Origin of the sequence: Pseudomonas sp. F(2018) (assembly GCF_005508865.1) — a bacterium.
Classification (GTDB): domain Bacteria; phylum Pseudomonadota; class Gammaproteobacteria; order Pseudomonadales; family Pseudomonadaceae; genus Aquipseudomonas.
In genome coordinates this window covers 1,008,310-1,064,550 of record NZ_SCOM01000001.1, presented here as the reverse complement: position 1 = coordinate 1,064,550, position 56,241 = coordinate 1,008,310, and the positions used below count along the sequence as shown (strand labels likewise).

48 protein-coding genes and 1 pseudogene (2 of these 49 cut by a window edge) are annotated in these 56,241 nt (G+C 67.0%); 22 read left to right on the top strand and 27 right to left on the bottom strand.

The genetic code is table 11. From position 1 onward, the window contains the following. Positions 1 to 467, top strand: partial view of an amino acid aminotransferase gene (locus tag FFS62_RS05155; RefSeq protein ID WP_137971725.1) — the 3' portion only. The gene continues 730 nt to the left of window position 1, outside the view; only the last 467 of its 1,197 coding nucleotides appear in the window; the start codon falls outside the window, past its left edge; its stop codon occupies positions 465 to 467. Between the two features lie 57 nt (positions 468 to 524). On the opposite strand, the gene FFS62_RS05150 is transcribed toward FFS62_RS05155, so the two are convergent. From FFS62_RS05150 to selD, 3 genes are read right to left on the bottom strand one after another with little or no spacing between them, the layout of a single operon-like run. After that, positions 525 to 881, bottom strand: a complete 357-nt coding sequence (locus FFS62_RS05150) for a hypothetical protein (protein ID WP_137971724.1) — start codon at positions 879 to 881, stop codon at positions 525 to 527. Next, on the bottom strand, positions 878 to 1,984 hold the full coding sequence (gene mnmH, locus FFS62_RS05145; protein WP_137971723.1) for a tRNA 2-selenouridine(34) synthase MnmH: 1,107 nt from the start codon (positions 1,982 to 1,984) through the stop codon (positions 878 to 880). Before mnmH ends, FFS62_RS05150 begins: the two co-directional genes overlap by 4 nt. Further along, complete coding sequence (gene selD, locus FFS62_RS05140; RefSeq protein WP_137971722.1) at positions 1,984 to 3,018, bottom strand: selenide, water dikinase SelD; 1,035 nt, start codon at positions 3,016 to 3,018, stop codon at positions 1,984 to 1,986. The genes mnmH and selD overlap by 1 nt, the downstream gene beginning before the upstream one ends. A gap of 170 nt (positions 3,019 to 3,188) precedes the next feature. On the opposite strand from selD, the gene FFS62_RS05135 reads away from it, so the two are divergent. From FFS62_RS05135 to phnE, 4 genes are read left to right on the top strand one after another with little or no spacing between them, the layout of a single operon-like run. Then, entirely contained in the window at positions 3,189 to 4,040 is an 852-nt protein-coding gene (locus FFS62_RS05135) for a putative selenate ABC transporter substrate-binding protein (protein ID WP_137971721.1), read from the top strand. Continuing rightward, positions 4,037 to 4,834 (top strand): phosphonate ABC transporter ATP-binding protein, encoded by a 798-nt coding sequence (locus FFS62_RS05130; RefSeq protein WP_137971720.1) that lies wholly within the window; start codon positions 4,037 to 4,039, stop codon positions 4,832 to 4,834. The genes FFS62_RS05135 and FFS62_RS05130 overlap by 4 nt, the downstream gene beginning before the upstream one ends. Next, positions 4,828 to 5,655: an ABC transporter permease gene (locus FFS62_RS05125; RefSeq protein WP_137971719.1), complete on the top strand. Its 828-nt coding sequence runs from the start codon at positions 4,828 to 4,830 to the stop codon at positions 5,653 to 5,655. Before FFS62_RS05130 ends, FFS62_RS05125 begins: the two co-directional genes overlap by 7 nt. After that, positions 5,652 to 6,419 carry a phosphonate ABC transporter, permease protein PhnE gene (gene phnE, locus FFS62_RS05120; protein ID WP_137971718.1) on the top strand — a complete coding sequence of 256 codons (768 nt, stop codon included), beginning with the start codon at positions 5,652 to 5,654 and terminating at the stop codon, positions 6,417 to 6,419. Before FFS62_RS05125 ends, phnE begins: the two co-directional genes overlap by 4 nt. 204 nt (positions 6,420 to 6,623) lie before the next feature. Here the strand turns inward: phnE and FFS62_RS05115 are convergent, their stop codons facing one another. The 7 genes from FFS62_RS05115 to edd form a co-directional block, all read right to left on the bottom strand. Continuing rightward, complete coding sequence (locus FFS62_RS05115) at positions 6,624 to 7,598, bottom strand: diguanylate cyclase (RefSeq protein WP_137971717.1); 975 nt, start codon at positions 7,596 to 7,598, stop codon at positions 6,624 to 6,626. A 46-nt stretch (positions 7,599 to 7,644) separates the two neighbouring features. After that, positions 7,645 to 8,058: an alternative ribosome rescue aminoacyl-tRNA hydrolase ArfB gene (arfB, locus tag FFS62_RS05110; RefSeq protein WP_137971716.1), complete on the bottom strand. Its 414-nt coding sequence runs from the start codon at positions 8,056 to 8,058 to the stop codon at positions 7,645 to 7,647. 76 nt (positions 8,059 to 8,134) lie between these two features. Further along, positions 8,135 to 9,514 (bottom strand): choice-of-anchor Q domain-containing protein, encoded by a 1,380-nt coding sequence (locus FFS62_RS05105; RefSeq protein ID WP_171016268.1) that lies wholly within the window; start codon positions 9,512 to 9,514, stop codon positions 8,135 to 8,137. A gap of 448 nt (positions 9,515 to 9,962) precedes the next feature. Continuing rightward, the gene (locus FFS62_RS05100) at positions 9,963 to 10,385 is read right to left on the bottom strand and encodes a VOC family protein (RefSeq protein WP_137971714.1); all 423 of its coding nucleotides are present in this window, start codon (positions 10,383 to 10,385) and stop codon (positions 9,963 to 9,965) included. Positions 10,386 to 10,395: 10 nt separating this feature from the next. Then, positions 10,396 to 10,818: a YciI family protein gene (locus FFS62_RS05095; protein WP_137971713.1), complete on the bottom strand. Its 423-nt coding sequence runs from the start codon at positions 10,816 to 10,818 to the stop codon at positions 10,396 to 10,398. Positions 10,819 to 11,045: 227 nt separating this feature from the next. After that, entirely contained in the window at positions 11,046 to 11,759 is a 714-nt protein-coding gene (gene pgl / locus FFS62_RS05090) for a 6-phosphogluconolactonase (RefSeq protein WP_137971712.1), read from the bottom strand. Continuing rightward, positions 11,756 to 13,579 (bottom strand): phosphogluconate dehydratase, encoded by a 1,824-nt coding sequence (gene edd, locus FFS62_RS05085; RefSeq protein ID WP_137971711.1) that lies wholly within the window; start codon positions 13,577 to 13,579, stop codon positions 11,756 to 11,758. Before edd ends, pgl begins: the two co-directional genes overlap by 4 nt. Before the next feature lie 137 nt (positions 13,580 to 13,716). Here edd and FFS62_RS05080 point away from each other — a divergent pair, with 137 nt between their 5' ends. The 3 genes and pseudogenes from FFS62_RS05080 to FFS62_RS23610 all read left to right on the top strand — a co-directional run bounded on the left by FFS62_RS05080 (position 13,717) and on the right by FFS62_RS23610 (position 16,429). Then, positions 13,717 to 14,760: a metal-dependent hydrolase gene (locus FFS62_RS05080; RefSeq protein ID WP_137971710.1), complete on the top strand. Its 1,044-nt coding sequence runs from the start codon at positions 13,717 to 13,719 to the stop codon at positions 14,758 to 14,760. A gap of 61 nt (positions 14,761 to 14,821) precedes the next feature. Beyond that, positions 14,822 to 15,574: pseudogene (locus FFS62_RS23615) on the top strand (HAMP domain-containing protein); the annotation flags it as partial. Continuing rightward, on the top strand, positions 15,566 to 16,429 hold the full coding sequence (locus FFS62_RS23610; protein WP_371920108.1) for a methyl-accepting chemotaxis protein: 864 nt from the start codon (positions 15,566 to 15,568) through the stop codon (positions 16,427 to 16,429). The pseudogene FFS62_RS23615 and the gene FFS62_RS23610, both read left to right, overlap by 9 nt. A 74-nt stretch (positions 16,430 to 16,503) precedes the next feature. Here the strand turns inward: FFS62_RS23610 and FFS62_RS05070 are convergent, their stop codons facing one another. The 3 genes from FFS62_RS05070 to FFS62_RS05060 all read right to left on the bottom strand — a co-directional run bounded on the left by FFS62_RS05070 (position 16,504) and on the right by FFS62_RS05060 (position 22,778). Further along, positions 16,504 to 17,907 (bottom strand): amino acid permease, encoded by a 1,404-nt coding sequence (locus tag FFS62_RS05070; RefSeq protein ID WP_371920097.1) that lies wholly within the window; start codon positions 17,905 to 17,907, stop codon positions 16,504 to 16,506. Positions 17,908 to 18,082: 175 nt separating this feature from the next. Next, the gene (locus FFS62_RS05065; protein WP_137971708.1) at positions 18,083 to 19,135 is read right to left on the bottom strand and encodes a Glu/Leu/Phe/Val dehydrogenase; all 1,053 of its coding nucleotides are present in this window, start codon (positions 19,133 to 19,135) and stop codon (positions 18,083 to 18,085) included. Positions 19,136 to 19,310: 175 nt separating this feature from the next. Further along, positions 19,311 to 22,778 (bottom strand): indolepyruvate ferredoxin oxidoreductase family protein, encoded by a 3,468-nt coding sequence (locus FFS62_RS05060; protein WP_137971707.1) that lies wholly within the window; start codon positions 22,776 to 22,778, stop codon positions 19,311 to 19,313. A gap of 198 nt (positions 22,779 to 22,976) precedes the next feature. Between FFS62_RS05060 and FFS62_RS05055 the strand changes: the two genes are divergently transcribed. Together FFS62_RS05055 and FFS62_RS05050 are read left to right on the top strand one after the other, a co-directional pair. Next, complete coding sequence (locus tag FFS62_RS05055; protein WP_137971706.1) at positions 22,977 to 23,444, top strand: Lrp/AsnC family transcriptional regulator; 468 nt, start codon at positions 22,977 to 22,979, stop codon at positions 23,442 to 23,444. A gap of 98 nt (positions 23,445 to 23,542) precedes the next feature. Beyond that, positions 23,543 to 24,805, top strand: coding sequence for a hypothetical protein (locus FFS62_RS05050; RefSeq protein ID WP_137971705.1), 1,263 nt, complete (start codon positions 23,543 to 23,545; stop codon positions 24,803 to 24,805). Between the two features lie 815 nt (positions 24,806 to 25,620). Here FFS62_RS05050 and maiA read toward each other — a convergent pair. From maiA to FFS62_RS23530, 6 genes are all read right to left on the bottom strand, one after another. Beyond that, complete coding sequence (gene maiA, locus FFS62_RS05045; RefSeq protein ID WP_137971704.1) at positions 25,621 to 26,283, bottom strand: maleylacetoacetate isomerase; 663 nt, start codon at positions 26,281 to 26,283, stop codon at positions 25,621 to 25,623. Next, positions 26,273 to 27,256, bottom strand: coding sequence for a fumarylacetoacetate hydrolase family protein (locus FFS62_RS05040; RefSeq protein ID WP_137971703.1), 984 nt, complete (start codon positions 27,254 to 27,256; stop codon positions 26,273 to 26,275). The genes maiA and FFS62_RS05040 overlap by 11 nt, the downstream gene beginning before the upstream one ends. Before the next feature lie 133 nt (positions 27,257 to 27,389). Beyond that, the gene (locus FFS62_RS05035) at positions 27,390 to 28,529 is read right to left on the bottom strand and encodes a homogentisate 1,2-dioxygenase (RefSeq protein WP_137971702.1); all 1,140 of its coding nucleotides are present in this window, start codon (positions 28,527 to 28,529) and stop codon (positions 27,390 to 27,392) included. Between the two features lie 154 nt (positions 28,530 to 28,683). After that, positions 28,684 to 29,766: a 4-hydroxyphenylpyruvate dioxygenase gene (gene hppD, locus FFS62_RS05030; protein ID WP_137971701.1), complete on the bottom strand. Its 1,083-nt coding sequence runs from the start codon at positions 29,764 to 29,766 to the stop codon at positions 28,684 to 28,686. Positions 29,767 to 29,988: 222 nt separating this feature from the next. Next, positions 29,989 to 32,433, bottom strand: a complete 2,445-nt coding sequence (locus FFS62_RS05025) for an EAL domain-containing protein (protein WP_137971700.1) — start codon at positions 32,431 to 32,433, stop codon at positions 29,989 to 29,991. A gap of 142 nt (positions 32,434 to 32,575) precedes the next feature. Then, positions 32,576 to 34,087: a calcium-binding protein gene (locus tag FFS62_RS23530; RefSeq protein ID WP_305955884.1), complete on the bottom strand. Its 1,512-nt coding sequence runs from the start codon at positions 34,085 to 34,087 to the stop codon at positions 32,576 to 32,578. Positions 34,088 to 34,352: 265 nt separating this feature from the next. On the opposite strand from FFS62_RS23530, the gene ccoG reads away from it, so the two are divergent. From ccoG to FFS62_RS05005, 3 genes are all read left to right on the top strand, one after another. Next, a complete protein-coding gene (gene ccoG / locus FFS62_RS05015) occupies positions 34,353 to 35,768 on the top strand; it encodes a cytochrome c oxidase accessory protein CcoG (RefSeq protein ID WP_137971698.1) in 1,416 nt (471 codons plus the stop codon). A 62-nt stretch (positions 35,769 to 35,830) separates the two neighbouring features. After that, entirely contained in the window at positions 35,831 to 37,240 is a 1,410-nt protein-coding gene (gene mapR, locus FFS62_RS05010; protein ID WP_137971697.1) for a GntR family transcriptional regulator MpaR, read from the top strand. An 83-nt stretch (positions 37,241 to 37,323) separates the two neighbouring features. Next, positions 37,324 to 37,929 (top strand): hypothetical protein, encoded by a 606-nt coding sequence (locus FFS62_RS05005; RefSeq protein ID WP_137971696.1) that lies wholly within the window; start codon positions 37,324 to 37,326, stop codon positions 37,927 to 37,929. A 12-nt stretch (positions 37,930 to 37,941) separates the two neighbouring features. Here the strand turns inward: FFS62_RS05005 and FFS62_RS05000 are convergent, their stop codons facing one another. The 6 genes from FFS62_RS05000 to FFS62_RS04975 form a co-directional block, all read right to left on the bottom strand. Then, the gene (locus tag FFS62_RS05000) at positions 37,942 to 38,406 is read right to left on the bottom strand and encodes a hypothetical protein (RefSeq protein ID WP_137971695.1); all 465 of its coding nucleotides are present in this window, start codon (positions 38,404 to 38,406) and stop codon (positions 37,942 to 37,944) included. A gap of 99 nt (positions 38,407 to 38,505) precedes the next feature. Next, a complete protein-coding gene (locus tag FFS62_RS04995; RefSeq protein WP_137971694.1) occupies positions 38,506 to 40,284 on the bottom strand; it encodes an ABC transporter ATP-binding protein in 1,779 nt (592 codons plus the stop codon). Then, a complete protein-coding gene (locus FFS62_RS04990; RefSeq protein ID WP_371920107.1) occupies positions 40,277 to 40,876 on the bottom strand; it encodes a DsbA family protein in 600 nt (199 codons plus the stop codon). Before FFS62_RS04990 ends, FFS62_RS04995 begins: the two co-directional genes overlap by 8 nt. 113 nt (positions 40,877 to 40,989) lie before the next feature. After that, positions 40,990 to 41,928 carry a rhodanese-related sulfurtransferase gene (locus FFS62_RS04985; RefSeq protein WP_137971693.1) on the bottom strand — a complete coding sequence of 313 codons (939 nt, stop codon included), beginning with the start codon at positions 41,926 to 41,928 and terminating at the stop codon, positions 40,990 to 40,992. Positions 41,929 to 42,050: 122 nt separating this feature from the next. Further along, entirely contained in the window at positions 42,051 to 42,356 is a 306-nt protein-coding gene (locus FFS62_RS04980) for a BolA family transcriptional regulator (protein WP_137971692.1), read from the bottom strand. Between the two features lie 12 nt (positions 42,357 to 42,368). Continuing rightward, entirely contained in the window at positions 42,369 to 42,866 is a 498-nt protein-coding gene (locus FFS62_RS04975; protein WP_137971691.1) for a DUF2059 domain-containing protein, read from the bottom strand. 258 nt (positions 42,867 to 43,124) lie between these two features. Here FFS62_RS04975 and FFS62_RS04970 point away from each other — a divergent pair, with 258 nt between their 5' ends. The 3 genes from FFS62_RS04970 (at position 43,125) to FFS62_RS04960 (ending at position 46,210) form a co-directional block, all read left to right on the top strand. Beyond that, entirely contained in the window at positions 43,125 to 44,135 is a 1,011-nt protein-coding gene (locus tag FFS62_RS04970; protein ID WP_137971690.1) for a DUF2804 domain-containing protein, read from the top strand. 67 nt (positions 44,136 to 44,202) lie between these two features. Next, a complete protein-coding gene (locus FFS62_RS04965; protein WP_137971689.1) occupies positions 44,203 to 45,597 on the top strand; it encodes a class II fumarate hydratase in 1,395 nt (464 codons plus the stop codon). After that, entirely contained in the window at positions 45,590 to 46,210 is a 621-nt protein-coding gene (locus tag FFS62_RS04960; protein WP_137971688.1) for an NAD(P)H-dependent oxidoreductase, read from the top strand. The genes FFS62_RS04965 and FFS62_RS04960 overlap by 8 nt, the downstream gene beginning before the upstream one ends. 9 nt (positions 46,211 to 46,219) lie before the next feature. Here the strand turns inward: FFS62_RS04960 and FFS62_RS04955 are convergent, their stop codons facing one another. After that, positions 46,220 to 47,179, bottom strand: coding sequence for a DMT family transporter (locus tag FFS62_RS04955; protein ID WP_137971687.1), 960 nt, complete (start codon positions 47,177 to 47,179; stop codon positions 46,220 to 46,222). A gap of 209 nt (positions 47,180 to 47,388) precedes the next feature. On the opposite strand from FFS62_RS04955, the gene FFS62_RS04950 reads away from it, so the two are divergent. Next, positions 47,389 to 47,598 (top strand): DUF6316 family protein, encoded by a 210-nt coding sequence (locus FFS62_RS04950; RefSeq protein WP_137971686.1) that lies wholly within the window; start codon positions 47,389 to 47,391, stop codon positions 47,596 to 47,598. On the opposite strand, the gene pap is transcribed toward FFS62_RS04950, so the two are convergent. Further along, positions 47,599 to 49,086: a polyphosphate:AMP phosphotransferase gene (gene pap / locus FFS62_RS04945; protein ID WP_137971685.1), complete on the bottom strand. Its 1,488-nt coding sequence runs from the start codon at positions 49,084 to 49,086 to the stop codon at positions 47,599 to 47,601. A 95-nt stretch (positions 49,087 to 49,181) separates the two neighbouring features. Between pap and mnmC the strand changes: the two genes are divergently transcribed. The 5 genes from mnmC to FFS62_RS04920 all read left to right on the top strand — a co-directional run. Next, positions 49,182 to 51,125, top strand: coding sequence for a bifunctional tRNA (5-methylaminomethyl-2-thiouridine)(34)-methyltransferase MnmD/FAD-dependent 5-carboxymethylaminomethyl-2-thiouridine(34) oxidoreductase MnmC (mnmC, locus tag FFS62_RS04940; RefSeq protein WP_137971684.1), 1,944 nt, complete (start codon positions 49,182 to 49,184; stop codon positions 51,123 to 51,125). Between the two features lie 129 nt (positions 51,126 to 51,254). Beyond that, entirely contained in the window at positions 51,255 to 53,024 is a 1,770-nt protein-coding gene (locus FFS62_RS04935; RefSeq protein WP_137971683.1) for an N-acetylglutaminylglutamine amidotransferase, read from the top strand. Between the two features lie 20 nt (positions 53,025 to 53,044). Beyond that, a complete protein-coding gene (gene ngg / locus FFS62_RS04930) occupies positions 53,045 to 54,781 on the top strand; it encodes an N-acetylglutaminylglutamine synthetase (protein ID WP_137971682.1) in 1,737 nt (578 codons plus the stop codon). 14 nt (positions 54,782 to 54,795) lie between these two features. Further along, positions 54,796 to 55,992 (top strand): osmoprotectant NAGGN system M42 family peptidase, encoded by a 1,197-nt coding sequence (locus FFS62_RS04925; protein WP_137971681.1) that lies wholly within the window; start codon positions 54,796 to 54,798, stop codon positions 55,990 to 55,992. A 102-nt stretch (positions 55,993 to 56,094) separates the two neighbouring features. Further along, on the top strand, positions 56,095 to 56,241 hold the start of the coding sequence (locus FFS62_RS04920; protein ID WP_137971680.1) for a hybrid sensor histidine kinase/response regulator. Its footprint extends 2,607 nt past the window's final position; only the first 147 of its 2,754 coding nucleotides appear in the window; it begins with the start codon at positions 56,095 to 56,097; its stop codon lies beyond the right edge, outside the window.

Below are 56,241 nucleotides of genomic sequence, written 5' to 3'. Positions count from 1 at the left end.
CCTGCTCGAAGAACTTCGGCCTGTACCGCGAGCGCACCGGCGCGCTGATCGTGCGGGCGGAGAACGTCGAGAAGCTGATCGACATCCGCAGCCAGTTGGCCTTCCTCGCCCGCAACCTGTGGTCCACCCCACCGGCCCATGGCGCCGCCGTGGTCGCCAGCATCCTCGGCGACGCGCAGCTGCGCACCCTGTGGAGCGAGGAAGTGGAAGCCATGCGCCTGCGCATCGCCAACCTGCGCAGCGGGCTGGTGAGCGCGCTGGCGCCGCACGGCCTGGCCGAGCGCTTCGCCCACATCACCACGCAGCGCGGCATGTTCTCCTACACCGGCCTTACGGCCTCCCAGGTGCAGCGCCTGCGCCAGGAGTTCAGCGTGTACCTGGTCAGCAGCGGCCGCGCCAACGTGGCGGGCATGAGCGAACAGCGCCTGGACTACCTGGCCGACGCCATCGCGCAGGTGTGTCGATAACGGGCTACGCCTGAACGAAAACGCCGCCCGAGGGCGGCGTTTTTCTTGTCGATCCGATCAGTCCAGCTGGTCGTCGCGAATCAGCACATAGCTGCGGTCGGCCTGGTCGTAGACGTAGTACATCTCCACCTTCATGCCACGCACCACCGCCACGTAGTCGCCGGGCTCGGCAACGAACCAGTCGTTGCTGTCGGCCTTGGCCGGACTCTCGATGCGCGCGGTGAAGAACAGCGCCGGATCGCTGCCATCGAAATAGTCCTCGCGCTCAGCGGCGTCCCACTCGGCCGGGGCCTCGAAGGCGCCTTCGAACAGCACATGGCCGTCGCCCAGCTCCAGTTCCTCGGCGTCCGGATCGTTCTCGTCCGGGCGGTACAGGGTGCAGTCCAGGGCGTCTGGATGGTCTTTGAGTTTCATGCCTTGCTCCGTGGTGCGCGTTCGCGCAGATAGGCCAGCACCGCATCGTGCTCGCCGGCGAATTCGATGCGCGCGGACTTGCTCTCGCGCTGGTAGACGTACATTGGGTCGTAGTACTCGCTGAGCAGGCCCTCGATCCAGCCGCGGTGCAGCTCCACCGCGCCGCTGCGTGCCTGCTCGTCCAGCGCCTGCTGCAGGAGGTCGCGCAGCCGCGCGTGGCGCTCGCCACCCAGGCGCTTCTGGATATTGTCCATGCTCTGCAGCATGCGCGCGGCGAACAGCGCGAAGCCCTGCTCCTCGCCATGCACGGCGAGAAACTCGGCGGAAAGGCCGGTCACGTAGTCCTTGAGGATGCGTTCGACGCGCCCCTCGACACTGTCCTCCAGCCAGACCATGGGGAACTGCTGCATGCCCTGGTGCAGCGCCAGCGGCAGCGAGCAGGTGCCGATCAGGCGGCTCTCGTCCTCCAGCACGAACTGCTGCTGGCCGCGCGCGCGGCGCTTGAGCAGGTCGACGGCCAGGCGGTTCTCGAAGTCAATCTGCGACGGCTGGCCGGTGGCGCGCTTGCCGAAGCTGGAGCCACGGTGATTGGCGTGGCCTTCCAGGTCGATGCTGTTGTCCAGGGCGGCCACCACCTCGGTCTTGCCGGTGCCGGTCATGCCACCGACGATGACGAAGTCGCACTCGGCCACGGCGCTGTCCAGCGTCTCGATCAGGAAGGTGCGCATGGCCTTGTAGCCGCCGATCACTCGCGGGTAGTCGACCCCGGCGTCCGCGAGCCACTGCTGGACGATCTGCGAGCGCAGGCCGCCGCGGAAGCAGTACAGGTAGCCGTTCGGGTTGGCCTTGGCGAAGGCCGCCCAGGCCTCGACGCGTGCGGCCTTGACCTTGCCCGAGACCAGCTGGTGGCCCAGTTCGATGGCCGCCTGCTGGCCGTGCTGCTTGTAGCAGGTGCCGACCTTCTGCCGTTCGATGTCGGTCATCAGCGGCAGGCTGACGGTGTGCGGAAAGGCGCCCTTGGTGAATTCCACCGGGGCGCGCATATCCATCATGGGGACGTCGTCGAGAAACAGCTGGCGGTAGTCGGTGGTGTTGTCGCGCATCACAGCACCTCTACCGCGTGGCTCTGTCGCTCGATCAGTTGGCCGATCGGCGCCAGGTCCAGGCCCAGCTCGGCGGCCACACTGAGGAACTCGGCTTCGCCCTCGGGAGCCACGGCCACCAGCAGACCGCCACTGGTCTGCGGGTCGCACAGCAGGTCGCGCTGGGCCGCGGAGATCGGCGCGATCTTTTCGCCGTAGCTGTCGAAGTTGCGCAGGGTGCCGCCGGGCACGCAGCCCTCGGCCAGGTAGTAGTCGACACCCGGCAGGCGCGGCACGGCGGCGTACACCAGCTGGGCGGTCAGGCCGGCGCCGTCGGCCATCTCCACCAGGTGGCCGAGCAGGCCGAAGCCGGTGACATCGGTCATCGCCTGCACGCCAGCCAGCTTGCCAAAGCGCGCGCCGGGCTTGTTCAGGGTGCACATCCAGTCACGCGCCAGGCCCACATCCTGCTCGCGCAGCTTGGCCTTCTTCTCGGCGGTTGTGAGGATGCCGATGCCCAGCGGCTTGCTCAGGTACAGCCTGCAGCCGGCGCTGGCGGTGTCGTTGCGCTTCATGTGCTTCTTCTCGACCACGCCGGTCACGGCCAGGCCGAAGATCGGCTCCGGCGCGTCGATCGAGTGGCCGCCGGCCAGCGGGATGCCGGCGGCGTCGCACACGGCGCGGCCACCACGGATCACCTCGCGGGCCACTTCCGGCGGCAGCAGGTTCACCGGCCAGCCGAGGATGGCGATGGCCATCAGCGGGTCGCCACCCATGGCGTAGATGTCGCTGATGGCGTTGGTGGCGGCGATGCGGCCGAAGTCATACGGATCATCGACGATCGGCATAAAGAAGTCGGTGGTGGAGACCACACCGCGCTCCTCGTCCAGGGCGTAAACCGCCGCATCGTCCTTCGAGGCGTTGCCGACCCACAGCTTGGGGTCGAGGTTCTGCGCACCGCTGCCGGCGAGGATCACTTCCAGCACCTTGGGGGAAATCTTGCAGCCGCAGCCGGCACCGTGGCTGTACTGGGTCAAACGAATCGGCTCGCTCATCGGCAACGCTCTCGGCAAATCGGAAAACAGGCCGCGGATTCTAGCAAAGCTGTTCTTTGCTCCGGTCGCCCATATAATCCCCGGCTTTCTACTACCCTGACGGAGCGCAGGCGCAGCCACGGCTGGCCGGCCCCTTCGAACCTTTTCCGCTATTGAACCGGAGAATCTTCATGCTCAAGCGTACCCTGGCGCTCGCCGCCGGCTTTGCCCTGTCCCTGTCCGCCCTGACCATCCATGCCGCCGACGTGCTGAAGGTCAGCGCCATCCCCGACGAGGCGCCCACCGAACTGCTGCGCAAGTTCAAGCCGCTGGGCGAGTACCTGGAGCAGCAACTGGGCATGAAGGTCGAGTTCGTCCCGGTCGCCGACTATCCGGCGGTGGTCGAGGCCCTGGCCACCGACCGTCTGGACCTGGCCTGGCTCGGCGGCTTCACCTTCGTTCAGGTACGCCTGAAGACCGGTAACGCCATCCCGCTGGTACAGCGCGAGCAGGACGCCCAGTTCACCAGCAAGTTCATCACCGCCAATCCGGACGTGAAATCGCTGGCCGACCTCAAGGGCAAGACCTTCGCCTTCGGCTCCATCTCCTCCACTTCCGGCAGCCTGATGCCGCGCTACTTCATGCTGAAGGACGGCATCAAGCCGGAAACCTACTTCAGCCGCATCGGCTACTCCGGCGCCCATGACGCCACCGCCGCCTGGGTCCAGGCCGGCAAGGTCGACGGCGGCGTGCTCAACGCCAGCGTGTGGGACAAGCTGGTCGCCGCCGGCAAGGTCGACACCAGCAAGGTCAAGGTCTTCGCCACCACTCCGGCCTACTACGACTACAACTGGACCGTGCGCGGCACCCTCGACCCGGCCCTGGCCGAGAAGATCAAGCAGGCCTTCCTCGCCCTCGACCCGGCCAACCCGCAACACAAGGCGATCCTCGACCTGCAGGCCGCCAGCCGCTTCATCGAGACCAAGCCTGAGAACTACAAGGGCATCGAGGACGCCGCCCGCGCCGCCGACCTGCTGAAATGAGCCTGCGCCTCACCGGCGCCGACCTGCAGCACGGCAATGGAGTCCACGCCCTGCGCGGCGTGGACCTGGCCATTGCATCCGGCGAGCGAGTCGCCATCATCGGCCCGTCCGGCGCCGGCAAGTCCAGCCTGCTCGGCCTGCTGGCCAGCGCCCTGCAGCCCGGCGGCGGTAGCGTGGAGCTGCTGGGACAGAATCCCTGGCAGCTCTCCGCTCGCGCCCGTCAGCAGCTGCGCACACGCATCTGCCTGATCCACCAGGCGCCGCCGCTGCCCCCGCGGCAACGGGTGGTCACCGCCGTGCTGGCCGGCAAGCTCGGCCAGTGGGGCCTGGGCAGGAGCCTGCTCAACCTGCTGCACCCCGTCGATATTCCCGGTGCCAGTGACGTCCTCGCCCGCCTGGACCTGACCGACAAGCTGTTCGCCCAGTGCCAGCAGCTCTCCGGCGGCCAGCTGCAGCGCGTCGGCATCGCCCGCGCGCTGTACCAGGATCCCGAGCTGCTGCTGGCCGACGAACCGGTGTCGGCCATGGACCCGGTGCTCGCCGACCACACCCTGAGCGTGCTGTGCCGGCATGCCGAGGCGCGTGGCGTGACCCTGGTCGCCAGCCTGCACGCGGTGGAGCTGGCCCTGGCGCACTTCCCGCGCATCGTCGGCGTGCGCGAAGGCCGCATCGCCTTCGACCGCCCGGCCGGCGAAGTCACCCAGGAGCTGCTCGACGCCCTCTACGCCAACGAGCAGCTGGTGTCGCCACAGGCGCCGGCGGTGACCCTGACCCTGCAGATCCCGCGATGCTGAGATCTGACAGCCGCGACCCCGCCGCCCTACCCCGGCTGCTGCTGACGGTGCTGGCCGTGGCGTTGCTGTGGCCGGGCATCCGGCTCGCCGAGCTGAACCCCGGCGTGCTGCTGCAGGCCGACAGCCAGAGCGAGATGGGCCGCTTCGTCGCCGCCTTCTGGCCGCCGGCGCACAACGCCGAGTTCCTCGACCTGCTGCTGCAGGCCACCCTGCAAACCCTGGCCATCGCCACCGCCGGCATGGCCCTGGCACTACTGGTGGCGATTCCCGCCGGCCTGGCTGCCAGCCGCGCCCTGTCTCTGTCGGCGGCCTCGCGTGGCGGTCGCCCCAGTGCGCTGGGCCAGGCCCTGCGTTGGCCGGTGCGCGGGTTGCTGATATTCCTGCGCAGCGTGCCGGAGATCGTCTGGGCCTTGCTGTTCGTCCGCGCCGTCGGCCTCGGCCCCACCGCCGGGGTGCTGGCCATCGCCATCACCTACGCCGGCATGCTCGGCAAGGTCTATGCGGAAATCCTCGAGTCGGTCGACCAGCGCCCCATGCACGCCCTGCTGCAGGGCGGCAGCGGCCGGCTGGCCGCCTTCGTCTACGGCCTGCTGCCGAATGCCGCCGCCGAGCTGACCTCCTACACCGTGTACCGCTGGGAATGCGCGATTCGCGCCTCGGTGGTGATGGGCTTCGTCGGCGCCGGCGGCCTGGGCCAGCAGATCGACCTGTCGCTGCGCATGTTCGCCGGCGGCGAGGTGGCCAGCATGCTGCTGACCTTCCTGCTCCTGGTGCTGCTGGCCGACGCGCTGAGCCGTGTGCTGCGCGGGAGGCTGACATGAACAGACTGGTCAACCTCGCCCTGCTGCTGGCGATTCTCGCCGCAGTGGTCGCCTCCTTCGCCTACCTGGGCCTGGACCTGGCCGCGCTGGGGCAGACGGACAACCTGCGGCACATGACCGATTACGCCGCTCGCTTCCTGCAGCCGGACCTGAGCGGCGGACACCTGCTGGCCATCGGCCGTGGCGCGCTGGAGACCCTGGCCATGTCGGCCCTCGGCACTCTGCTCGCCGCTGTGCTCGGTCTGCTCCTGGCGCTGCCGGCAGCTGGGCGCTTCGGCGGCTTGGCCCAGGGTCTGGTGCGCCTGCTGCTCAATGGCCTGCGGGCGATTCCCGAGCTGGTGTGGGCGGCGCTGATGGTGCTGGCCGCCGGCCTTGGCCCCAACGCCGGCACCCTGGCCCTGGCGCTGCATACGGCCGGCGTACTCGGCCGACTGTTCGCCGAGGCGCTGGAGAACACGCCCACGGCGCCAGCCGAGGCGATTCGCCTGCAGGGCGGCGGCCAAGTCGCAGCCTTCTGCTACGGCACCCTGCCCAACCTGTGGCCGCAGCTCTTGGCCTATTCGCTGTACCGCTGGGAAAACAATATCCGCATGGCCAGCGTGCTCGGCTTCGTCGGCGCCGGCGGCCTGGGGCAGATGCTCTACGTCAGCCTCAGCCTGTTCCAGGAGGCCCAGGCCAGCACGGTGATCCTGGCGATGCTGGTGCTGGTGTTCGCGGTGGATGCGTTGAGCGGCTGGACGCGGCAGCGCTGGGTGCGGGCTTAACGCTACTTATCCGCCGAGTGCTTCCGGGCGGGTGCTATTGGTGAGCTCCGCTGGTGGGCTGTCGCTTCGCTCCGAGACCACCCTACGCAAGGGCGGAGCTGCCTGCTCTCCAGCCGGTAGCCCGGATGTCATCCGGGGCGGAACCGCCTGCCCTCCCGGATTGCATCCGGGCTACGCAGAGCGCTGCCCGGCAACAAACCGAACTCAGGCCTGGCAGGCGTCCGCTTCGCCGCCACCGCAATGCCCATGCAGCAGGCGGTCGCGGCCCTGCTGCTTGGCCTGGTAGAGCAGGCGGTCGACCGCCTCGATAAAGGCCAGCGGCGTGTCGTGGGCCTCGGGGATGATGGTGCCGACGCCCAGGCTGACGGTCACCAGCTGCGCCACGTTGGACTGCTCGTGGGCGATCTGCTCCTTGCGCACCAGTTTGCGGCAGCGTTCGGCGATCTTCTTCGCCGACTCGCCGTCGGTCTCCGGCAGCACCAGCACAAACTCCTCGCCGCCGAAGCGCGCCACGCAGTCGCGCGGGCGCGCCGCGGCGCCCTGCAGGGCCTGGCCGATGCGCTTGAGGCAATCGTCGCCGCGGATATGGCCGTAGTGGTCGTTGAACTGCTTGAAGAAGTCGATATCCAGCAGGATCAGCGACAGCGGCCGCCGTGTGCGCTGGGCGTTGCCCCACTCGATATCGAGGATCGAGTCGAACATGCGCCGGTTGTTGATGCCGGTCAGGCCGTCCTTGTAGGAGTACTCCTCCAGCTGTTTCTGCAGAGCCAGCAGCTGCTCCTCGGTCTTCTTGCGCTCGCTGATATCGAACATGAAGCCGACCAGCGCCTCGGTCTCGCCGTTGGCGTCGCGCATTACATGTACCACATCGCGGATCCACACGTAGCGGCCGTCGGCGGTCAGCGCCCGGTAATCGGCCTCGTGGTCGATGCCGCTCTGCGACTGGGCGATGCAGAAGTTGACCACGCGCCCGCGGTCTTCCTCGTGGATGCGCTCGGCCCAGTCGTTGGCGCTGATCCAGCTCTGCTGGGTCCAGCCCAGCAACGGCTCGATCTGCGGGCCGATGTAGGCGAAGGTCATGCTCTTCCAGTCGATCTTCCAGGGAATCGCCTTGGTCGACTCGAGCAGGGTCTTGTAGACGGCGTGGTCGTCCGGCTTGGGCTGGATGGGATCGAGCATGGCGGTACTTCCGAGGGCAATAGCGCAGAAGCTATGCCGGTTTGCCTCAGTAGTCCACCTTGCCACGCCCGGCCTTGATCGCCCCGCGCTTGCTCTTGCCTTCCAGGCGGCGCTTCTTCGAGCCCAGGGTCGGTTTGGTCGGGCGACGCGCCTTCTCGGTCTTGCCGGCATTGCGGATCAGCTCGGCCAGGCGCTCCAGGGCGTCGGCGCGGTTCTGTTCCTGGGTGCGGTACTGCTGGGCCTTGATGATCACCACGCCGCCTTCGGTGATGCGCCTGTCGTGCAGCTCCAACAGGCGCTGCTTGTAGAACGGCGGCAGCGACGAGGCCTGGCTGTCGAAACGCAGGTGCACGGCACTGGAGACCTTGTTGACGTTCTGCCCGCCCGCACCCTGGGCGCGGATGGCGGTCAGCTCGACTTCGTCGTCGGGCAGATGGACGCTGTTGGAGATCACCAGCATGGGGCATCAGGCGCTGCAGGAGAAATGGGTGCCCAGCATACCCGACTGGAAAACCGACGCGGATGCTCCCTGCCGATCAGGGATAGGCCCGTTCGTAGGCTCCCAGGTCACATACCGGCAGACCATCGCCGTTGCCGTCACGCGGGCGCCCCAGTCCCCGCTGATCGATCTCGGCACAACTGCCGAGGCCGGCATCCAGCGCCGGACTGTCGGGGCGCAGTGCATGGGTCTGCGTGGGACCATTGTTGTCTGCCAGGGGGTACAGCACGGTGGCCAGGGCGTTGGCGCTGGGCACGATTACTTCTCCCGTGCAGCCCAGCGAGTCGCTGCCGAGTAGCACGCCCAGGCCAGTGAATTCGGCATGGTTGTTGTTCTTGCAGTCCCTATAACCACCCGAGAACGGGTCGTAGCCGTTGCCAATGATCAAGCTGTTGCGCACCAGCATCACGTCGTTGTTCACCAGTCCTTCGGTGCGGTTGTCGGCAATGGTCACGTTCACCAGCTGCATGAAAGCCTGGCGCGGGGGTGGCTCGTGCCTGGGCAGAGGATTCAGTCCATTGTTCACAGCCGCTTGCGTTCTGAGATTACCGCTGATGGTGCTATTGAATATCTTCATCTGCCCGCTCGAATTGGTAATCACGGCTGCAGGCGACTCGTTGGCAATGAAGGTACTCCCGCCAATGCTGGTGGTACCCCCGTCGTTCCAGATGGCACCGCCAACGCCCCATGGATCGGGGTCGACGAAGATGCTTGAGTTCGCTTGATTACCACTGATAGTCGAGCCACGCACCTTCAGATTCGCGGTGTTGTAGATAGCCCCTCCGCCCCCGATGAACGCATGGATATCGCGGCCGTCGGAGTTGTTGTCACGCAGCGTCGAGTCATGGACTTCCAGGCTGCTGAAATTGGCGATGCCGCCGCCGAAACCCCGATCGCCGGAGCCGCGGTACTTTCGCGAGACAGCTTCGTTGTCGAACACGTCGACGTCCCGCAGCACCGCCTCCCCGGCATTCTGGAGCGCGCCACCGTAGAAAGTGGTATGGCCGTCGGTCAAGCGCAGTTTCTCTAGCATCAGCTTCGCCCCTGGCAGCACGTCGAACAACCGGTCATAGGCCTCCGGCGAACCACTGATCACGGTGACGTCCCTGCCTTGGCCAATGATCTTCAGCGTGCCGGTAACATCCAGATCGCCGTTGAGATTCTCATCCTCGTCGAAGGACTCACCATCCCAGGCACGCCCCGCCGGCAGCATCAGCACGTAGGTTTCGGCTTGCAGATGGATGACGCTCTTGCCCGACGCCGCATTCGCCGCAACCACGGCTTCACGCAGGGAACAATCGGCCGCGCAGGCGCCATCCAGGCTGTCGGTGGTCTTGGTAACGATGAAAACTGCCGCATGGGCTGCCGTAGCACTCAGGTAGAGCGCCACGGAGATAAGGATCGATGAAAAGCGCATGATTTCAGCCTCTCTGGGTAGGCTGTCCCATCTGGGACGTCGGCTATCAAGGGGCCGCGCCTCCGAGCCGAACGGTGGAAGCGAAAGAAAGGCCATGTCGTAACGCTATGAACAGCGGCGGACAAAACGAAGCTTCCGCAGAGAAAGCATCGAGGCCAACAGGAAAGAACTAGCTACGAGGGGCAAAAGCCGGACAGCTGTGCCACGGGGGTAGGTTAGACCGGACACCCGGTCAGGGAGGACCTTTCATCCGAAAGGCTTTCTGCTGAGTAGACGCAGCAGATGGCTGGGGCGGCAGCGATGACACCATGCAACCTCTGATGTCCAGCGACCTTCACGGAATTGATCATCCAGGGCATGGCGAAGCCCAGCCCACCGGTTCAAAAGAAAACGGAACAAGGGGCAGGCGCCTCGAGCCCCGCCGCAGGCGAGGCTCGACGGGCTGGACTCAGGCCGGCACCTGGCAATCGCCGGAGAAGTTGATCATCCATGGCACGCCGAAGCGGTCGGTGAGCATGGCGAAGCCCTCGGCCCAGAACGTCTTCTGCAGCTCCATCTGCACCGAGCCCTGGGCCGACAGTGCGCGGTACAGGCGATCGGCATGCGCCAGGTCGTCGGCCTGGATCGAGATGTGGCAGCCCTTGATACCGTCGTGGGCGTCGCCGGGCATGGTGTCTGAGCCCATCAGCAGCTGGCCGTCGCGGTTGAGGCTGGCGTGCATGGTGCGGTCGCGGTGCTCCGCCGCCACATCGGCGCAGGCCGGGCTGCCCTCGAAGGGCATGATCAGCAGCTCGCCGCCCAGCACCTCGGCGTAGAAGCGAAAGGCATCGGCGCACTGGCCGTCGAAAATCAGGTAGGCGTGGATGTTCATCTGGGTCTCCTTATTCCGCGGCAATCCGGGCGCGCAGGCGCTCTTCCTGTTCACGCAGCTCCGGGGTGAATTCCTCGCCGAAGTCCTCGGCCGAGAAGATCTGGCGGATCTCGATCTCGCTGTCGCCCGGCATCGGGTTGGGGCAACGCTTGACCCACTCGATGCACTCGGCCAGCGAGGCCACTTCCCACAGCCAGAAGCCGGCGATCAGCTCCTTGGTCTCGGCGAACGGGCCGTCGATCACGCTGCGGTTGGCGCCGGAGAAGCGCACGCGCGCGCCCTTGCTGCTCGGGTGCAGGCCCTCGCCGGCCTTCATCACGCCGGCCGCCACCAGCTCCTCGTTGTATTGGCCCATGGCCGCCAGCAGCTCCTCGCTGGGCATCACACCGGCTTCCGAATCGGCAGTGGCCTTGACTATCACCATGAAACGCATCGTCGTTCTCCCTGATTGGCGCCCGCCACAATGGCGGGTCTGTCCATTGGTCGAACGACAGTGAAGCAGATCGACAGGGGCACGAAAAAAATTTCAACCAAATGGTCAACCCACCGTGGCTTGCATCCACGAGCTGCCCGGCTATGGGAGAGGGAATACCCAGCCAGCCCTGTAGCCCGGATGCAATCCGGGATCGGAGTCGCCCGCGTCCCCGGGTTGCATCCGGGCTAAGGGCACCAGTGAATCTGCAACGGCGGGCGCAGCAGCGCGCGAATCGGCAGCTCCTCGAGCGGCCCCGGCTGCAGGGCACGAGTCAGCACGGCCAGCTTGGTCGACCCCTGAATGGCCAACAGCTGCAGATGTGCGCCAGTCAGCGCTGGCAGGGTCAGACTGAGGCGCTCGTGTGGCGCGGCGGGTGCGTGCATCGCCAGCAGCCGGCGCGGGCAATCGTCACGCAGCGCCTGCGCCAGGTTGGGGCTAGCGGGAAACAGCGACGCGGTGTGGCCGTCGTCACCCATGCCCAGCACCAGCACATCGATAGGCGGCAGCCCGGCCACGGATTGCTCGGCCAGGCGCGCGGCCTCGTCCAGGCTCTGCGCCGGGTGATACAGGCCGAGCATGGTCGCCTGGGCCGCCGGCCCCTGCAGCAGATGGCGACGTACCAGCGCCTCGTTGCTGTCGGCATGGCTGGGCGGCACCCAGCGCTCGTCGGCCAGGCTCACCTGGACCTTGCTCCAGGGCAGCTCCAGGCGCGCCAGGCATTCGTAGAATGCCACGGGGCTGCGCCCACCGGAGACCACCAGCAGCGCCCGGCCGCGCTCCTGCACCGCCCCACGCAGACCTTCGGCCACCTGCTCGGCCAGGGCCTCGGCCATCAGCGCCGGCGTCTCGTACTGGTAGCCCGGCACGCCGAGCGGCATCTGCAGCGAGGCCAGGCTCATCGCAAGGCGCTCAGGCTGGCGGTGAAGGCGCTGGCACCCTGCTCCGCCGGACTGAAGGCGGCGCGCATGAAGGCGAACAGCTCGCGGCCGCAGCCGATTTCCGCCGGCGGCGGCGTGGCCAGCTCGCGGGCCTCCCATTCGGCCGCATCGACCAGCACCTGCAGCTCGCCGTTGCGGCCGTCGATACGAATGCGGTCACCGTCGCGCACCTTGGCCAGCGGGCCGCCGTCGAAGGCTTCGGGGCAGATATGGATGGCCGCCGGCACCTTGCCGGAGGCGCCGGACATGCGCCCGTCGGTGACCAGCGCGACCTTGTGCCCGCGATCCTGCAGCACACCGAGGAACGGCGTGAGCTTGTGCAGCTCGGGCATGCCGTTGCAGCGCGGGCCCTGGAAGCGCACCACGGCGACGAAGTCGCAATCCAGCTGGCCGGCCTGGAAGGCGTCGGCCAGCTGCTGCTGGTCATGGAACACCCGCGCCGGCGCCTCGATCACATGGCGCTCCGGCGCCACGGCGGAGAGCTTCATGACCCCGCGCCCCAGGTTACCCTGCAGCAGGCTGAGGCCGCCCTCGGCGGAGAACGGCTGCGCCACCGGACGCAGGATGCTGGTATCCAGGCTGACCGCGGCGCCTTCGCGCCAGACCAGGCGCTCGCCGTCGAGGAACGGCTCCTGGGTGTAGCGACGCAGACCGCGGCCGGCCACGGTGGCGACGTCCTCGTGCAGCAGGCCGGCGTCGAGCAGCTCGCGGATCAGCAGCGCGGTGCCGCCGGCGGCGTGGAAGTGATTGATGTCGGCCTTGCCGTTGGGATAGACGTGGGCCAGGGTAGGCACCACCTCGGACAGCTCGGCCATGTCCTGCCAGGTCAGCTGGATGCCGGCGGCCTGGGCGATGGCCGGCAGGTGCAGGGTGTGGTTGGTCGAGCCGCCGGTGGCATGTAGCGCCACCACCGAGTTGATCAGCGCGCGCTCGTCGATGATCTCGCCGAGCGGCAGGAACTGCCCGCCCTGGCGGGTCAGGCGCACCACCTGCTGCGCCGCCTCGCGGGTCAGGGCATCGCGCAGCGGCGTGCCCGGGTTGACGAAGGAGGCGCCCGGCAGGTGCAGGCCCATGATCTCCATCAGCATCTGGTTGGTGTTGGCGGTGCCGTAGAAGGTGCAGGTACCGGGGCTGTGGTAGGCGGCCATTTCCGAGGCGAGCAGCTCGTCGCGGCTGGCCTTGCCCTCGGCGTAGCGCTCGCGCACCTCGGCCTTCTCCTTGTTGGACAGCCCCGAGGGCATCGGCCCGGCCGGCACGAAAATGGTCGGCAGGTGGCCGAAGCGCAGGGCGCCGACCAGCAGGCCGGGGACGATCTTGTCGCAGATGCCCAGACAAAGGTTGGCGTCGAACATGTTGTGCGACAGCGCCACGGCGGTGGACATGGCGATGGTCTCGCGGCTGGCGATGCCGATCTCCATGCCCGGCTCGCCCTGGGTCACGCCGTCGCACATGGCGGGCACGCCGCCGGCCACCTGGCCGACCGAACCGACCTCATGCAGCGCCGCCTTGATCCGCTGCGGGTAGTCCTCATAGGGCTGGTGCGCCGAGAGCATGTCGTTGTAGGCGGTGACGATGGCCACGTTGACCGCATCGGGCAGGCGCAGGGTCTGCTTGTCCGCGCCGCTGCAGCCGGCCACGCCGTGGGCGAAGTTGGCGCACTGCAGCTTGCCGCGCTGCGGGCCCTGGTCGGCGGCCGCGGCGATCATCGCCAGGTAGCGCTGGCGGGTGGCACGGCTGCGCTCGATCAGGCGCTCGGTGACTTCGAGGACGCGCGGATGCATGGGAAGGCTCCTGGGGGCTTTGCAATACCGACACTGTAACCCCGCCTGCAGTTGAAATCTTTCGTCGGAATTTCCCGGCTGCCGCCCGCCGCGCCCGGCGCTAAGTTAGCCGCCTGGTTTTCCTTGCGAGAAGGCTCATGGACTCGATCACCCAGGCGGTACTCGGCGCCAGCATCCAGGGCGCCCTGCTCGGCCGCTGGCAGGGCCGGCGCGCCCTGCTCTACGGCGCCATGCTCGGCACCCTGCCCGACCTCGACGTGATCATCGACTACGGCGACGCCGTGGCCGACATGACCTACCACCGCGGCTTCAGCCACTCGCTGCTGGTGCTGAGCATCCTCGCCGTGCTGTTCACCGCCCTCGCCCGCTGGCTCAGGCCCAACCCGGCCTATTCGACGCGCCGGCTGTTCCTCGCCATCTGGCTGGCGCTGATCACCCATCCATTGCTGGACGCCTTCACCAGCTATGGCACCCAGCTGTTCTGGCCACTGCAGACACCGCCCGTGGCCTGGTCCTCGGTGTTCATCATCGACCCGCTGTACACCGTGCCGCTGCTGGTGGCGGTGATCGTCGGCCTGGTGCGTGGCCTGCGTGACAAACCGCAGTGGCTGGCGATCACCGCGCTGGGCCTGTCCAGCGTCTACCTGGCCAGCACCCTGGCCGGCAAATGGATGGCCGAGCAGCGCGTGCAGGACGTGCTGGCCGAACGCGGCATCCAGGCCGACGTGCTCTTCAGCACGCCCACCCCGTTCAACAGCCTGTTGTGGCGGGTCACCGTGGTCGATGGCAGCGACTACCACGAGGCGCTGGTGAGCTGGTTCGACGACCGTCCGCCCCGGCTCGAACGCATCCCCCGTGGCGCGCAGCTGGCCGAGCTGCTGGAGAATTCGCCGCAGCACCAGCGCCTGCAGTGGTTCACCCACGGCGTGCTGCGCTACGACCGGATCGGCAACGAGCTGATCGTCACCGACCTGCGCCTGGGCATGACCGGCTACCACCCGTTCCGCTTCATCTTCGCCGAGCACCGTGGCGGCCGCTGGCGACCGCTGCCGGTGGTGGATCGCCTGCCGTTCAACCGTGGCGAGCCGGAACAGCTGCTGGTGCTCTGGCGCAGGATCTGGGACCAGGCCGAGCCAGTGGAACTACTGAGCTGGGCCAGCGCTCTGCAAGGAAAACCCTGAGTACGTCGGCCGCTGCCCCTGGGCTAGGCTTGACGGAAAGCCGGCAGTCGGAGACAGCAGCATGAACATCCGCCAGAAAATGATCGCCTGCGGCGCCGTCAGCGTGGTCGCCGCCGCCCTGCTCGGTGGCGTCGGCTACTGGGGGCAGATGCGCCTGGCCGAGGTGATCGCCAGCAGCGAGCTGAGCGTCAGCGCCCTGCGCAACCATCTGGAGGGCGACATGATGCACGACGCCCTGCGCGCCGACGTGCTCGCCGCCTTCTACGCCCCGCCCGGCGACACGGCCGCCGCCGAGCAAGTGCGCGCCGACCTGCGCGAGCACAGCCAGTGGTTCCAGCGCACCATGGCGGCCAATGCCGAGCTGCCGCTGAGCGAGGAAATCCGCCGCGCCATCGGCCAGTCGCAGCCGGCGCTCAATGCCTACATCGCCCAGGCCGAGCGCATCGTCGGCCTGGCCCTGCAGGACCCGCAGGCGGCACGCGCCGAGATGGCGGCCTTCGAGCAGAGCTTCGGCGAGCTGGAAGAGAAGAACGAAGCGCTCAGCGAACTGATCGAGCAGCACGCCAGCCAGGTGCGCAGCGACAGCAGCGCGGCCACCGAGAAAGCGGCGTGGCTGCTGATCAGCGGCATCCTGCTGGTGTGCCTGCTGCTGGGCCTGCTCACCAGCCACCTGATGAAGACCGTGTTGCGGCCGCTGGGCAAGACCATGGCCGTGGCCCGCGCCATCGCCCAGGGCAACCTGCGCAGCAGCATCCAGATCGAAAGCAACGACGAGGCCGGCCAGCTGCAGCAGTCCCTGGCCGACATGCAGAACTACCTGCGGCAGATGATCGAGACCATCCGCCGCGAGAGCGAGCAGCTGCAGAGCACCGCCCAGCACCTGAGCGGCGCCTCGCAGAGCATCGTGCACAGCTCGCGCGAGGAATCGGACAACGCCACCAGCATGGCCGCAGCCATGGAGCAGATGATCCAGAACATCGCGCAGATCGCCGACCACGCGCGCAACGCCAAGGACATCTCGTCCCAGTCCGAGCAGTTGGCCAGCAGCGGCGGCCAGGTGATTCTCGGCGTGGTGGACGGCATGAGCCGCATCGCCGAGGCGGTCAACGAGTCCTCCAGCACCATCACCGCGCTGGGCCAGTCATCCGAGGAGATCCACTCGATCATCCAGGTGATCAACAGCATCGCCGAACAGACCAACCTCCTCGCCCTCAACGCTGCCATCGAGGCGGCGCGGGCCGGCGAGGCCGGGCGCGGCTTCGCCGTGGTGGCCGACGAGGTGCGCAACCTGGCCGCGCGCACCGCCCAGTCGACCCAGGAAATCACCGGCATGATCGAGCGCATCCGCAACAGCACGACGCAGGCGGTGAACAGCATGCAGGCCGGGGTGACGCGGGTGAACGACGGGGTCAACCTGGCGCGCCAGGCCGGCGAGTCGATCAGCGAGATCCGCGGCGGCGCCCAGCGCGCGGCCTCGGTGGTGGAAGAGATTTCCCACACCATCGGCGAGCAGAGCAAGGCCAGCAGCGAGGTGGCCCAGCGCGTCGAGCAGATCGCCCGCATGTCGCAGCAGAACAGCCAGACGGTGGGCGAACTGGCCGCCGCCGCCCAGCGCCTGGACAGCGTGGCGCGCAGCATGCAGAACTCGGTCTTGCAGTTCCAGACCTGACGGCTGAGATAGCGCGTAGGCGAACAGTCAAGAAAAAGCCCGGCCTAGGCCGGGCTTTTTTCATACCACCGGGATCACCCCTGGCTGGCCAGCGGCGCGCTGCCGGCCGCCAGCTTGATGCGGTAGCAGGCCCAGAGGAACAGCAGCCAGAACGGGATGGCGTACACAGAGACCTTGATGCCGGGGATCATCAGCATCACGCCGAGGATGAACAGCACGAAGGCCAGGCACAGGTAGTTGGCGAAGGGGAACCAGAACGCCTTGAAGCTCGGCTGCACGCCCTTGGCGACCATGGCCTTGCGGAACTTCAGGTGGGCCAGACTGATCATCGCCCAGTTGATCACCAGGGACGCCACCACCAGCGACATCAGCAGCTCCAGCGCGCTCTTCGGCGCCAGGTAGTTGACCAGCACGCAGAGCAGCGTCACCAGGGCCGACAGGCCGATGGCCAGCACCGGCACGCCACGGGCGTTGACCTTCATCAGCGCCCTGGGTGCATCGCCCTGCTCGGCCAGGCCGTAGAGCATGCGGCTGTTGCAGTACACGCCGCTGTTGTAGACCGACAGCGCGGCGGTGAGCACCACGAAGTTGAGGATATGCGCGGCGGTGTCCTCGCCGATCAGCGAGAAGATCTGCACGAACGGGCTGCTGCCGTAGGAGTCGCCACCGGCGGTGAGGGTCTGCACCAGGCTGTCCCACGGGTACAGCGAGAGCAGGATGGTTAGCGCGCCGATGTAGAAGATCAGGATGCGCCAGACCACCTGGTTGATCGCCTTGGGGATCACCGTTTTCGGCTGGTCGGCCTCGGCGGCGGTGATGCCCACCAGCTCCAGGCCGCCGAAGCTGAACATGATGATCGCCATCATCATCACCAGCCCGGAGATACCGTTGGGGAAGAAGCCGCCGTGGCTCCACAGGTTGCTGACGCTGGCCTGCTCACCGCCGGCGCCGCTGAGCAGCAGATAGCCGCCGAGCAGGATCATGCCGATGATCGCCACCACCTTGATGATGGCGAACCAGAACTCGGTCTCGCCAAAGGCCTTCACGTTGACCAGGTTGATCAGGTTGATCAGCACGAAGAACGCCGCCGCCGTGGCCCAGGTGGGAATGTCCGGGTACCAGTACTGCACGTACTTGCCCACCGCCGTGAGCTCGGCCATGCCCACCAGCACGTAGAGCACCCAGTAGTTCCAGCCGGACAGGAAGCCGGCGAACGGGCCCCAGTAGCTATGGGCGAAGTGGCTGAAGGAGCCGGCGACCGGCTCCTCGACGATCATCTCGCCGAGCTGGCGCATGATCAGGAAGGCGATGAAGCCGCCTATCGCATAGCCCAGGATCATCGACGGGCCGGCGCTCTGCAGCACCCCGGCCGAGCCGAGGAACAGGCCGGTGCCGATGGCGCCACCGAGGGCGATCAGCTGGATATGGCGATTCTTCAGGCCGCGCTTGAGCGGGCCGGTGTGCAGCTGCTCGGACATCAGCGAGCGCTCCGCAGGGAAAGGCAAGGCATGGGATCACCTGTCTGTCGAAGTATGCCGCCGGGCTCGTGGTCCGGCGGCAGGGGTCGTGGCTATTGGCCGTGGCCCGCAGGCCTTGGGCGCCGGGGCGCGGCGAGTATACACCCGAGGGCTTTGGGCCGGCTTGCCGGTACGCTTAACGGCCCAGGCGCTCCTGGGCCATGCGGTCAGCCACTGCAGTAGTGGTAGCACCCTCGGCCTTGGAGCGCTGGAAGATCTCGTCCAGGGTCGCCTCGATGCCCTCGATATGCGCCTTCAGCTGCTCGGCGCTGCCGCCGGTGCGCTCGTAGCACACGTCGATGATGCCGCCGGCGTTGATCGCGTAGTCCGGCGCATACAGGCAGTCGCGACGGCGCAGCTGTTCGGCTAGCTCAGCGCTGGCCAGCTGGTTGTTGGCGGCGCCGGCGATGATCGGCGCGCGCAGCGCTTCCAGGGTCTGCGGGTTGATGATCGCACCCAGGGCGCAGGGGGCGAACACGTCCACGTCGAGGCCGAAGATCTCCTGTTGGCCCACAGCGCGGGCGCCCAGCTGCTCCACGGCGCGGCGCTGGTTGGCTTCATGGATATCGGTCACCCACAGCTCGGCGCCGGCGTCCTTGAGGTGCCTGGCCAGGCCGAAACCGACCTGACCAACGCCCTGGATGGCCACCGTGAGGCCGTTGAGATCGTCGCGACCGAGGCGATGGCGCACGGCCGAGCGAATGCCGACGAACACGCCATAGGCGGTGGCCGGCGACGGATCGCCATCACGGGTGCCGCCGCCGATGGCCTCGCGCTGGCCGGCGCCAGCCACGTGGCGGGTGCGCTCGGCCATGATCTGCATCTCGGCCACGCCGGTGCCGGAGTCGGCGGCGGTGATATAGCGCCCGCCGAGGCTGTCGACGAAATCGCCCATGGCCTGGAACAGCGCCTCGGTCTTGCCGTTGCGCGGGTCACCGATGATCACCGCCTTGCCGCCGCCCAGCGGCAGGCGCGCCAGGGCGGATTTGTAGGTCATGCCGCGGGACAGGCGCAGCACGTCGCGCAGGGCCTCCTCGTCGCTGGCGTAGTTCCACATGCGGCAGCCGCCCAGGGCCGGACCGAGGGTGGTGTCGTGCACGGCGATGATGGCCTTGAGGCCGCTGGCCTGGTCGTGGCCGAAGACCACCTGTTCGTGGTGGTCGAAGTCGATATGGGTGAAGACGGGCATGGGAATTCCTTGATGTTCTTGTTGGATACGCAATGTTGGGTGGGCACGGATAGCCTTCTCCCCCTGGGAGAAGGTGGCCGAAGGCCGGATGAGGGGCTGCCAGGCGCCTGGGCGTCCCTCACCCCTGCCCCTCTCCCAAAGGGAGAGGGGTGGTTTGGCTCCGGAGGGGGTTCGATCAGGCCGCGGGTTCGAACAGCTGGACGGCGGAGATCTCGCTGACCAGCAGGCGAGCCTTGAGCTGCTCGGCCTGCTCACGGACCTTGACCAGGGCGTGTTCCTTGACGTGGCCGTAGCCGCGGATCTGCTCCGGCAGCTCGGCCAGGGCCACCGCGGTGCGGTAGTTATCCGGGCGTTGCTCCTTGAGCAGCAGCTCGACCAGCTCCTCGTACTCGCCGATCAGCTCGCGCTCGACCTTGCGCTCGGCGCTGTGGCCGAACGGGTCGATCACACTGCCGCGCAGGAACTTGAAGCGCGCCAGTACGGCGAAGGCCTTGAGCATCCAGGGCCCGAAGGTGCGCTTGATCGGTGCGCCGGTGCGCGGGTCGGGCTTGGCCAGCCAGCTCGGCGCCAGGTGGAACTGCAGCTGGTAGTCGCCCTCGAACTGGGCCTCAAGACGCTGACGGAAGGCCGGCTCGCTGTACAAGCGCGCCACCTCGTACTCGTCCTTGTAGGCCAGCAGCTTGAAGTAGTAACGCGCCACGGCTCGGCTCAGGGCCTGATCGGCACCGCTGTCGGCCTGGCGCACGCGGGTCACTAGGTCCAGGTAGCGCTGGGCGTAGGCGGCGTCCTGGTAGGCGGTGAGACGAGCCATGCGGTCGGCGACGATCTCGTCGAAGCTCTCGCAGCGCGGCGCCTCGGGGTTCTTCGGCTTGGCCAGCTGCTCCACGGCGGCCAGGTCATGGGCCGCGCGACGGCCCCAGAGGAAGGCCTGCTGGTTGAGCTTGATCGACACGCCGTTGAGCTCGATAGCCTTGTCGATGGCCTCGGCGGACACCGGCACCAGGCCCTTCTGATACGCATAGCCGAGCATAAACAGGTTGCTGGCGATGGTATCGCCGAGCAGCGCGGTGGCCAGGCGGGTGGCGTCGACGAAGTGGGTCTTGCTCTCGCCCACCGCTTCCACCAGCGCCTCGTGCATGGCCGCGCCGGGCACCTGGGCGTCCGGGTTGCGGGTGAACTCGGCGGTGGCCGCCTCGTGGCTGTTGACCACGGCGTTGGCGATCTTGTCGTTGAGCTTGGCCAGGGATTCCTCGCCGGCCGCCACCACCAGGTCGCACGCCAGCAGCAGGTCGGTCTCGCCGGCGGCGATGCGCACGGCGTAGATGTCGTCCTGCTTGGCGGCGATGCGGATGTGGCTGATCACCGGGCCGAACTTCTGCGCCAGGCCAGCCTGGTCGAGCACGGTGCAGCCCTTGCCTTCCAGGTGCGCGGCCATGCCCAGCAGGGCGCCGACGGTGGTCACGCCGCTGCCGCCGACACCCGGCAGGAGGATGTTCCAGGGCCGCGAAAGTTCCGGCTGGCGCGGCTCCGGCAGGGCCACGAACAGCGCCTTGGCACCTACTGCCTCGGGCTTGCGCAGGCCACCGCCGTGCACGGTGACGAAGCTCGGGCAGAAGCCCTCGACGCAGGAGAAGTCCTTGTTGCAGGCGTTCTGGTCGATCTCGCGCTTGCGCCCCAGTTCGGTCTCCAGCGGCAGCACGGAGAGGCAGTTGGACTTCACGCTGCAGTCGCCGCAACCCTCGCACACGGCCGGGTTGATGAAGGCGCGCTTGGCTGGGTCGACCAGCTTGCCGCGCTTGCGGCGGCGACGCTTCTCGGTGGCGCAGGTCTGGTCGTAGAGGATCACCGAGGTGCCCTTGATCTCGCGCAGCTCGCGCTGCACGGCGTCCAGCTCACGACGATGGTGGAAGGTGACGATGGGCGCGAAGGTGGCGCGGGTCGGGTACTTGTCCGGCTCGTCCGAGACCAGCGCAATGCGCTTAACGCCCTCGGCGTAGACCTGCTGGCTGAGCTGGTCGATACGCAGCTCCCCGTCGATGGGCTGGCCGCCGGTCATGGCCACCGCATCGTTGTAGAGGATCTTGTAGGTGATGTTGACCCCGGAGGCCACGGCCGCACGCAGGGCCAGCTGGCCGGAGTGGAAGTAGGTGCCGTCGCCGAGGTTCTGGAACACGTGCTTGGTGTCGGTGAACGGCGCCTGGCCGATCCAGGTAGCACCCTCCCCGCCCATCTGGGTGAAGGTGTCGGTACGCCGATCCATCCACTGGGTCATGTAGTGGCAGCCGATACCGCCGAGGGCGCGGCTGCCTTCCGGCAACTGGGTGGAGCTGTTGTGCGGGCAACCGGAGCAGAAGTGCGGAGTGCGCTTGGTGTCGTGCTTCGGTGCGGCCAGCGCGGCTTCCTTGGCCGCCAGGAAGGCCAGGCGCTCTTCGATGGTGGCGCTGGTGTAGATCGGCGCCAGGCGCTTGGCGATCACCCGGGCGATCATCGCCGGAGTCAGCTCGGCCAGGTTAGGCAGCAGCGAGTTGCCCTCCTCGTCGAACTCGCCGACCACCCGCGGGCGCTTGCCGACCGGCCAGTTGTACAGCTGGCCGGTGAGCTGGTCCTCGATGATGCTGCGCTTCTCCTCGACCACCAGGATCTCGTCCAGGCCTTCGGCGAAGTTGTGCACGGACACCGGCTCCAGCGGCCAGCTCATGCCGATCTTCAGCACACGCAGGCCGACCTGGGCGCACAGCTCGTCGTCCAGGCCCAGGTCGTTCAGCGCCTGGCGCACGTCCAGATAGGACTTGCCGGTGGTGATGATGCCGAGACGCGGGTTGGGCGAATCCAGCTTGATCTGGTCGAGGTTGTTGGCCAGGGCGAAGGCCCGGGCGGCATAGATCTTGTACTGGTTGAGGCGCTTTTCCTGGGCCAGGGGCGGGTCCGGCCAGCGGATGTGCACGCCGTCTTCCGGCAGCTGGAAGTCGGTCGGCAGTTTAATCTGGACGCGCAGCGGGTCGACTTCCACCACGGCCGACGAATCGACGTTCTCGGCAATGGTCTTCAGCGCCACCCAGCAGCCGCTGTAGCGCGACAGCTCCCAACCGATGATGCCGTAGTCGAGGATTTCCTGGACGTTGGCCGGATTCAGCACCGGCATCGACGCGGCAATGAAGGCATGCTCGCTCTGGTGCGCGATGGTCGAGGACTTGCAGCCATGGTCGTCGCCGGCCAGCACCAGCACGCCGCCCTTCTCGGCCACGCCGGCCGAGTTGCCGTGCTTGAACACGTCGCCGCAGCGGTCCACGCCCGGACCCTTGCCGTACCACATGGCGAACACGCCGTCGTAGCGCGCGCCGGGGAACAGGTTGGCCTGCTGGCTGCCCCACACGGCGGTGGCGCCCAGCTCTTCGTTGACGCCGGGCTGGAAGTGGATGTGGTTTTCCTGGAGGAACTGCTTGGCCTCCCACAGGCTCTTGTCCAGGTTGCCCAGGGGTGAGCCCCGGTACCCGGAGATGAAGCAGGCGGTATTGAGACCGAAGGCGGTATCGCGCTGCTTCTGCAGCATCGGCAGGCGGGTCAGGGCCTGGGTGCCGGTGAGGTACAGCTGACCTGTGGCTACACGGTACTTGTCGTCCAGGCGGATTTCGGCCAGAGACATGGTGCGCTCCTTTTATTCTTGTGTGAGCGACGCGACCTTTCTTGGAGGTCGCCGATTAACCCTGCCGCGGGATCACCGCAGCGGGTCGTATGGCCAAGACTATGACCGAGGGGTTCTGGGATTTTCTTTCTTTTTTCGGGCTACAAGCGGGATACTGCGCATGAGTTATTCCGCCATGACCAATAAAGAGAAAAAATCATGCAGGAAAATCTGAGCTCTATCGACCGGCGCATTCTGCGCCTGCTGCAACACAACGCCGACCTCTCCGCCGCCGAGATCGCCGAGAAGGTGGAACTGTCGCAATCGCCCTGCTGGCGACGCATCCACCGCATGCAGGAAGAAGGGCTGATCGAACGCAAGGTCGCCCTGCTCAACCCGAAAAAGCTCGGCCTGGGCATCACCGTGTTCGTCGACATCAAGCTATCGGCCCACGGCCGCAGCAACCTGGAAGAGTTCGAGCAGGCGGTGGTCGGCTACCCCCAGGTGCTGGAGTGCCACACCATGGCCGGCGGCTCGGACTACCTGCTCAAGGTGGTGGCCAAGGATATCGCCGACTATGAACGCTTCCTGCGCGACCACCTGCTGCAACGTCCGCATGTGCACGAGGCGCACTCGCATATCGCGATGAGCGAGGTGAAGAGGACTACGGAGTTGCCGTTGGATTGAGCATAAAAATGTCTGGCGGTTGCTGGGCGCCAGAGTGAAATACACTAGCTACACGTACTAAACAAATGGACATATAGCAAAATCAAAGGAGCAAGAGTGTGAGCGAAGCAAATACCTCTTACAGGCTACCCGAGGAAACCCTGCCAGGAATAAGCTTCAAAGATCACGCTGCCGATTTGCGCGCAATCAAAGAATTCATAGACACCCTCGGAATAAAAACCCACAACACCAGAATAGCTCGATACTTACAATATTTCGACGACCTAGCAGAAGAAAGAGAGATCGACGAAAGCAAAATATTCAAAAATGTTAATGATGCAAGATTTCAAAGCTCTCTTGATTGGCACCTGTATTTATTGAGAGAAACCCATGAACTCATGTGGATTTTGCGTGGATTAAAAAAACACACACCCAAGGGGATCGAATCAAAAATCGAAAAAATAGTTAGAGGCAGCGATTTTGCCGCTCTCGACACAAATACTGAGTCAAGAGACACACAATTTGAGCTCAGAATTGCAAGCTATTTTTGCCAGACCGGCTGTACAGTTGACCTCAGCACAGACACAGACATAATCGCCCTAACTGACAAGTGTGCATTTTACGTTGAGTGCAAAAGAATCGCAGGCAGTCGAAATCTAAAAGATAATTTCGCGAAAGCTAAAGATCAAATTCTTCTACGCATGCCAAAAAGTCATGATGGGAAGCATACGTACGGAGTAATAGCGGCGGACGTTACCAAGCTAGGATTCACTCATAACGGGCTGACTATGGGACTAACCACTGATCATGCAAGAGACATAATCCAAGACAAACTCAGAGAAATCGGACAAAAAACATCCACTCTACCTATATTCACCGGGCGCCCAGACATTATTGAATGTCTACTTCATATACACATACCATCAATTATCACACACCCACCAGCAACCACCACTCGCTTTTCTTCTTACTCATTGCATAACAAAAAGTCGAACAGAAAAAGCAGAAGCGCAATCAATGCACTTCACGCCATCTTTCAAGCGAGCAAAATAATTGACGACAGAGAAATACCACCAACCAAATTAAAGATCAGGAAATCAATAGATATCCCTGCAGGAACCGCGTTTCACCTAGAGCAGGAGCTAATAACCAGCATCCTATCAGCGACTAGAAGTCAAGCCTACGAACAGAATGCAATAGTTGCCTCACTAAAAATGAACAACCTAACTCATGAATTCACTGCTTCCGAGCTAGAAACGGTTATAAAAAGAATTCCAGCAGCCCGACTGCACCAGCTTGCAAATAGCGAAACGACTGACAGAATCGAGCTAATTTTAGAAATGTTCGCGCAACGATACCCCTACGAAAACAGCCCGCATTAATACTGACCGAAAAGACTGATTTATTGCTCAAACCACTGAGCAGCACTAGGCCTCTTCTCTCGCCCTCACGGCGAGTCACTTTCTCTTGTCTGGCCAAGAGAAAGTAACCAAAGAGAAGGCCCCCCGGCATCCGGCCCCGCCTGCGGCGGGGTTCCCTCCTTCCGGTGCTGCTCCGGGGGCCGGCTTACAAGGGCCATCCATGGCCCTTTATGCGGGGACGCCTAGTCCTCTCGCCGCATCCATGCGGCTCGTCCCTCTGCGCAACACCTCCACTCGGCCTCCTGGCGGGGATTCCACTCCGAGTTGCTTGAAGGTTTGTCTAAGCGCTGCGCGCCCGAGCGGAGTTAGCAGGATTCGCTTTCGTAGGGTGGTCTCGCCGCAGGCAGCCCACCACACCGGAACGGTGTACTGCCCTTCGGGCGAGTAACACCCTACAGAAGCAACACCGCACTCCCAGGCAACTCTCCGCCCCCTTCAGGAGGCCGAACGGAATCGTTGCGGAAGGGGTTGAGCGGCATGGATGCCGCGAGAGCGACGATGGGCCAGGGATGGCCCTTCGGCGCGTGCCCCTGGAGCAATGATGGAGCGAGGGAAGTCGAGCGCAGCGAGACCCGGATGGCGGGGGCAAGACCTTTTGGTTCCTTTTGGGGCGTTTGCCAAAAGGGACCCGCCCAGCAGGGCGGAACCAATGCTTCAACAGATACGAAAATAGGTAGCGGCACGAACAAAAGATGGTGGATAACGCTGCGCGGTTATCCACCCTACAGGCTAAAGCCGCCCTCTCCCTAACCCTCTCCCGTAAACGAGAGAGGGGACTAGAGCAACGCGTCTGGCTGAGCTTCGGGGGCAGCGGCCTTGAAGGCGTCCAGCGCCAGGCAACGATCCTCCATCTCCAGAAGACGCGGGAAAGCATTCAGCGAGCAGGCAAACCGCCGCGCGTTGTACAGCTGCGGAATCACGCACGCCTCCAGATAACCCGGCCGATTGCCAAGCGACAGGCCCCCCTTGAGCCCACCCAACCCCTGTTCCACCGCCGCCAGGCCCTTCTCCACCCAATGGCGATACCAGGTGTTCTTCGCCTCGTCGTCGACACCTAGCTCGGCGCTGAGGTACTGCAACACGCGCAGGTTGTTCAGCGGGTGGATATCGCAGGCGATATGCAGCGCCAGCGCACGCACCTGGGCGCGATGGGCCGGATCGCCAGGCAGCAGCGCCGGCACCGGGAAGACTTCGTCGAGGTATTCGAGGATGGCCAGCGACTGGGCGATGCGTGCGCCGCCGTTGGCGTCGTCCACCAGCAGCGGCACCAGTTCCTGCGGGTTCAGCTCACGATACTCGGCCGCGTGCTGCTGGCCGCCGTCCTTGACCAGGTGCACCGACTCCTGCCGGTAGGCCAGGCCCTTGAGGCCCAAGGCGATGCGCACCCGGTAGGCGGCGCTGGAGCGCCAGTAGCCGTAGAGCGTCAGCTCAGTGCTCATAGCGCTCCACCGCCTGGTCGATGGCGCCGAAGATGCTCTGGCCGGCGGCGTCGAACATCTCAATGCGCACCCGGTCACCGAACTTGAGGAACGGGGTCTTGGCCTCGCCCTGCTCGATGATCTCCAGCATGCGTTTCTCGGCCAGGCAGCTGGAGCCGGCGCTGCGGTCGTAGTTGGACACGGTGCCGGAGCCGATGATGGTGCCGGCGCCCAACGGGCGGGTCTTGGCGGCGTGGGCTACGAGGATCGGGAAGTTGAAGGTCATGTCCACGCCGGCGTTGGGCTGGCCGAACAGCGCGCCGTTGATGTGCGAGACCAGCGGCCGGTGCACCTTGCCGTCCTTCCAGGCCTCGCCCAGCTCGTCCGGGGTCACCGCCACCGGTGAGAAGCTCGACGACGGTTTGCTCTGGTAGAAGCCGAAGCCCTTGGCCAGCTCGCCGGGGATCAGGTTGCGCAGCGACACGTCGTTGACCAGCATCAGCAGCTGGATGCGCTCGGCCGCCTGCGCCGCCGTGGCGCCCATCGGCACGTCGTCGGTGATCACCGCGATCTCCGCCTCCAGGTCGATGCCCCAGGCCTCGTCGGCCATCTGGATCGGTGCGTGCGGCGGGATGAAGCTGTCGGCGCCGCCCTGGTACATCAGCGGGTCGTGCCAGAAGGATTCCGGCATCTCCGCGCCACGCGCCTTGCGCACCAGCTCCACATGGTTGACGTAGGCGCTGCCGTCGGCCCAGTGATAAGCGCGCGGCAGCGGGCTGTGGCAGTCGGCCTGGTCGAAGACGAAGGACTCGTCAATCAGGCCGTCGTTGAGGCGCTGGTAGACCGACTCCAGCAGCGGGCGCTTGACCTCCCAATCGTCCAGCGCGACCTGCAGGGTGGCGGCGATCTGCGGCACCTTCACGGCGCGGGCCAGGTCGCGGGAGACGACCACCAGTTCGCCGTCGCGGCCCAGGTTCAGTGATGCGAGCTTCATCGGTTACCTCGAATTATGTTGGGCTCCCCTCTCCCCTTGGGAGAGGGTTCGGGGGGTGAGGGAGCGCCAGGCAATCCGCAACTCCCTCACCCCAGCCCTCTCCCGGAGGGAGAGGGGGTTGTTCTGAGTGGCCTTAGCCTGGTTTGCCTGGCGCACGCCAGGAGTTCACGTATTCGGGCACGTCCACCGCGGCGGCGGTCTCGGCCACCTCCAGCGCGCGGCGGGTGTCGATCATCACCGCCACTTCCTCGGCGAAGGTGGCCGGGTCTTCCTGGGCCTTCTTCAGCGCCTTGGGGTGCGGGCCGTGGGGGAAGCCACAGGGGTGCAGAGTCACCATCCCAGCCTCGATGTTGTCGCGGCTGAAGAAGTTGCCACGGTGATAGAACAGCACCTCGTCGTAGTCGTCGTTGTTGTGGAAGAACGGCACCTTGAGCGCGCCCGGGTCGCTCTCGACCGGGCGCGGGGTGAAGGTGCAGACCACGAAGCCGTTGGCGACGAAGGTGGTGTGGGCCGACGGCGGCAGGTGGTAGCGGTGGCTCATCAGCGGGCGGATGTCGCGCCAGTTGAGGCGCACCACAGTGTTGTCGCCATGCCAGCCCACTGCATCCAGCGGGTTGAACGGATAGGTGACGGTGCTGATCTGGTTGCGCCGCTTGATGCGGATCTGCCAGGTCTGCTCGTCCTGCTGGGCCTTGAAGGCGTCGTCGATATGCGGGTGTTCGAGCACCGCCGGGTCGAAGATCGCCTGCGGGCCGAGCAGGCCCTTGTCCGGCAGCTGGTAGGCGCCGTCGGTGTTCTCGATCAGCAGGAAGTGGCTGGGCGCTGTCGGTTCGATGCGCCAGGCGGTGCCACGCGGGATCAGCAGGTAGTCGCCGTCGCGGTACTCCAGGTGGCCGAAGTCGCAGTAGAAGTGTCCAGCACCGTCGTGCACGAACAGCAGCTCGTCGCCGTCGCTGTTGCGCACCAGGTGGCGCATGGCGCCGTGGGTCTTCCACACGCGCAGCTTCACGTCGGCGTTGTGCAGGGTCAGCGGCGCCTCCAGCGGGCAGTCGCGCTCGCTGGCGATCCTGTTGAAGTTGAAGGCGTGCGGGCGCAGCGGCCCTTCCCAGTCGATCCAGCCGGTGGGCGGGTGCTTGTGGTGCAGGTGGGTCACCGGGCCGAAGAAGCCCTCGCGACCCATCTCCCGCTCGTAGGTACCCTCGGGAAAATCACAGTGGGCCTGGCGCGAGTGCTCGCCCTCGCGCAGGGGGAAGCTGATCCATTTGCGGCTCATTGCAGAGCTCCTGTCAGGTATCGAGTTTCGTAGCGAGCGCAGGCCTGGCTAGGCGCCGCTTCGCAAAGGTGCGCAGTTGACATGTCGGTCAATGAGCAACCTGAGCGGAGTGGCAACACCGCCAGGGCAAGCGCAGTAGAAAATCGGTACATGACTACTCCTCGGAGATCACGCCACGACGCAGCTGATCCTCCTCGATGGATTCGAACAGCGCCTTGAAGTTGCCTTCGCCGAAGCCCTGGTTGCCCTTGCGCTGGATGATCTCGAAGAAGATCGGGCCAATCACAGTATTGGTGAAGATCTGCAGCAGGATGCCGTCATCGCCTGGCGCGCCGTCGATGAGGATATTCAGGTCGCGCAGGGTGGCGGTCGGTTCGCCGTGGCCGGCCACGCGGGTGTCGACCTTCTCGTAATAGGTGTCCGGGGTGGTCATGAAATCCACGCCATTGGCGCGCAATTTACGCACTGTCTCGTAGATATCGTCGGTGCTCATAGCGATGTGCTGGATGCCCTCGCCGTGATACTCGCGGATGAATTCCTCGATCTGCGACTTGTCGTCGGCCGACTCGTTGATCGGGATGCGGATCTTGCCGCAGGGCGCGGTCATGGCGCGGGAGAACAGGCCGGTGAGCTTGCCCTCGATATCGAAGTAGCGGATCTCGCGGAAGTTGGCGATGCGCTCGTAGAAGCCGGACCAGACATCCATCTGCCCACGCTTGACGTTGTGGGTCAGGTGGTCGATCTGCTGCAGGCCCACGGCGTTGTCGCCCGGCTTGCGGCCCTCGATGTACTCGAAGTCGACGTCATAGATGGTCTTGTCGCCGTAGCGGTCGACCAGATACAGCAGCGAGCCGCCGATGCCTTCGACGCAGGGGATGTTCAGCTCGCCGAAGTTGGCGTGGCTGCCGACCAGGGTGGCGCCCTGCTCCTTCACATAGGCGGCGGCCTGAGCGGCATTCTTCACCCGGAAGGCCATGGCACAGGCGCTCGGCCCGTGCTTCTCGCCGAAGGCGCGCACATGGCCGGTGGGGCTGCCGTTGAGCACGAAGTTGATGTCGTTCTGCTGGAACAGCCACACCTGCTTGGAGCGGTGCTTGGCGGTTTCGGTGAAGCCCATGGCGCTGAACAGCTGGCGCAGCTGCTCGATGCCCTCAGGCGTCGGCGCGGTGAATTCGACGAATTCGAAACCGTCGGTTCCGATGGGGTTGTGCTGTTCGATCTTGGCCACGGCGTTCATCCGGCCTCCCTGATTGTTGTTGTGGGCAGTCGCCCGCCGTCGCGGCGGTGCGGTTGGATTGCCCTCATCACAGCGCCTGCCCCGATGCCGAGCAAGCTGTCTATCTGGCTTGGAGACGGGCCTGCCGCCTGAGGTTCGGCAAGTTTTCCTTACATGTTTTCGGCTCGCCGGAGTCGCTGCCCACAACCCCTGCCTGGCGTAACGTTTTCTTGCCAAGGTGGTTCAGTCGGCTGCCAGTCTCGCGGTGAGTTGTAGCGCCGGCGTGGCCAGCAGGCTGTCGAACGGCTGCGGTTTGCCCAGGTGGTAGCCCTGGGCGAAGTCCACGCCGAGTTCGCGCAGGGCCTCCAGCACCTCGGCCGTCTCGACGAACTCGGCGATGGTGCGCTTGCCCATGACGTGGCCGATCTGGTTGATCATCTCGACCATGGCCCGGTCGATGGAGTCGTCGAGCAGGTCGCGGACGAAACTGCCATCGATCTTCAGGTAGTCCACCGGCAGGTGCTTGAGGTACATGAACGAGGACATGCCGGCGCAGAAGTCGTCCAGCGAAAAGCGGCAGCCGAGGGCCTTCAGCTCGTTGATGAAGTGGGTGGCGTCGGCCAGGTTGGCGATGGCCGCCGTCTCGGTGATCTCGAAGCAGATGGCCTGGGGTTGCACCGGCTGGCTGGCCAGCTGCTCACGGATGAAGTCGAGGAAATCGCGGTCGCCGATGCTGGCGCCGGACAGGTTGATCGCGCAGTGCAGCGCCGGCGCGTGCGGGTGCTCGCCATGGAAGCGCGCCAGGGCGGCCAGGGTATGGCGCACCACCCAGCGGTCGATCTGCGGCATCAGGCCGTAGCGCTCGGCGGCCGGGATGAAGGTGCCGGGAGCGATCAGCTCGCCCGCCTCGTCCTGCAGACGCAGGAGGATCTCCACATGACCGCCGTCCTCGCCGCTGCGCAGCGGCACGATGGGCTGGGCGTAGAGGCGGAAGCGGTTCTCCTCCAGGGCCCGGTGGATGCGCTGCACCCAGCTCATCTCGCCGACGCGCTGGGACAGTTCGGAATCGTCCGGCTGGTAGGCGTGCACCCGGTTGCGCCCGCGCTCCTTGGCCGAATAACAGGCCAGGTCGGCGGTGCGCAGCAGCTCCACCAGGCTGGTCTGCCCCGGCGGAATCTGCACCAGGCCGATGCTGGCGCTGACCGAGAACAGCCGCCCACCCCAGACGAAGCGCATCTCCTGCACCGCCTTGCGCAACGCCTCGGCCACGCGCAGGGCGGCCTCGGTCGGGCAGTTTTCCAGGATCACGCCGAACTCGTCGCCGCCCAGACGGGCCAGGGTGTCGCCCTCGCGCAGGTGCAGCTGCAGCTCCTGGCAGACCTTGCGCAGCAGCTCGTCGCCGGCGGCGTGGCCGCAGGTGTCGTTGACCAGCTTGAACTGGTCCAGGTCGATGAACATCAGCGCATGCCGGCCCGCCTGGCGCAGCATGCGCGCCAGCAACTGGGCCAGGCGGTATTCGAACTCGCGGCGGTTGGCCAGGCCGGTCAGGGCATCGTGGCTGGCCTGCCAGGACAGGCTGGCGACGAACTGGCGCTCGCGGGTCATGTCATGCAGCACCATGACCACGCCGCTGACCAGGCCGCGCTCCTGGATCGGCGCGCCGACCAGGTTGACCGCCACCTTGCTGCCGTCCGGGCGCACCACCAGCTTGGCGTAGTCGCCATCCTCCTGGCCGGCGAGGATCTGCTGTACCGGCGAGACGACATTGGCCTCGGAATGCTCGTCGACGATGGAGAACAGCTGATCGAAGGCGCGCCCCTCGGCCTGGGCCAGGGCACAGCCGGTGAGCTGCTCGGCGGCGGCGTTCATGTAGGCGATGCGGCCGTCGCGGTCGAGGCTGATCACCGCATCACCGATGGAGGCGAGGATGGTCTGGGCGCGCTGCTTGACGGCTGCCAGGGCCTGATCGACCTCGGCGCGCTGTATAAGCAGGTGCCGCGTGTGCAGCACCGCCAGGCTGATCAGCAACACCCCGGTGCACAGATTGCCCAGCACCAGCAGCCACAGCACCGCCCGCGAGGCCTCGCCGAGAATCTGCGAGAACTGCTCGGCGGCGCGGGTGGCGCCGAGGTTGACGCCTTCGATCTGCCCGCGCCAGAACGTGCGCTGCACATCCGACGCCGCACCGAGCAGGATCTGCTGCTCGATCTCGCCGGCCAGCAGGGTCAGTTCGAACACGTAGCGATCGCCGCGCTCCCACTGCGCGATGGCACGCTGCAGGTAGCTGAGCTGGCTGAAGTTCTTGTACAGCCAGATCATCGCCTCGATATCGTGCGGATGATTCCTGCCCTGCAGGATGCCGGCCCGGGCCCGCTCCAGATCGGGCTCCGGCTGGTCCATGGCCACGCGGAAGTCGTTATCGCCGAGCGGTACATCAATGGCCTCGTGGTACAGGCGCAGGTGGCGGTCGGAACCGCTCTGCACGTAGAGATCGAGGTAGTGGATGGCATCCTTGAGGCCCTTGGACCACAGGCTCTCGCCGGCCACGTAGCTGCGCACCGCCGAGTGCAGATAAAGACTGCCGCCGGCCAGCAGCGACTGCAGCAGCACCACCAGCACGAAGGGCCAGACCAGGCGCAGTAACTGCGAAGCGATGCGCGCCCGCGGGGCGCCCGTCTCCTGACTCATCGATCCCTGTCTCCCCGGGGGCGAAGCTGGCGGGCATGCCAGGACCGCAATATGGGTACTGGCGTACCAGTCAGGTATAGATGGCTTTCTGCCAGGTCGCCGAGCCCTCAGCTTTCTGCACCAGATGGCGCCGAGCGTTGCCTCACGCGCTGACGAACTGCATGTTGGCGTCGTTGAGCTGATCGGCCACCACGCCGAGCAGGAACACCCGGCTCTGGCTGTCCAGTGTGATCAGCGTGCCGCTGTTGCCGGCGCTGGACTGATAGTCGGCGATACGCAGCGAATCGAAGCTGCTGCGTTGGCCGACGAACACCAGCAGGTCTTCCTGCGGATTGAAGTCCAGCACGCTGTCCAGATCGAAGCTCTGCCGCTCATAGTCCTGCGCGGCATCCCCCGGCCCGCTGAGGCGCAGATCCATGGTGAACTCGAAGCGATCACCGCCCGCTCCGCCGGTGAGCAGGTCGCGACCATCGGCCACGCCACCGGCAGCTATCCCGCCATCGAGCACGTCGTCACCGTCGCCGCCGTACAGCCTGTCGGCACCCGCCCCGCCGTACAGGTCGTCATCGCCATCCCGGCCGACCAGGCGGTTGTCGCCGCCGTCGCCACCCAGGGTATCGGCATGCTCGCTGCCGGAGAGGTACTCAATGCCGACCAGCACATCGCCGTCGGCCTCGCTGTCGTCCACCAGTGCCGATAGCAGCCCCAGTTGCACGCGCACGCCCGAAGCGGCCGCGCCGTAGTCGGCGGCGTCCTCGCCGGAGCCGCCTTCCAGGTAGTCGGCGCCTTCGCCGCCGCGCAGGATATCGTTGCCCCAGCCGCCATACAGGCGATCGTCGCCGGCATTGCCGGACAGCACATCGTAGCCACCCACCCGCTGCGAGTCGCCATGGATGGCGTCGTTGCCGCTGCCACCGCTGATGCGGTCGGCACCGCCCTCGCCGTGCAGCTCGTCATCACCGCCACCACCGCTGATCACGTCGTTGTCATAGCCACCGCGCAACCAATCGCGCCCATTACTACCCGTCAGGTGGTCTGCGCCGAAGCCGCCCCAGGCGTAGCCGGCCGCCTGCAGCAGCAGTGAATCGTCGCCACCACGGCCATACAGCAGAGGCAGTTCGTCATCGCCCATCAGCGTGTCGTTGCTGTCGCCACCGATGACCTGGTCGACCAGCTGACCATCCGGTACCCAGGCGCCGTACAGGAACATCTGTTTGTCATCGTCGTCGCGGAAGAAGAAGCCGCCGACATCGGCCTGGTCCATCCAGAAATTCGGCCCGTCCGGATCATCCTGGGAGAACAGGAAGGCCTGGGCATCGGCCAGCGGAACATCCAGGCCCTGGCTGGTCAGCGTCAGCGTCGGGGCAGCCCAGGGTGTGAAGTCGGCCTCGTCGAGGCCTCCCACTCGCGGCACCGGCAGGGAGAAATCCACTCCCGCGCTGGCATCCAGGGTCAGGGTGCCGCGCCCCGCGCCATCCAGTGCGGCCAGGTAGGCGAGCAGCGCGGCGCCGCTGAGCGCCAGGTGGCCCTCGACCAGCTCTCCCGGGCTGAAGCCGTAGGCGGCGGGATCCATATACTTGTAGCCGTTGCTGTCGCGCAGACCATCCTCGACCAGACCGTAGAAGGTCCAGCCCATGCTGCTGTCGGTAGGCATAGCAAGCTCCTTGCAGTGATCAACCTGACCGGGCTGGCGCATGATCCGTAATGCGCCCGGATGGAATCCTTCATGCACGCCTGAAAGCGCAGGCCAAAGCCCTCGCCAGCGCATTGGACCGATCTCGCAGGCAGAAGCTCGGCGCGTTCCGACGGAAGGTTGGCGCGCATCTGATACGGTTTTTCTCGATAAACCTGAGTCTGTTATCCAAACCGCCCGGCGCGCACAGTTCGCTCAGCCTGATTAGAAGCCCGAGAGGCCCACCATGAGCGAGCGCATACCGGCGCAGATCATCGAAACCATCGACCCGCGCCAACCCCTCCGCCTGACCCCGGCCCAGGCCGGCGGGCCGATCCATACACGCAGTTTCACCGGTCTGTACCGCAACCTGCGCCTGTACGGCGCCGGCCTGCTGTTCCTGATTTTCTTCGGCACCGCCTGGCTGGACTGGGACGGTCGCCAGGCCGTGCTGTGGAACCTGGCCGAGCACCGCTACTACATCTTCGGCGCCACCTTCTGGCCGCAGGATTTCATCCTGCTCTCGGCGCTGCTGATCATCTGCGCGTTCGGCCTGTTCACCATCACCGTGTTCGCCGGCCGCGTGTGGTGCGGCTACAGCTGCCCGCAGAGCGTGTGGACCTGGGTGTTCATGTGGGTGGAGAAAGTCACCGAGGGCGAGCGCAACCAGCGCATCAAGCTCGACGCCGCGCCCTGGGGCCCGGTCAAGCTGCTACGGCGCGGCGCCAAGCACGGCCTGTGGCTGGCGGTGAGCCTGCTCACCGCGCTGACCTTCGTCGGCTACTTCACGCCGATCCGCCCGTTGGCGCTGGAACTGTTCGGCGGCCAGCTGGAAGGCGCCGCGCTGTTCTGGATCCTGTTCTTCACCGCCGCCACCTACCTCAACGCCGGCTGGCTGCGCGAGAAGGTCTGCGTGTACATGTGCCCCTATGCGCGCTTCCAGGGGGTGATGTTCGACAAGGACACCCTGATCGTCTCCTACGACGCAGCCCGCGGCGAGGGTCGCGGCCCGCGCAGGAAGGACAGCGACTACCAGGCCGAGGGCCTCGGCGACTGCATCGACTGCACCATGTGCGTGCAGGTCTGCCCCACCGGCATCGACATCCGCGATGGCCTGCAGGTGGACTGCATCGGCTGCGCCGCCTGTATCGACGCCTGCGACAGCATCATGGACAAGATGGGCTACGAGCGCGGGCTGATCCGCTACGGCTCCGAGCGCGAGATGCAGGGCGGTCGCACCCGCCTGCTGCGGCCGCGCCTGGTCGGTTACGCGGTGGCCCTGCTGCTGATGATCGGCGCCTTCGCCTGGGCCCTGCAGGCCCGCTCGCTGGTGTCGCTGGACGTGGCCAAGGACCGCGGCATGTACCGCGAGAACGCCAGCGGCCAGATCGAAAACGTCTACCGCCTCAAGCTGATCAACAAGACCCAGCAGGCGCAGCGCTACCACCTGCGCCTGGTCGACGGCCAGCCGTTCAGCCTAGGCGGCCCCGGCGACCTCAGTTTGGCCGCCGGCGAGATACTCGAAGTGCCGGTCAGCGTGGCCTTGGTCCACGAGCCGCTGGCCAGCAGCCCGGCGCCGGTGCAATTCGAGGTGGTCAACCAGGCCGATGCCAGCGAGCGCAAAGTGGCCAGCAGCACCTTTATCGCGCCGAGCGGGCGTTGATGGCCGACGCCCGCTCACTGCCCGTAGACTGTGGCGCACCTGCGGCCACAGTCACGGACAAGATGAAGCGCTACGAGCAATTCGCCGACCAGATCGCCGGGCTGATCCGCGCCGGCGTGCTCGCCCCCGGCGAGCGGGTGCCCTCGGTGCGCCACGCCAGCCGCACCTACGGGGTCAGCCCGTCCACCGTGTTCCAGGCCTACTACCTGCTGGAGGATCGTGGCCTGATTCAGGCCCGCGCGCGCTCCGGCTACTTCGTCCGAGAACTGGCCCGCCACCCGCTGGCCGAGCCGCAGGTAAGCGCCACGCCGGCCACCAGCACCGAGGTGGATGTCAGCGAGCTGGTGTTCTCGGTGCTCGGCTCGCTGAAGGACCCGCACACCGTACCCTTCGGCTCCGCCTTCCCCAGCCCGGAACTGTTCCCCCTGCCGCGCCTGGCGCGCTCCATGGCCCACGCCCTGCGCGACATGCCGAGCCACGCGGTGATCGCCGACATGACCGCCGGCAACCCCGACCTGCGCCGGCAGATCGCCTTGCGCTACATGGTTGCCGGCGTGCGCCTGCCGCTGGAGGAACTGGTGATCAGCAACGGCGCCATGGAGGCGCTGAATCTGTGCCTGCAGACGGTGACCCAGCCGGGCGACCTGGTAGCCATCGAGTCGCCGGCCTTCTACGCCACCCTGCAGGTGCTCGAACGCCTCAAGCTCAAGGCCGTGGAGATCCCCGTGCACCCGCGCGAGGGCATCGACCTCGGCGTGCTGGCCGAGCGCCTGCAGCAACTGCCGATCAAGGCCTGCTGGTTCATGAACAGCCTGCAGAACCCCATGGGCGCCAGCCTCGCCGACGCCAAAAAAGCCGAGCTGTACGGGCTGCTGCAGCGACACCAGGTGCCGATGATCGAAGACGACGTGTACGCCGAGCTGTACTACGGCGCGCAGCCGCCGCGGCCGGTGAAGAGCTTCGACGATGGCGGCCTGGTGATGCACTGCGGTTCCTTCTCCAAGAGCCTGGCGCCAGGCTACCGGGTCGGCTGGGTGGCCGGCGGGCGCTATGCCGAGCAGATCAGCCGGCTCAAGCTGATGACCACCATCTCGCCCTCGGTGCCGGCCCAGGCGGCCATCGCCGACTACCTGCAGCACGGCGGCTACGACCGTCACCTGCGCAAACTGCGCATCGCTCTGGAGACCCAGCAGGCGGCCATGCTCGCCTCCGCCGCGCGGCACTTCCCGGCGGAGACCCGGGTCACCCGCCCCAGCGGCGGCTACTTCCTGTGGTTCGAGTTTCCCCAGCGGGTCGACTCGCTGCAGCTGTTCCAGCTCGCCCTGGCCCAGGGCATCAGCCTGGCGCCGGGACCGATCTTCTCCGCCACCCGGCGCTTCCGCCATTGCGCGCGACTGAACCATGGCCACCCCTGGGATGCCCAAAGCGAGAGGGCGATGGAAGTGCTCGGGCGCATCCTCGCCTCGTTCTAGAGCCCGGCGGCTATGCTGCGGATAGGCAGCGGGCCCGCCATCGGCGATACTGGCAACGCGCCATCAATACAAGGAAAGACCGCATGAGCAGCGACACCGAAGCCGTCAGCACCGACGAGCTCCTCACCGACCAGCAACGCATCGAGAAGCTGGAGAAGGCCGGCAAGCTCAATCGCCTGCTGATCTTCGGCCTGGCCGGCGCGCTGCTGCTGACCCTGCTCACCTGGCTACTGGTCGCCCTGCTCTCCTCCTCCGCCGAGGAAGCCGCGGAAGACCAGGCCCAGCTGGCCAGCCTGGCCAGCGTCGAAGCCCTGCAGAAAGAGCTCGGCGCCCTGCAGCTGCAAATCGCCCCGCTGCAACAGCAAATCAAGGACCAGCAGAAATTGATCTTGCTGCAGGCCCAGCAGCAGATCGCCGCGCCGACCGAGGCAGAAGCTCCGGCCGCCGCCAGCGAGACCCGCGAGCAGGATCGCGAGAACGTGCGGATGGTGGCGCGCACCCTGATCGGCCAGGAGAACAACTACCAGCAGACCCTCACCGCGCTGAAGGAAGGCATGCGCGAACTGGCCGGCATGACGCCGGGCTCGCGCAGCTGGCTGGAGTTCTACGAGGAGTCGCTGGCCAAGCCGATGGCCGACAGCCAGGCGCGGGTCAAGGCGCTGCAGAAGTGGTCCGCCGACGCCGAGTGAGCCGCGCCTGACTCAGTCGTGCGGGTGGCCGTCGAGCTCGCGTTCCTCATGGTTGGCGAAGGCCTTGTCCAGCCCCAGTGCCCCGGCGATGGCGGCCGGTGTGCTGGCTACCACATCCATCGCCTTGGCCAGGCCGCTGGTCTCATCGGAGCGGGCGGCCGCCGAAGTCGCCGCGCCGTGGCCCTGTCCCTTGCCCTGCCCAACGCCGGGAGCTCGACCCGATCCATGGCCGAGTCCCGGGCCGTGATCGCCGCCGGCCAGACCATGGCCCAGGCCAACACCGACACCACCACCGTGGCCACCGCCATTGCCGCCACCGTGACCGCCGCCATGCCCACCACCATTGCCGCCACCATTGCCACCGCCGCCATCGCGGGCGTAGGCGGAGTCGATCAGCGGATTGAGGTCGGGCGGCACGGCGGCCGCCAGCATCAGGACGCTGGCCGGTATGGCCAGCAGAGTGCCTAGTCTCAACATGGGAACCTCCCGAGGAGCTCCTCAGACAGTTTCAGTCTAGGGTGGCCAGCGACGCGGCCGAAACCACCCGACACAAGGTTGAGACAAGCGCAGCGCGGCTTAGTGCTGCAGGTGGCCGTAGAGCTTGGCGTACAGGCCACCCTCGGCGATCAGCTGCTGGTGGTCGCCGTCCTCGGCAATGCTGCCACCGTCGAACACCAGTACCCGGTCGGCTTGCTTCACCGCGCTCAGGCGGTGCGCCACGATCAGCGTGGTGCGGCCATTGAGGAAACGCCCCAAGGCCTCGTGCAGGGCGTATTCGGTGGCGGCGTCCAGGGCCGAGGTGGCCTCGTCGAGAATCACCACCTTGGGCTCGGCCAGCACCATGCGGGCAATCGCCAGGCGCTGGCGCTGACCGCCGGAGAGACGCACGCCGGAGCGGCCGACCATGCTGTCCAGGCCATCCGGTAGCGCGCGGATGGTGGCCGCCAGCTGGGCGATCTCTAGCGCCTGCCAGCAGGCCTCGTCGCTACGCTCGCGGCCCATGCACAGGTTGGCGCGTACGGTGTCGTTGAACAGCGCCGGGTGCTGCAGCACCACCGCCACGTGCTCGCGCACCCGCTCCAGGCCGATCTCCTCCAGGCTCGAACCGCCGAAACGAATGGTCCCGGCCTGGGCCGTGTAGAGGCCGAGCAGCAGCTGCACCAGGGTACTCTTGCCACCACCGCTGGCGCCGACCAGGGCGACCTTCTCGCCGGGGGCGATGGCCAGGTCGAGGTCATGCAGCACCGGCTCGTCGCGGTAGGCGAAGCTCAGTCCGCGCACCTCGATGCCCACCGTATCACGGCCCTTGAACGGGTCGACCACGCCCGCGTGCTGCGGCTCGTCGGCGCGCGCCAGCAGCTCGTTGATCCGCGTCATCGCGCCGCCGGCGGCGTAGTAGGCGTACTGCAGGCTGAGCAACTGCTCGACCGGGCCGATCATGTACCAGAGGTAGCTGAACACGGCGAGCATCTGGCCGATGGACAGGTCCGAGAGCAGCACGGTGAGCATGGCCGCGGCGCGGAAGATGTCGATGCCAAACTGGAACAGCAGGCCGCTGGTACGCCCGGCCGCGTCGCTCTTCCACTGCGAGGCCACCGCGTAGTCGCGCACCTCGCGGGCACGCAGGCCGAGGCGACCGAGGAAGTAGCCCTGGCGGTTGCCGGCGCGCACCTCCTGGATCGCCTCCAGGGTCTCGGTCAGCGCCTGGGTGAAGCGCGAGGTGCTGTCGTTCTCCAGCTTTTTCAGGTGCTTGACCTGCTTGCCCAGCTGCACGGTGGCGAAGATCACCAGCGGGTTGAACAGCAGGATCAGCAGGGCCAGCTGCCAATGCATCCAGATCAGCACGGCGGCGGTGCCGGTCAGGGTCAGCACGGCCACCAGCACCTTGCTCAGGGTCTCGCCGATAAACTTGTCGAGGGTATCCAGATCGGTGACCAGGTGCGCGCTGACGGTGCCGCCGCCGAGGTTCTCGTACTCGCCCAGGGCGATGCGCTTGAGCCGCTCGATCAGGCGCACGCGCAGGCGGTAGATCACGTCCTTGGACAGGCGGGCAAACAGACGCGCCTGCAGCACGTTGCTGACCAGGGCCCCCAGGCGCAGCATCAGGGTCAGCACCAGCATCAGGCCGATGTAGCCGGCGGCGGTTTCCCAGCCGGCGGGCAGCAGGCGGTCCATCACCTTCAGCGCGGCGTCGCCCTGCTTGAGCAGCACCTCGTCGACCAGCAGCGGCAGCAGCAGCGGAATCGGCACGCTGCACAGGGTGGCGACGAAGGCGATCAGGTTGGCCAGGATCAGGCCCTTGCGATGGCGCAGCGCGAGGCGGCGAATCTCCGCCCAGGTCAAGCGATCAGGCATGGACACGCTGCTCCAGCCAGCGTCCCAGCAGCGGCGCCAGCGCCTCCAGCGGCTGGTAACCATTGGTCAGCAGGGCCAGTCGACCGTCGCGCTCGGCCAGCAGGGTCGGGAAGCCGGAAATGCCGAGGTCCTGCACCCAGGTGAAGTCGGCGGCGGTGGCCTCGGCGGCCTCCACGCTGTCGAAGGCGGCGGCGAACTCGATGCGCGGGATGCCGGCGCGCTCGGCCAGCTCCACCAGCACCTGGGCGCGGGTGACGTCGCGGCCCTCGGCGTAGAAGGCTTCCTGAATCAGCTCCAGCAGCGGCCAGACACTCTGCTCGTCCAGGCCACGGGCGGTGACCAGGGCGCGGCAGGCCGGCTCGGTGTCGTAGACGAAGCCTTCGGGCAGCGCATCGTTGAAGTTGAACAGCTGGCCGGTGCTGGCGTTGACCGCCTGCCAGTGGGAGAGGATGCGCACGCGCATCGCCGGGTCCAGCGCCGCACGCTCGCGGCGCAGACCACCGAGCACCAGCTGCAACGGTACGCCGGCCGCGCCGGCTTGTGCGGCCAGGGCCTGCACCACCGGGGCGAAGCCCCAGCACCAGGAACACATGGGGTCCATCACGTAGAGCAGGCGGTCTGGGCGCACGAGGCGGTCCTTAGTCGGCAGGCGACAGGTGGGAATGGCTGCAGTGTACGTACAGAGCAGCCATTTGGGGCAGCGGTTCAGCCTTCCTGCAGGGCCTTGTAGTTGAAGCCGATCGGGTGCGGCAGGTTGCGCGCCTGGGCGATCTCGATCTGCTTCTGGCGTTCGCGGGCGGCTACACGGGTCTTCTCCGGCAGCGAGTCCCAGCAGTGCGGGCAACTGATGCCCGGCGAATAGTGCTGGCTCTGCCGGTCCTCGACGGAGATCGGGTTGCGGCAGGCATGGCACTGGTCGTAGTCGCCTTCGCTGAGGTCGTGGCGCACGGTCACCCGGTTGTCGAAGACGAAACAGTCGCCCTGCCACTTGGTCTGCTCCTGCGGCACCTCTTCGAGGTACTTGAGGATGCCGCCCTTGAGGTGGAACACCTCCTCGAAACCTTCGCCGAGCATGTAGCTGGAGGCCTTCTCGCAACGGATGCCGCCAGTGCAGAACATGGCGACCTTCTTGTGCTTGGCCGGGTCGTAGTGGGCCTTGATGTAGTCGGGGAACTCGCGGAACGACTTGGTCTTCGGGTCGATGGCGCCCTCGAAGGTGCCGATGGCCACTTCGTAGTCGTTGCGGGTATCGATCAGCAGCACCTCGGGGTCGCTGATCAGGGCGTTCCAGTCCTGCGGCTCGACATAGGTGCCGACGCGCTGGTTGGGATCCACGCCCGGCACGCCGAGGGTGACGATTTCCTTCTTCAGCTTGACCTTGGTGCGATAGAACGGCTGCTCGTCGCAGTAGGATTCCTTGTGGTCGACATCGGCCAGGCGCGGGTCCTGGCGGAACCAGGCGAACAGCGCGTCGATGCCGGCGCGGCTGGCGGACACGGTGCCGTTGATGCCTTCCTCGGCCAGCAGCAGGGTGCCTTTGACGTTGTTGTCGAGCAGGGTTTGCAGCAGGGGTTCACGCAGCGCCTGGTAGTCCGGCAGGGAGACGAACTTGTACAGCGCCGCGACGACGATCTTGTCGGTCATGCGGACTCTCTCCAGTGGTCACCCTCGCAAAGGGCGGACCGGGGATGAAATGAAAGCGCCGGCTGGGGCCGGCGCGGGGGCGATTCTACCGCAGCCACGCGCCCGAGGGCACGCGGGCGGGATCAGTGGTCGTGCTTGCTGCCGCCGCGGCAGGTCGGCGAATCCGGCGCCATGCCCTGCTGCGCCCACTCCTCGGGGGTGTAGGTGTGCAGCGCCAGGGCGTGGAACTGGCCCATCAGCTCGCCGAGGGTGGCGTAGACCTTCTGGTGGCGCTTGACCGCATTGAGGCCGCTAAACGCCGGGCTGACGATCACCGCCTTGTAGTGGGTCTCCTGGCCACGGCTGTGCATATGGCTCTCGTCCAGCACATCCAGGTGTTCGGGTTGCAGGTCACCGAGGGCCTGCTGGATCTTGTCGCGCATGCTCATGTCCGGCACTCCTTACTGCTTGGCGGGTTGCAGTTCGGCGGTCATCTCGCCGAGCAGCTTGTCCACTTCCGGCACGGCCTGCTGCAGGCGCTCCTGGGTCAGCTGGGCGGCGTGGGCCATCAGCTGCGGCATCTGCTCCAGCACCTTGCGCCCGACCGGGGTCTGGTAGAAGGCCAGCAGCTCCTTCAGCTCGGCCTCGGTGAAGGCATCGGTGTACAGGCTGACCAGCTCGGACTCCAGCTTGCCTTTGCCGACCACGCGCTCGATGGCGGCATCGGCCTGGGCCTGGTAGCGCTCCAGCACGGCCTTCTTCGCCTCGCTGCCACCAGCCTGGGCGAAACGCTGGGCGAACATCTGGCGCACCTGCATGTGTGCCGGCACGGCCAGCTTGTCGGCGCGGCTCATCTCGATGAAGCGCTTGGCCTCGGCGGCGTGGCTGGCAGCATCGGCCAGCAGCGGGCCGCTGGCGACCAGCAGCAGGCAGGAAAACAGGGCGCGCAGGCGGGTCATGGGTACATCCTTCAGGAAAATCGCGGGCGGCCATTCTGCGCGCCCGGCTCGCGCCGCTCAAGCGCGCCGCGGCCGGGCAAAAAGCCAGCACTTGCCTCAGGCACCTGCAAATGGGCATGCTTACCATTCTCCCAAGACCCTGCTCAGGGATCGCGCGGGCTAGCCAGGCTGTTTCAACGACGCATGGCAGGCGCCGCAGATCGCCCACAGGCTCTGAGGCCGCACCAGCGCTCGCGGCCCCACACACGGACGTGTCTGATGAACAGCTTCACCAATCCGCTCGCCCCTCTTTCCCAGCCGCTGTGCGATGCCCGAGGCCGCCTGGCCGAAGACGCCGTCGGCTGGTCGCCACGGCCGCGCGTGCACTGCGCCCTGCCTGGCAACCATGGGCGGCGCAAGCGCTGGAATCACTGGTGCATCACCACGCCGGACTGGATGCTGGCGCTGACCTTCGCCGACCTCGACTACCTGGGCTACGGCGCCGCCTATTTCCTCGATCTGCACAGCGGCAAGTCCGCCAGCCGCACCCAGTTGCGCCCGTTCGGCCTGGGCTGCACCCTGCCCGACTCGCCCCTGGATAGCCACGAGTTCAGCCACAGCCACCTGCAGCTGCGCGCCGACGATCGCGGCAGCTCGGTCCGCCTCACCGTGGTGGCGCCGGACATCGGCGGCCAGCCACTGCAGGTGGCCCTGGACATCCAGCGTCCCCCGCACCTGGATTCGGTCAACCTGGTCTGCCCCATGGGCCGCCGCACCTTCCACGCCACCAGCCGCCAGCTCGGCCTGCCGGTCAGCGGCAACCTGCAGCTGGGCAAGCAGCAGTACCTATGCACGCCGGGGCAGAGCTTCGCTTCGCTGGACTTCGCCCGCGGCGTATGGCCGCTGAATAGCCACTGGACCCGCGCCGCCTTCGCCGCCCCAGGTGGCATCGCCGGCAACTTCGGCACGGGCTGGTGCGATTACAGCGGCCTGTCGGAAAACGCCCTGTGGTTCGGCGGCGAACTGCTGCACCTGGAAGAACGCGTAGAGATCGCCCAAGGCTCGCCGAACTCGCTGGAGCCCTGGCGCCTGTCCAGCCCCAGCGGCCAGGTGGACCTGTGCTTCACCCCGCGCCAGCTGCACCAGGCCTGCCCCAAATTCGGCCCCTTCTATGCCGACACCCGCCAGTGGTTCGGTCGTTTCGACGGTCTGCTGCGTGGTCCCCAGGGCGAAAAAGTGCCGGTCAGCAGCGCCTATGGCTGGCTGGGCGCGACCCACGCCCGCTGGTAATACCCGGGCAGGGAACCCGCCTCGGTAGCGGCGGCCTAAACTGCCGGAAACAATCCGGAGAGAGTTCATGAGCCGCATCGAAACCGACAGCCTCGGCGCCATCGAAGTACCCGAAGACGCCTACTGGGGCGCCCAGACCCAACGCTCGCTGATCAACTTCGCCATCGGCGAGCAGCGCATGCCGCTGGCCGTGGTGCACGCCCTGGCGCTGATCAAGAAGGCCGCCGCGCGGGTCAACGACCGCATCGGCGAGCTGCCACCGGAGGTCGCCCGCCTGATCGAACAGGCCGCCGACGAGATACTGGCCGGCCAGCACGACGATCAGTTCCCCCTGGTGGTGTGGCAGACCGGCAGCGGCACACAGAGCAACATGAACGTCAACGAAGTGATCGCCGGTCGCGCCAACGAGCTGGCCGGCAAGGGCCGCGGCGGCAAGAGCCCGGTGCACCCCAACGACCACGTCAATCGCGCGCAGAGTTCCAATGACAGCTTCCCCACCGCCATGCACATCGCCGCCGTGCAGGCCGTGCAGCAACAGCTGCTGCCGGCCATCGCCGAACTGTCCGGCGCGCTGGCGGACCAGTCGACCCGCCACATGCACCTGGTGAAGACCGGCCGTACCCACCTGATGGATGCCACCCCGGTGACCTTCGGCCAGGAGCTGTCGGCCTTCGTCGCCCAGCTCGAATATGCCGACCGAGCCATTCGCGCCGCCCTGCCGGCCGTCTGCGAGCTGGCCCAGGGCGGCACCGCCGTCGGCACCGGGCTCAACGCGCCCAAGGGCTTCGCCGAGGCCATGGCCGCCGAGCTGGCCGCGCTGGCAGGGCTGCCGTTCATCTCGGCGCCCAACAAGTTCGCTGCCTTGGCCGGTCACGAGCCGCTCACCGCGCTGTCCGGCGCGCTGAAGACCCTGGCCGTGGCGCTGATGAAGATCGCCAACGACCTGCGCCTGCTCGGCTCCGGCCCGCGTGCCGGCTTCGCCGAGGTCAAGCTGCCGGCCAACGAGCCCGGCAGTTCGATCATGCCCGGCAAGGTCAACCCGACCCAGTGCGAGGCGCTGTCCATGCTGGCCTGCCAGGTGCTGGGCAACGACGCCACCATCGCCTTCGCCGCGAGCCAGGGCCATCTGCAGCTCAACGTGTTCAAGCCGGTGATCATCCACAACCTGCTGCAGTCCACGCGCCTGCTGTCGGACGGCTGCCGCAACTTCGCCCAGCACTGCGTGGCGGGGATGGAACCGGATGCCCGGCAGATGGCCGAGCACCTGGAGCGCGGCCTGATGCTGGTGACCGCGCTGAACCCGCACATCGGCTACGACAAGGCCGCGGAGATCGCCAAGAAGGCCTACGCCGAGGGCCTCAGCCTGCGCGAGGCGGCGCTGCAGCTGGGTCATCTGAGCAACGAAGAATTCGATACCTGGGTTCGCCCGGAAAACATGCTGGAGTCCGGACAACATGGCTGAGGAAGCGAAGAGTGGCGCCACCCCGTTGGAAGGCGACGGCAAGCGCATCCTGATGATCCTCGGCACGTCGAAGAGCGACAGCCTGTGCCACGCCATCGCCGAGGCCTACAGCAGCGGCGCTCGCGGCGAGGGCCATGTGGTGCGCCAGCTGAAGCTCGGCGAACTGCAGTTCGACCCGATCCTGCGCGAGGGCTATGGCCAGCACCAGGCGCTGGAGCCGGACCTGCTGGAGGCCCAGCGGCAGATCCACTGGGCCGAGCACCTGGTGTTCGTCTACCCGGTCTGGTGGGGCGGCGTGCCGGCGCTGCTCAAGGGCTTCTTCGACCGCACCTTCCTGCCCGGCTTCGCCTTCAAGTACCGCAACCGCTCGCAGCTGTGGGACAAGCTGCTGACCGGGCGCACCGCCGACCTGCTGGTGACCCTGGACACGCCGCCCTGGTACTTCCGTTGGATCTACGGCGCGCCGGCGCACCGCCAGATGGTGCGCACCATCCTCGGCTTCTGCGGCATCAAGACCCGCCGCCTGACCGAGTTCGCCCCGGTGCGCCCCTCCTCCGAGGAACAGCGCCAGGGCTGGCTGCGCAAGGCCGAGAGCCTGGGCGTCAGGGTCTGACGCCAGCGTTTACCTGAGGGCCAGACGCGCCCGCCGCGCCCGCCAGCCGGCCAGCAGCGACGGGCCCAGCGCGGTCAGCGCCGAGCCCAGCACCACCAGCAGCGCACCAGCGTAGCCGAGCAGATTGATCTGCTCCGGCTGCACGTGGTCCGGCCACCAGACGGCGGCCAGGGCCACGGCGACGAAGGTCACCAGTGGGGTGATCGACAGGGTCGCGCTGACCCGCGAGGCCTCCCAATGCGCCAGCGCCTCGGCGAAGGCGCCGTAGGCCACCAGGGTGTTCAGGCAACAGGCCAGCAGCAGCCAGAGCTGCAGCGGGCTGAGCTGCAGCACCTGCAGCGGATGCGCCCAGGGCGACAGCAACAGCGCGCAGGCCAGGTAGATCACCATCATGATCTGCGGCGAGCTCCACTGGGTCAGCAGCTGCTTCTGCGCCAGGCCGTAGAACACCCAGAGAAAGGCCGCCAGCAGGATTACCAGCACCCCGGTGGTGTAGGTGGTTAGCGAGGTCAGCAGCTCTTCCAGGCGCTGGTTGAAGAACAGGCCGAAGCCCAGCAGCAGGATGGCCATGCCGATGCCCTGGCCGAGGCTGAAGGACTCGCGGAACACGAGCAGGCTGGCGACCAGGAACAGGATCGGCGCCATCTGGATCACCAGCTGGGTGGTGCCGGGGCTGAGCATGTTGAGGCCGATCAGGTACAGCACGTAGTTGCTGGTCAGCCCGGCGATGGCCAGCGCCAGCAGGCCCTGGCCACGGCGGCCCAGGGGTGCGAAACGCGGCAGACGCCGGGTGGCGCCCAGCCAGATCAGCAACAGCAGGCCGGAGACCAGCAGGCGATACCAGGTGACGGTGACCGGGTCCATCACCTGCAGCACTTCCTTGAGCTTGATCGGCAGGATGCCCCAGAGCACGGCGGTGGTCAGGGCGAGCAGCAGGCCGAACAGCCAGCGGCCGGAGGAAACGTGCATGACAGCCTCGACAGCGCAACAGCGAAATGGCCCAGCATTCTAGGCCCTGGCCCGCGGCTGCGGCAGCCACAGTTGACCATGCGGACAGAATGCAACTGTGCTGCGCACGCCCGATATGGCTAAAAAATGACCACTTGTCGCATGCCCCGGCTCGCCTGAGGCCAGCCACTACACTCACAACAGTGCACGCTGTTGCAGGAGGCTTCGCCATGTTCGGTCAACGCCATATCGACCCCACTCCCGGCACCCATTACCGGAGCGAGCGGGTCAGCGCGGTCAACGGTCAGTACTTCTTCTCCACCCGCGAGGGCACCCTCGAAGGCCCCTACTTCACCCGTGTCGATGCCGAGCGGGAAATCGCCTTCTATATCCGCCGCATGCGCCAGGCCAGCGACATCATCGAGAGTCGCGCCTTCTAGTCAGTCTTCGGCGAAGGCCCGTTCCAGGGCCTCGTTGATGGTGCGCAGCACCTTCACCCGGGCGAAGCGCTTGTCGTTGGCCTCTACCAGCGTCCAGGGCGCGATCGAGGTGCTGGTGCGGTCGACCATGTCGCCCACCGCATCGCGGTATTCACCCCACTTGTCGCGGTTGCGCCAGTCCTCCTCGGTGATCTTGAAGCGCTTGAAGGCGATCTGCTCGCGCTCCTGGAAGCGCTTGAACTGCTCGTCCTGGTCGATGGCCAGCCAGAACTTCACCAGCACCACGCCGGCATCGCTCAGCTGTTCTTCGAAGTCGTTGATTTCGCCGTAGGCGCGCAGCCAGTCGATCGGCTCGCAGAAGCCCTCCACCCGCTCCACCAGCACCCGGCCGTACCAGGAACGATCGAACACGGTGAACTTGCCGCGCGCCGGAATGTGCCGCCAGAAGCGCCACAGGTAGGGTTGCGCCCTCTCCTCTTCGGTCGGCGCGGCGATCGGCACGATGCGGTACTGGCGCGGATCCAGCGCCGCCGCCACCCGGCGGATCGCGCCACCCTTGCCCGCCGCGTCGTTGCCCTCGAACACTGCCACCAGGGCATGCCGACGCATGCGCTTGTCGCGCATCAGCATGGCCAGGCGCGCCTGCTCGACGGCGAGCATGTCCTTGTACTCGTCCTTCTCCAGGCTTTGCGTCAGGTCCAGGCAGTCCAGCAGGCCACGGTTGTCCAGGCTGGCGATCAGCGGCGCCACATGCGGCTGCGCGGCGCGCGGGCCGGTGTTGCGCAGAGCGGCCTGCAGGCCGTCGAGCAGGATGCGCCCCACCGTCAGGTTGCGATAGCACTCGTCGCTGCCCTCCACCACGTACCAGGGTGCGAAGTCGCGGCTGCTGCGGCGCAACACCCGCTCGCCGTGGTGCACGAACTTGTCGTAGGTCTTCGACTGCTGCCAGTCCAGGGGGCTGATGCGCCAGGCGCGCTGCGGGTCGTCCTGCAGCTCCTTGAGGCGGGTCTTCATGCGTTTCTTGGACAGGTGGAACCAGAACTTGAAGATCAGCGCGCCCTCGTTGCAGAGCATCTGCTCCAGGGCCAGGGCGCCGTCGATGGCCTGGTCCAGCACCGCGTCCTTGAAGTGGCCGTGGACCCGACCCTGCAGCATCTGGCTGTACCAGTTGCCGAAGAAGATGCCGATCTGCCCCTTGGGTGGCAGCTGGCGCCAGAAGCGCCAGGCCGGCGGCCGCGCCAGCTCCTCGTCGGTCTGCACGTCGAAGGTGCTGACCTGGATCAGCCGCGGGTCCATCCACTCGTTAAGCAGCTTGACCGTCTCGCCCTTGCCGGCGCCCTCGATGCCGTTGATCAGGATGATCACCGGGAAGCGCCCCTGCTGCTTCAGCTCGAACTGCGCCTCCAGCAGCGCCTCGCGCAGCGCCGGCACCTCCTTGTCGAAGGTCTCCTCGTCGATTGCATGTCCCAATTCGGCGGACTCGAACATATCCATCTCCCTGCCAAGAATCCGCTCAGCCTAGCGGATTCCCAGCACCCCCGGGCATGTCGTTACAATGCGCCACCTTGCATCCGGATGCGCGCATGACCGATTTCCAGCACGCCCAGCTCGATTGGGACGACCAGGGCCAGCCCCGCTCGCGCCAGTTCGGCGACATCTATTTCGCCAGCCAGGACGGGCTCGGCGAGACCCACCACGTGTTCATCGAAGGCACCGACCTGGCGGCCCGCTGCGCCGCCCTGCCCACCGGCGGACGCCTGATGATCGGCGAGACCGGCTTCGGCACCGGCACCAATTTCCTCTGCGCCTGGCGCCAGTTCGAGCGCAGCGCGCCGGCCGATGCCCAGCTGCATTTCGTCAGCGTCGAGAAATACCCGCTGGCCGCCGCCGACCTGCAACGCGCCCTGGCCCTGTGGCCGGAACTGGCGCCCTGGTCCGCGCAGCTGCTGGAGCAATACGTGGCCATCCACCCCGGCTTCCAGCGCCTGGTGCTGGGCGGCGGCCGGGTGATCCTCACCCTGCTGATCGGCGATGCGCTGCAGATGCTGCCGCAGCTGGACGCGCGCATCGACCTATGGTTCCTCGACGGCTTCGCCCCGGCCAAGAACCCGGAGATGTGGACGCCGCCGCTGTTCCAGCAACTGGCGCGGCTGTCCGCCCCCGGCGCCAACCTGGCTACCTTCACCAGCACCGGCTATGTGCGCCGCGCGCTGAACGACGCCGGCTTCGTCATGCGTCGCGTGCCGGGCTACGGCAAGAAGTGGGAGATCCTGCGCGGCCGCTTCGAGGGTCCCGCCGCTCCGGCAGAAAAGCCCTGGTATGCGCGCCCGCCGCAGCAGCAGCGGCGCGAGGCCCTGGTGATCGGCGCCGGCCTGGCCGGTTGCGCCACAGCTGCCAGCCTGGCCAGCCGCGGCTGGCAGGTCATCCTGCTGGAGCGCCACGACGCGGTGGCCCGCGAGGCCTCGGGCAACCCCCAGGGCGTGCTCTACCTCAAGCTGTCCGCCCATGGCACCGCGCTGTCGCAACTGGTGCTGGCCGGCTTCGGCCATACCCGGCGCCTGCTGCAGCGCCTGCAACCGAGCGACTGGGCGGCCTGCGGCGTGCTGCAGCTGGCCTTCGACGCCAAGGAGGCCGAGCGCCAGGCCAAGCTGGCCGAGGCCTTCCCCACCGACCTGCTGCAGAGCCTGGATCGCCAGCAGGCCGAGGCCATCGCCGGGATCGAGCTGCCGGCCGGCGGCCTGTTCTACCCCGAGGCCGGCTGGGTGCATCCGCCCGCCCTGTGCCAATTGCTGGCCGAGCATCCGAGCATCCGCCTGCTGCCGCACAGCGAAGCGCTCGACCTGCGCCGCGTCGACGGCCGCTGGCAGGCCCTGGACGGCGAACGCCTGCTGGCCGAGGCGCCGGTGGCGGTGCTGGCCGGCGCCGCCGAGGTGCAGCGCTTCGCCGACTTGCCGCTCAAGCGCATCCGCGGGCAGATCAGCCGCCTGCCGCAGACCGCGGCCAGCGCCGCGCTGGGCTGCGTGCTGTGCGCCGAGGGTTACGTGGCGCCGCCGCGCGCTGGCGAGCACACCCTCGGCGCCAGCTTCGACTTCCATGCCGAGGACCTGGCGCCGACCGCCGCCGAGCACGCCGGCAACCTCGATCTGCTGCGGGAAATCTCCACCGACCTGGCCGCACGCCTGGGCGCCGATGCGCTCGCCCCGGAACAGCTGCAAGGCCGCGCCGCGTTCCGCTGCACCAGCCCGGACTACCTGCCGATAGTCGGACCACTGGCCGATCCGGCCGCCTTTGCCGAGGCCTACGCGGTGCTGGGCAAGGACGCGCGCCAGGTGCCGGATGTGCCCTGCCCCTGGCTGGACGGCCTGTACGTCAACAGTGGCCACGGCTCGCGTGGGCTGATCAGCGCGCCGCTGTGCGGCGAACTGCTGGCCGCCTGGCTCAGCGGCGAGCCGCTGCCACTGCCGCGTGCGGTCGCCGAGGCCTGCCATCCCAACCGCTTCGCCCTGCGCCGACTGATCCGCGGCTAGGCCGCCAGGCCGTGATGGCATCGCCGCACATATAACCAAATGGACTAGACCTTTCCGGGAATACGCCTGTCGGAAGCTGTGCCCCTGCCTTGGCAGGGCCATCCCCAACGGCAAAACCGGTAAGGAACCATGTGCGGAATAGCTGGAGAACTACGTTTCGATCACCAACCGGCCGACCTGGCCGCCCTCGCCCGAATCACCCACCACCTGACCCCACGCGGCCCCGATGCCTGCGGCTTCCATAGCAGCGGCTCGCTGGGCTTAGGCCACCGCCGCCTGAAGGTCATGGACCTGGCGCCGGCCTCCGGCCAGCCGATGGTCGACCAGCAGCTCGGCCTGGCCATGGTGTTCAACGGCGCCATCTACAACTACCCGGAACTGCGCGACGAGCTGCGTGCCCTCGGCTACCAGTTCCACTCCGACGGCGACACCGAAGTCCTGCTCAAGGGCTACCACGCCTGGGGCGAAGCCCTGTTGCCGAAACTCAACGGCATGTTCGCCTTCGCCATCTGGGAGCGCGACACGGAGCGCCTGTTCCTCGCCCGCGACCGCCTCGGCGTCAAGCCGCTGTACCTCAGCGACGACGGCACCCGCCTGCGCTTCGCCTCCACCCTGCCGGCCCTGCTGCAGGGCCGCGACATCGACTCGGCGCTGGACCCGGTCGCGCTCGACCATTACCTCAACTTCCACGCCGTGGTGCCGGCGCCACGCACCCTGCTGGCCGGGGTGAAGAAGCTGCCACCGGCCACCTGGCTGCGCATCGAGCGCGACGGTCGGCGCACCGAGCGCCGCTGGTGGCAGCTGGACTTCGGCCCGCGTGCCGATGAAACCGGCCTGCAGCTGGAAGACTGGAGCGAACGGGTACTGGATGGTCTGCGCCAGGCCGTGCAGGTGCGCCAGCGCGCGGCACTGGATGTCGGCGTGCTGCTCTCCGGCGGGCTCGACTCCAGCCTGCTGGTCGGTCTGCTGCACGAGGCCGGCGTGGCCGACCTGGCGACCTTCTCCATCGGCTTCGAAGATGCCGGCGGCGAGCGCGGTGACGAGTTCCACTATTCGGACCTGATCGCCCGCCATTACGGCACCCGCCACCAGCAGCTGCGCATCGCCGAGGCGGAGATCCTCGCCGAGCTGCCGGACGCCTTCCGCGCCATGAGCGAGCCGATGGTCAGCCACGACTGCATCGCCTTCTACCTGCTCGGCCGCGAGGTGGCCAGGCACTGCACCGTGGTGCAGTGCGGCCAGGGCGCCGACGAGCTGTTCGCCGGCTATCACTGGTACCCGCAGGTGGATGGCGCCGCGGACCCGCAAGCCGCCTACCGCGCCGCCTTCTTCGACCGCTCGCGGGAGGAGACCCTGGCCACCCTGCGCCCGCAATGGCATGGCCCGGACTGGGCCGGCGAATTCCTCCGCGAGCACTTCGCCATGCCCGGCGCCGAGGCGGCGGTGGACAAGGCCCTGCGCCTGGACGGCACGGTGATGCTGGTCGACGACCCGGTGAAGCGGGTCGACAACATGACCATGGCCTGGGGCCTGGAGGCCCGCACGCCATTCCTCGACTACCGCCTGGTGGAGCTGGCAGCGCGCATCCCGGCGCGCTTCAAGCTGCCGGATGGCGGCAAGTACGTGCTCAAGGAAGCCGGGCGCAAGGTCATCCCGCACGCGGTGATCGACCGTCCCAAGGGCTACTTCCCGGTACCCGGCCTCAAGCACCTGCAGGGCGCCACCCTGGACTGGGTGCAGGAGCTGCTGCTCGACCCCAGCCAGGACCGTGGCCTGTTCGAACCGGCCATGCTCGACCGTCTGCTCAGCGAGCCGGATGGCCAGCTCACCCCCTTAGGCGGCTCCAAGCTCTGGCAGCTCGCCGCACTCAATCTGTGGCTCAGTGAACAGGGCCTGTGACCGACTCAAGGAGCTTCATCATGCGTGCATCCGCCTACAACCAACGCCTGCAGCGCGGCCAACCACCGTCCTACCAGCGCCTGCAGGCACACCTGGCCAAGGACGGCATCGAGCAGCCGGAGCCGCAGAGCGTGCGCTGCGGCTGGGGCCGCCTGCTGCTGGGCCACACCTACCCGGACGCCGAGGCCCTGGCCACCGCGCTGCTGGAGGAGCGCCCGGGCGAGCGCGACATCGCCCTGTACGTGGCCGCGCCCCAGCAGGTGCTGGCCCAGGCACCGCAGCAGCTGTTCCTCGACCCCTCCGACACCCTGCGCCTGTGGTTCACCGACTACCGCCCGGCGCACTCCAGCTTTCGTGGCTTCCGCATTCGCCGGGTGCAGAACGAGCAGGACTGGGAGGGCATCAACGGCCTGTACCTGCAGCGCGGCATGTTGCCGATCGATACCGAGCAACTGACCCCGCGCGAGGCCGGCGGTCCCGACTACTGGCTGGCCGAGGACGAGGCGGATGGCCGGGTGGTCGGCGCCGTCATGGGCCTCAACCACCGCGAGGCCTTCGCCGATCCCGAGGGCGGCAGTAGCCTGTGGTGCCTGGCCGTGGCCCCGAACTGCCAGCGCCCCGGCGTTGGCGAGGCCCTGGTGCGACACCTGGTCGAGCATTTCAGGGGCCGCGGCCTGAACTACCTGGACCTGTCGGTGCTGCACGACAACGACAGCGCCAAGAGCCTGTACGCCAAACTCGGCTTCCGTGAACTGCCGACCTTCGCAGTGAAGCGCCGCAACGGCATCAACCAGCCGCTGTTCCTCGGCCCGGGGCCGGAGGCGGAGCTCAATCCCTACGCGCGGATCATCGTCGACGAGGCGCGCCGGCGCGGCATCGAGGTGCGCGTGGACGATGCCGAAGGCGGCCTGTTCACCCTGGCCCAGGGCGGCCGGCGCATCCGCTGCCGCGAGTCGCTGTCCGACCTGACCAGCGCAGTGAGCATGACCCTGTGCCAGGACAAGCGCCTGACCCATCGCGCCCTTGAGCGCGCCGGCCTGCGCCAGCCGGCCCAGCGCCTGGCCGGCAGCGCCGAGGAGAACGCCGCCTTTCTCGCCGAGCACGGCAGCATCGTGGTCAAGCCGGTGGACGGCGAACAGGGCCAGGGCGTGGCCGTCGACCTGCGCACGGCGCAGGCGGTGCAGGACGCCATCGAGCGTGCCCGGCGCTTCGACCAGCGCGTGCTGCTGGAGAGCTACCACCGCGGCCAGGACCTGCGCATCGTGGTGATCGGCTACCAGATGGTGGCCGCGGCCATCCGCCACCCGGCCGAGGTGATCGGCGATGGCGTGCATACCATTGGCGCGCTGATCGAGGCGCAGAGTCGCCGGCGCCAGGCCGCCACCAGCGGCGAGAGCCGCATCCCGCTGGACGCCGAGACCCAGCGCACCCTGCACGACGCCGGCTATGACTACTCCAGCGTGCTGCCCGCCGGCACCCGCCTGGCCGTGCGCAAGACCGCCAACCTGCATACCGGCGGCACGCTCGAGGACGTCACCGAGCGCCTCCACCCCACCCTGCGCAAGGCCGCCGTGCAGGCGGCGCGCGCCCTGGACATCCCGGTGGTGGGCCTGGACATGCTGGTGGAGTCCGCCGAGGGCGAGGACTACGTGCTGATCGAGGCCAACGAGCGGGTCGGCCTGGCCAACCACCAGCCGCAGCCGACGGCCCAGCGCTTCATCGATCTGCTGTTCCCGCTCAGCCGCCAGCATCCGTGACCCGAGGAGGCCCCATGCATCGCCTGCCCGAACCCGACCTCGCCTACCTGCGCCAGGTGCTGCTGGAGCTGCTGGCCATCCCCAGCCCTACCGGCTTCACCGACACCGTGGTGCGTTACGTGGCCGAGCGCCTGGAAGAGCTCGGCATACCCTTCGAGCTGACCCGCCGCGGCACCATCCGCGCCACCCTCAAAGGCCGCCAGTCCAGCCCGGACCGGGCGGTGTCGGCGCACCTGGACACCATCGGCGCCATCGTCCGCGAGATCAAGGACAGCGGCCGCCCGGCCCTGTCCCCGGTGGGCTGCTGGTCCAGCCGTTTCGCCGAGGGCAGCCGGGTCAGCCTGTTCACCGACAACGGCGTGCTGCGTGGCAGCGTGCTGCCGCTGATGGCCTCCGGGCACGCCTTCAACACCCAGGTCGACAGCCTGCCGGTGAGCTGGGAGCACATCGAGCTGCGCCTGGACGCCCCCTGCGCCAGCCGCGCCGAGTGCGAGGCGCTGGGCGTGGCGGTGGGCGATTTCGTCGCCTTCGACCCGCTGCCCGAGTTCACCGAGAGCGGCCATATCAGCGCCCGTCACCTGGACGACAAGGCCGGCGTGGCGGCGCTGCTGGCAGCGCTCAAGGCGGTCACCGAAAGCGGCCTGGAGCCGCAGATCGACTGCCATCCGCTGTTCACCATCACCGAGGAAGTCGGTTCCGGCGCGGCGGCGGCATTGCCGTGGGATGTCAGCGAATTCGTCGGCATCGACATCGCCCCGGTCGCACCCGGCCAGCAGTCCAGCGAGCACGCGGTGAGCGTGGCCCTGCAGGACTCCGGCGGGCCCTACGACTATCACCTGTCGCGCCACCTGCTGCGCCTGGCCGCCGAGGGCGAGATCCCGGTGCGCCGCGACCTGTTCCGCTACTACCACAGCGATGCCCAGTCGGCGGTGACCGCCGGCCACGACATTCGCGTCGCCCTGCTGGCCTTCGGCTGCGACGCCACCCACGGCTACGAGCGCACCCATATCGACAGCCTGGCCGCCCTCACCCGCCTGATCGGCGCCTACCTGCTCAGCCCACCGGTGTTTGCCAGCGACGCCAAGCCGGCCCAGGAGCACTCGCTGGAGCGCTTCAGCCACCAGATCGAGCATGACGCGCAGATGGCCAGCGACACCCAGGTACCCACCGTCGAGAGCGTGCTCGGAGCGCGTGGCGAGTCTTCCGACTAAGCTTCAGCGCAGGGCCGCCAAGGCTCTGCGATGCTCTCTTGAAGCCTGGGCGGCAACTAGGCAAAGTGCAGGCAATAACCAATAAGAAGCATGAGGTTGCGGATGCCTCGCGTGTGTCTGGCTGTGCTGTTGCTCTGCCTGAGCGGGCCGCTGTGGGCACTCTCCCCGGCCCCCCTGGACCGCGACGAACTGCGTCTGTCGCTGGCGCCCTACATGGGTTACTACGAGGACCGTGACGGCAGGCTCGAC

Bases quoted from the DNA above. Each gene is read 5' to 3' on its own strand.
- FFS62_RS05100 (WP_137971714.1), bottom strand. From the start codon at position 10,385: ATGAACATCCACGCCTACCTGATTTTCGACGGCCAGTGCGCCGATGCC.
- mapR (WP_137971697.1), top strand. From the start codon at position 35,831: ATGAAGCGCTACGAGCAATTCGCCGACCAGATCGCCGGGCTGATCCGC.
- FFS62_RS04960 (WP_137971688.1), top strand. From the start codon at position 45,590: ATGGCTGAGGAAGCGAAGAGTGGCGCCACCCCGTTGGAAGGCGACGGC.
- FFS62_RS05105 (WP_171016268.1), bottom strand. From the start codon at position 9,514: ATGCGCTTTTCATCGATCCTTATCTCCGTGGCGCTCTACCTGAGTGCT.
- FFS62_RS05060 (WP_137971707.1), bottom strand. From the start codon at position 22,778: ATGTCTCTGGCCGAAATCCGCCTGGACGACAAGTACCGTGTAGCCACA.
- FFS62_RS05150 (WP_137971724.1), bottom strand. From the start codon at position 881: ATGAAACTCAAAGACCATCCAGACGCCCTGGACTGCACCCTGTACCGC.
- FFS62_RS05005 (WP_137971696.1), top strand. From the start codon at position 37,324: ATGAGCAGCGACACCGAAGCCGTCAGCACCGACGAGCTCCTCACCGAC.
- FFS62_RS04995 (WP_137971694.1), bottom strand. From the start codon at position 40,284: ATGCCTGATCGCTTGACCTGGGCGGAGATTCGCCGCCTCGCGCTGCGC.
- FFS62_RS05025 (WP_137971700.1), bottom strand. From the start codon at position 32,433: ATGAGTCAGGAGACGGGCGCCCCGCGGGCGCGCATCGCTTCGCAGTTA.
- FFS62_RS05125 (WP_137971719.1), top strand. From the start codon at position 4,828: ATGCTGAGATCTGACAGCCGCGACCCCGCCGCCCTACCCCGGCTGCTG.
- FFS62_RS04980 (WP_137971692.1), bottom strand. From the start codon at position 42,356: ATGAGCATGCGCGACAAGATCCAGCAGGCCCTCGGTGACCTGCAACCC.
- mnmC (WP_137971684.1), top strand. From the start codon at position 49,182: ATGACCGATTTCCAGCACGCCCAGCTCGATTGGGACGACCAGGGCCAG.
- FFS62_RS04970 (WP_137971690.1), top strand. From the start codon at position 43,125: ATGAACAGCTTCACCAATCCGCTCGCCCCTCTTTCCCAGCCGCTGTGC.
- FFS62_RS23610 (WP_371920108.1), top strand. From the start codon at position 15,566: ATGCAGAACTACCTGCGGCAGATGATCGAGACCATCCGCCGCGAGAGC.
- maiA (WP_137971704.1), bottom strand. From the start codon at position 26,283: ATGAGCACTGAGCTGACGCTCTACGGCTACTGGCGCTCCAGCGCCGCC.
- selD (WP_137971722.1), bottom strand. From the start codon at position 3,018: ATGAGCGAGCCGATTCGTTTGACCCAGTACAGCCACGGTGCCGGCTGC.
- FFS62_RS05095 (WP_137971713.1), bottom strand. From the start codon at position 10,818: ATGCGTTTCATGGTGATAGTCAAGGCCACTGCCGATTCGGAAGCCGGT.
- FFS62_RS05000 (WP_137971695.1), bottom strand. From the start codon at position 38,406: ATGTTGAGACTAGGCACTCTGCTGGCCATACCGGCCAGCGTCCTGATG.
- mnmH (WP_137971723.1), bottom strand. From the start codon at position 1,984: ATGCGCGACAACACCACCGACTACCGCCAGCTGTTTCTCGACGACGTC.
- FFS62_RS04965 (WP_137971689.1), top strand. From the start codon at position 44,203: ATGAGCCGCATCGAAACCGACAGCCTCGGCGCCATCGAAGTACCCGAA.
- FFS62_RS05065 (WP_137971708.1), bottom strand. From the start codon at position 19,135: ATGCCCGTCTTCACCCATATCGACTTCGACCACCACGAACAGGTGGTC.
- FFS62_RS04975 (WP_137971691.1), bottom strand. From the start codon at position 42,866: ATGACCCGCCTGCGCGCCCTGTTTTCCTGCCTGCTGCTGGTCGCCAGC.
- hppD (WP_137971701.1), bottom strand. From the start codon at position 29,766: ATGAACGCCGTGGCCAAGATCGAACAGCACAACCCCATCGGAACCGAC.
- ngg (WP_137971682.1), top strand. From the start codon at position 53,045: ATGCGTGCATCCGCCTACAACCAACGCCTGCAGCGCGGCCAACCACCG.
- FFS62_RS05035 (WP_137971702.1), bottom strand. From the start codon at position 28,529: ATGAGCCGCAAATGGATCAGCTTCCCCCTGCGCGAGGGCGAGCACTCG.
- pap (WP_137971685.1), bottom strand. From the start codon at position 49,086: ATGTTCGAGTCCGCCGAATTGGGACATGCAATCGACGAGGAGACCTTC.
- pgl (WP_137971712.1), bottom strand. From the start codon at position 11,759: ATGAGCCTGGCCTCGCTGCAGATGCCGCTCGGCGTGCCGGGCTACCAG.
- phnE (WP_137971718.1), top strand. From the start codon at position 5,652: ATGAACAGACTGGTCAACCTCGCCCTGCTGCTGGCGATTCTCGCCGCA.
- FFS62_RS23530 (WP_305955884.1), bottom strand. From the start codon at position 34,087: ATGCCTACCGACAGCAGCATGGGCTGGACCTTCTACGGTCTGGTCGAG.
- FFS62_RS05070 (WP_371920097.1), bottom strand. From the start codon at position 17,907: ATGTCCGAGCAGCTGCACACCGGCCCGCTCAAGCGCGGCCTGAAGAAT.
- FFS62_RS05130 (WP_137971720.1), top strand. From the start codon at position 4,037: ATGAGCCTGCGCCTCACCGGCGCCGACCTGCAGCACGGCAATGGAGTC.
- arfB (WP_137971716.1), bottom strand. From the start codon at position 8,058: ATGCTGGTGATCTCCAACAGCGTCCATCTGCCCGACGACGAAGTCGAG.
- FFS62_RS04985 (WP_137971693.1), bottom strand. From the start codon at position 41,928: ATGACCGACAAGATCGTCGTCGCGGCGCTGTACAAGTTCGTCTCCCTG.
- FFS62_RS04955 (WP_137971687.1), bottom strand. From the start codon at position 47,179: ATGCACGTTTCCTCCGGCCGCTGGCTGTTCGGCCTGCTGCTCGCCCTG.
- FFS62_RS05055 (WP_137971706.1), top strand. From the start codon at position 22,977: ATGCAGGAAAATCTGAGCTCTATCGACCGGCGCATTCTGCGCCTGCTG.
- FFS62_RS05080 (WP_137971710.1), top strand. From the start codon at position 13,717: ATGGACTCGATCACCCAGGCGGTACTCGGCGCCAGCATCCAGGGCGCC.
- FFS62_RS04950 (WP_137971686.1), top strand. From the start codon at position 47,389: ATGTTCGGTCAACGCCATATCGACCCCACTCCCGGCACCCATTACCGG.
- FFS62_RS05040 (WP_137971703.1), bottom strand. From the start codon at position 27,256: ATGAAGCTCGCATCACTGAACCTGGGCCGCGACGGCGAACTGGTGGTC.
- FFS62_RS04925 (WP_137971681.1), top strand. From the start codon at position 54,796: ATGCATCGCCTGCCCGAACCCGACCTCGCCTACCTGCGCCAGGTGCTG.
- FFS62_RS04935 (WP_137971683.1), top strand. From the start codon at position 51,255: ATGTGCGGAATAGCTGGAGAACTACGTTTCGATCACCAACCGGCCGAC.
- FFS62_RS05135 (WP_137971721.1), top strand. From the start codon at position 3,189: ATGCTCAAGCGTACCCTGGCGCTCGCCGCCGGCTTTGCCCTGTCCCTG.
- FFS62_RS04990 (WP_371920107.1), bottom strand. From the start codon at position 40,876: ATGTGTTCCTGGTGCTGGGGCTTCGCCCCGGTGGTGCAGGCCCTGGCC.
- ccoG (WP_137971698.1), top strand. From the start codon at position 34,353: ATGAGCGAGCGCATACCGGCGCAGATCATCGAAACCATCGACCCGCGC.
- FFS62_RS05115 (WP_137971717.1), bottom strand. From the start codon at position 7,598: ATGCTCGATCCCATCCAGCCCAAGCCGGACGACCACGCCGTCTACAAG.
- edd (WP_137971711.1), bottom strand. From the start codon at position 13,579: ATGCATCCGCGCGTCCTCGAAGTCACCGAGCGCCTGATCGAGCGCAGC.